This window comes from Halalkalibacter kiskunsagensis, from assembly GCF_037027555.1.
GTDB classification, from domain to species: Bacteria; Bacillota; Bacilli; order Bacillales; family Bacillaceae_D; genus Halalkalibacter; species Halalkalibacter kiskunsagensis.
On record NZ_JAXBLX010000017.1, the window covers coordinates 1 to 56,914 of the forward strand.

A 56,914-nucleotide genomic window follows, 5' to 3' on the forward strand; every position below is an offset into this window, starting at 1 on the left:
CCCTATTCAATATAGGAATCATCTTCTAGTTGCTTAATCTCTTTTTTTATTGTGTCCTTGACATAGGTGCCAGTTTATTTTGGACAGCCTCTTTCTTAATGAACAGCTTTTTGTTTATTAAAATAAACCAATTGAACTTAAGAAAACTAGGAAAATAGCAATTGGTGCTAAAAAGCGTAATAAGAATAACCAAAGATGACCTAATGTTGTATCTCCGAAATCAGACTCACGTAATGCATCTGCTTTCTTCCATCCCCAGCCCATAAATAGAGCGATAACAAGACCACCTAGTGGTAGGAAGATATTTGAGGCAATAAAGTCAAATGAATCAAGAATGTCACGTTCTCCAATAATTTGAATATGTGACAAAACTCCTTGCCCAAGTGATGAAGGAATTCCTAAAGCGAAAATGATTGAACCGACAATAATAGTTGCTTTTTTTCTAGACCATGAAAACTTTCGAATAAAATAAGCTACTGCAACTTCTAATAATGAAACAGCTGAAGAAAGAGCTGCAGCTGCAAGAAGGAAGAAGAAGAGCAACCCAAAGATTCCACCAAAGGCAATGCTATCAAATACGTCGGGCATGATCATGAAGACTAGGCCAGGACCAGAGCTTGGATCCATTCCTAATGCAAATACAGCAGGGAAAATCATAATACCTGCAATGATTGCAAAAAGTGTGTCTAGGCTGGCAACACTCAAGGCTGCACCAGGAAGGCGTTCCTTGTTTGAAAGGTAACTTCCGTAGGTGATAAGTGCCCCCATTCCTAAACTAAGGGAGAAAAAAGCTTGACCTAAAGCAGCTAAATAAATACTTGGATCAGCCAATGCACTCCAGTCAGGAGTAAATAAGAATGCTAATCCTTCTTGTGCTCCTCCAAGAGTTAAACTATAAACAGATAATGCAATAAGTAAGATACCTAATAATGGCATTAAGATTTTGTTTGAGCGCTCAATTCCCTTTTTAACTCCAACAAAGACAATTCCAACGGTTAGTGCCATAAATAATAATTGCCAGAAAAGCGGTTGAACAGGATTTGTAATAAATGAAACGAAGAAGCCATCATATCCATCTGCAGGTCTTGTCCACAGTCCACCTGTTAAGTAATTGACGAAATAGTAAGAAATCCACCCAGCTATTACGCCGTAAAAAGATAAAATTATAAAAGCAGCTCCAACCCCTAATAAACCGGCTATTTTCCATGGTTTACCCGGTGCTAGTTTTTCAAAAGAACCAACCGCATCACTTTGCGCTTTTCGCCCTATTGTAAATTCTGCCATAATAATCGGAATACCGATTAATAAAATAAATGCGAGATAAATAAGTAGGAAGGCAGCTCCACCATTTTCTCCTGTAACATATGAAAAGCGCCATACGTTTCCTAAACCTACAGCTGAGCCCATTGCAGCTAAAATAAATCCTAGCCTAGATGCCCACTGTTCACGTCCTGTTTCGTGCTTTAGTGACACAACGTGTTCCTCCTTTAAAAAAGTAAAATGTTTTGTGGATATACTATATCACACTAAATTAAAAATGAATAGTAAATTTTCTGACAATGCAGTTGGATTATTAAAGGGAGCAAAAAACAGGCTGACTCTTAAGCTTCGAGTCAACCTACATATTATGAAGTCGTCGAATCCGTTCTTGTGGATTCGGGTGCGTGGAAAAAAGGTTTGCTGCTTTCTTTTTTAGTGGGTCTGCAAAATAAAGAGGGGCAGCCGTACTGGATGCTTCACGTACAGGGGTGTCTATTCCTGTTATGGTTTGCAGGGCAGAAGCAAGAGCATAAGGATTCCTTGTAAGTTCAATCGCACTTGCATCAGCTAAAAATTCTCGGTTCCGAGAAATGGCTAAACGTATGAGTGTTGCAACAAATGGAGCAAGAACTAGAAGCAATAAAGCGACAATTAACATCGCTGGATGTTGCTTTTGATTGCGATTTCTCCGAGAAAAAAGCATCATTCTTGCGCCTAAGTCACTAAGTATCGCAACGGCTGAGACAAGAGCAACGGCAATTGTTGCTAAACGGATGTCGAAGTTGCGAATATGTGCAACTTCATGAGCCAATACCCCTTCTATTTCTTCGCGATTCAGTCGGCTCATTAAACCAGTTGTGACGGCAACAGCACCTTTTTGGGGAGATGTTCCCGTAGCGAATGCATTTGGGCTATGATCTTGAATGATGAAGATCTTTGGCATCGGGATACGGGCTGCCATAGCAAGGTTTTCAACAGTATGCCACAAAAAAGGGGCATCCTTTTTTGATGTTACTTCCTTTGCAAGATTCATTTTCATCACGACATTTGTACTCGATGTAAGCATTACAATAGTATAGACACCGCCAATGATAGCAGCAAGTATCATCCCACTATAATAATTTCCCGATGTAAGGTAGGTGAGAGCGGCCCCAACAGCTAAGACAAATAGGATAAAACCTGTAACGATGAACAGGGTGTTACGCTTGTTTCGTTCGATTTGTTTATAGAGAATCATTAAAATATCCTCATTTCGTTAAAACTGTACTTTCACATTTTCACGTTCTTCTGCTGGAATTTCTAACATATCTCGTCTTGTGAAATTATGGACAGAAGCGACAATATTGGTTGGGATTGACTGAATTTTTGTATTGTATTCCATGACCGTTTTGTTATAGAGCTGACGTGCGTAGGCAATTTTGTTTTCTGTTCCAGAAAGTTCCTCTTGGAGTATGTTAAAATTATTGCTTGCTTTTAAGTCTGGATAGGCTTCCCGCAGAGCGAATAATTGACGCAATGCTCCTGATAATTCATTATTTGCTTCAATTTGTTCTTGACGGCTGTTTCCAGGAGCTGTAATTTGGTTTCGGAGTTCAACGACTTTAGCAAGTGTTTCTTGTTCATGTTTGGCATAGCCTTTCACTGTCTCGACAAGGTTGGGAATTAAGTCGAAGCGTCGTTTCAGTTGGACATCAATTTGAGCCCATGATTCTTCAACCAAATTCCGATATTTTATAAGACTATTGTAACTAGCAATCCAAAATAAAATAAGGACAACGATTAATCCAATTGCGATCAGAAATCCCATATTTGATCTCCTTTCAAGTGTGGTCTGTTGTATATACGTAATTTGAATTGCAGAAGTTTCAATCTAGGATAGTATTTACAGAATATTTATGTTTTATTGGACCTAGAAGTTGAAAGAAAAGTGAATGCCAATAACTAGTGAATTATAGAGATCGATCATCGTATGATAATTTTGTTATACTGATGAAAAAAATGAATTGGAGTGGTGACATGCTTACCATTATTAAGCAACCTGAGGTGTATTCACCCGATTATAAGGGAAAGAAAGATATATTAATTGCCGGAGAAAAAATCATTGCAATCGAAGAATATATTGATTGTTCTTCATTATCGATAGATGTGCATGTTGTCGATGGGAAGAATAAGTTGGTTGTTCCCGGCTTTATTGATAGCCATGTTCATATTATTGGTGGGGGTGGGGAAGGCAGTTATAAAACACGTACGCCTGAACTAATGCTTAGTCAAGCAACCTTAGCTGGAGTAACGACAATTGTTGGCGTAATTGGTACAGATGGGACGAGTCGAACAATGCCAGATCTCATTGCAAAGGCAAAAGGGTTAAACGAGGAAGGTATTACGTGTTATGTACATACTGGATCTTATCAAGTTCCAATCAAATCGATGACTGGATCGATTCAAAGTGACTTTATGCTGATCGAACAAATTATTGGAGTTGGTGAGGTGGCTATTAGTGACCATCGTTCTTCTCAACCGACTGTGGACGAATTGAGTAGGATTGCAGCAGAAGCGAGAGTCGGAGGAATGCTGTCAGGAAAAGCTGGAATTGTCAACGTGCATGTTGGAGATAGTCAAGATAAATTAACGCTTCTTGAAAAAGTGATTGATTCAACAGACATTCCGATTACTCAATTTATCCCTACGCATATGAATCGAACTATTGATTTATTTAACGCTGGAATCAAGTATGCTAAAAAGGGTGGGTATCTAGACTTTACAACAAGTACGATTCCAAAGTTTTTGGATGAAGGAGAAATAAAATGTAGTAAAGCATTGAAAGTTCTATTGGAAAAAGGGATTTCCCTTCAACAAATTACATTCACATCCGACGCACAAGGGAGCTTACCGGCATTTGATGATCAAGGGAAATTTATCGGCTTACAAATTGGCGATATGAAGTCTCTATTCAGTGAGGTCCGGGATGCGGTTCTGCAGGAAGAAGTTTCATTAGAACAAGCTTTACATGTAATAACGAAAAGTCCAGCCAATGCACTGAAACTAAACGGAAAGGGAGAGCTGAAAATTGGGAATGATGCTGATCTCGTTTTATTATCTCAGGACCTCGAGATTGAGACTGTGGTTTCCAGAGGACAAGTAATGGTTGAAGGTGGAACGGCTGTGGTAAAGGGGACATTTGAATAAAGACATAGAGTCTTCGCTGAAAAATTAAAGTGTGAGTTTCGGTCATAAAGATAATAAATCGCAATAGCAGAGAGTGACGTCATTTAGATCCTTAGTGAGAGAAGAATAATTTCTCAAGTAGGGATAAAGGTATACGTCACTCTTTTGTATGTTTGGGGTAAACATCATAATGAATCATTCGTACTATTATTTGGCAACGCTTACATTATTGTCATGTCATACATGAAACCAACGTATAGTAGGATTAGGTACATTGAAGTGAGCGGTCGCTCATGATAATCGAAGGGGGAAAGTGCATGAATTTCGAGTTAACAAAGGAACAGAGGATCGTTCAGGATATGGTTCGAAATTTTGCTCGAAGTGAAATAGCCCCACATGCTGCAAGCTGGGATAAAACGTCAACATTTCCTAAAGACGTTTTTATAAAGATGGGAGAGTTAGGTTTATTAGGTTTGCCTTTTCCTGAAGAGTACGGGGGGGCTGGGGCTGATACAATTACGTATGCAATCGCTGTTGAAGAGATCGGAAAAGCATGTGGAGGGACTGGGCTTAGTTATGCTGCTGCAGTATCACTTGGCGCGAGTCCAATCTATTATTTCGGTACAGAAGAGCAAAAACAAACTTATTTAGTACCACTTGCCAAAGGAGAAACGCTTGGATCCTTTGGTTTAACCGAACCGAACGCCGGATCAGATGCAGGGGGAACAAAAACGACAGCAATAGAAGAAGGCAATGATTATGTGATTAATGGTGAAAAGTGTTGGATTACAAATGCTGGCTATGCCAAATGTGTCATTGTAACAGCTGTTACAGGAATAACTGACAAAGGGAAAAAGAAAATATCAGCTTTTATTGTACCAACTGAGACAGAAGGTTTTCATATACGTTGTAATTACGAAAAAATGGGTGTGCGTGCTTCAAACACATGTGAATTAGTTCTGGATCAAGTAAGGGTCCCAAAAAAGAATTTATTAGGTGATGCCAATAAAGGATTTCATCAATTTCTCTATACATTAGATGGAGGCAGAATTTCCATTGCTGCTTTAGCTGTAGGGATCGCACAAGCAGCATTTGATAGAGCACTCGTATATGCAAAAGAGAGAAAGCAATTTGGGAAAAGTCTTTCGTCGTTTCAAGCTATTCAATTTAAACTTGCAGATATGGCGATGGAGATTGAGTTAGCTCGTAATATGGTGTTCAAAGCAGCATGGCTAAAAGACGAGCGAAAGCCATTTTCAAAAGAGGCAGCATTTGCGAAACTGTTTGCGTCAGAAACTGCTTCGAAAGTTTGCAATGAAGCCCTACAGATTCACGGCGGCTACGGGTATATGCGCGAGTATGAAGTAGAGCGTATGCTGCGCGATGCAAAGCTTTTAGAAATTGGAGAAGGAACTTCGGAGATACAGCGACTTGTCATTGCTAGAAAGTTAGGGTGTGTGTAAAGGGAGGTGGCTTAAATGTTTCGTCGAGTATTAATTGCCAATCGTGGCGAGATTGCTTTACGTATCATTCGAACATGTCAACAACTTGGAGTTACTACAATTGCTGTTTATTCAGACGCAGATAAAGATGCGCTTCATGTAAAAAGGGCTGATGAGGCATATCATATAGGTCCATCTAACGTACAGGAAAGCTATGTCAATATGGAAAAGATTATCGAGGTAGCAAAACAACACTATGCAGATGCCATTCATCCAGGTTATGGATTGTTATCTGAAAATGCTCACTTTGCAAGAAGATGTAACGAAGACGGTATAACGTTTATTGGCCCAAGTCCAGAGCTAATTGAACTAATGGGTGAGAAAGTAAAAGCACGAATAGCCATGAAAAAAGCAGGTTTTCCTGTAATACCAGGTATGGACACAGTTACGGAAAATGTTGAAGCGGTAGCTCAAGCAGCAAAGAAGATCTCCTATCCCGTAATGTTGAAAGCCTCAGCGGGAGGAGGGGGGATTGGAATGCAACTCGTTACCAATGAGGAGCAGCTAAGAAAAGCATTTTCAGCTAATCAAAAACGAGCAAAGATGTTTTTTGGAAATGGAGACATGTTTGTCGAGAAAGTCATTGAGCGCGCAAGGCATATTGAAATTCAAATCCTTGCAGATCATTACGGCAATACGATCCATCTCTGGGAAAGAGATTGCTCAGTGCAGAGAAGACATCAAAAGGTGATAGAGGAGTCCCCATCCCCTTTTCTAGATGAAACAATAAGTCAACAGATTGGTGAACTTGCTGTCAAAGCCGCAAAAGAACTTAGATATACAAATGCCGGTACAATTGAGTGCTTAGTGGATGAAAATCAGCAAATTTATTTTTTAGAAATGAACACACGTTTACAAGTGGAACACCCTGTAACAGAAGAAGTAATAGGGATTGATTTAGTTAAAGAGCAACTACGCATTTCAGCTGGAGAAAAATTGCTTCTTACACAACCACAAATTAAACGAGACGGTCATGCCATTGAAGTTAGAATTTATGCAGAGGATCCAAAAACCTTTTTACCTTCACCAGGTACTATTAGCAAATTAGAGCAACCTGACGGAAAATTTGTTCGTCATGAATGCTCGATCGAAGAAGGCAGTGTGGTTACTCCTTTTTATGATCCGATGATAGCGAAGGTGATTGTAAAAGGAAAAACAAGATCTGAGGCTATTGAAAAAATGGTAAATGCTTTAGGACAGTATCATATAGAAGGAATAAAAACGAACATTCCGATGCTTCATGAAGTACTTACACATCCAAATTTTCAAAAAGGAAAAGTGACAACGTCATTTGTGTCAGATTATTTAAATAAAGGATGATCATTATGCAAAACATTAAAACAACAATGGCTGGTAATGTATGGAAAATGTTAGTTTCTGTTGGAGATACAGTAATAAAAGGTCAGGAAATTGCGATTTTAGAGTCAATGAAGATGGAAATTCCGATTGAATCAACTGTAAGTGGAACGGTTCGTAATGTAGTGAGAGCTGAGGGGGACTTTGTTGACGAAGGGGAAGTTCTAGTTGAGCTAGATGATTAGACTCTAAGCGTTAGGAAGTGAAGAGTTGAATAAAGAAATTGACGTACGCATTTGCGAAGTAGGTCCAAGAGATGGGTTACAAAATGAACAAACACCGATTGATACGGCAAAAAAAGTAGCTTGGATTAATCAGCTAGTCGATACAGGATTAACATATATTGAACTGACCTCGTTTGTACATCCAAAATGGATTCCGGCTCTGAGTGATGCGCGTGAAGTGGTACGAGGAGTTAAGAGAAAACAAAATGTCACATTTGGAGCACTTGTTCCAAATGAACGAGGTCTTGAGAGAGCGTTAGAAGCAGGGGTTGATGAAATTGCTATTTTTTTATCTGCAAGTGAAACACATAACCGTAAGAATCTAAACCAATCAATTGATCAAACTTATACAACTTTACTAAAGGTCATAAATGAAGCTAAAAATGCCGGAAAGTCAATTAGAGGTTATATTTCCATGGTCTTTGGTTGCCCATTTGAAGGTCAGATCCATATTAATCAAGTTTCTTCTATTTCATATCGCTTAATGGAGATGGGGGTGAATGAGATATCGCTCGGGGATACGATTGGGATTGCGACTCCGAATCAAGTAGAAGACGTATTGAGACATGTTTCGAAACAAGTTCCACTAACAAACATTGCCCTTCATCCACACGACACAAGTGGTACAGCATTAGTTAATACGTTTGCTGCCTATAAAGTAGGCGTACGGGCGTTTGATGGATCTGTAGGGGGACTAGGGGGCTGTCCTTATGCACCTGGAGCAGCTGGGAACGTGGCAACTGAAGATATGGTTTTCATGTTTGAAGGGATGGGCGTAAAAACAGGCGTTCAGTTAGAAAAAGTGATTCAATGTGCTCAGTGGATTCAAAGTATAGTAAAAAGGAATTTACCAAGTCACCGTTTACAAATGGCTTTAGCTCATCAAAATAAAGGAGGTGTCAAATGAAGTCGCTACTAATTGAACAAAAAGGAAAAGGCGTTATTTTGGCAACTCTAAACCGTCCAGATCAGGCAAATGCTCTGTCATTGCAATTATTAAGAGAGCTAAATGATTTTCTATCAAGTATTGAAAATGCAACGAATGTAAGGGTTGTTATATTTACTGGGGCAAGCGATCGAGTATTTTGTGCAGGGGCAGATTTGAAGGAACGTAATGAGATGGATGAAAAAGAGGTTAGGTTTGCCGTTCAGAAAATAAGGATGACAATAAATAGGGTAGCTGCATTGAAAATCCCGACTATTGCAGCAATGAACGGAAGTGCGTTAGGTGGTGGACTCGAGCTGGCTTTAGCATGTGATTTACGAATTGGCTGTTCAACTGCTGATTATGGACTCCCGGAAACCTCTCTTGCCATTATTCCTGGGGCGGGAGGGACACAACGTCTATCTCGACTAATTGGAACGGGAAAAGCGAAAGAAATGATTTATACCGCTTCAAGAATATCAGGAACTGAAGCAAAGGAAGTTAAATTAGTGGAACATGTTGAAACGCAAGATGGTGTATTAAAGAAAGCCTTTGAATTAGCTGATTTAATAGCAAATAATGGGCCAATTGCGATTCGTCAAGCAAAGTATGCAATTGATTTAGGATTGGAAGTGGATATGCAAACAGCTCTTACAATAGAAAGAAATGCATATGAAAAAATAATCTCGACTAGAGATCGACAAGAAGGATTACTTGCCTTTCATGAAAAAAGAAAACCGACTTACAAAGGGGAATAGGAGGGAGAATTATGTCCTCTCGTAAAAAGTGGCAAGACAAGGTTGATTTGATTAAACAAGGTGGAGCTAGTAAGTACCATAAACTGAATGAATCAAAAGGGAAGTTATTTGTTCGTGAGCGCCTTGAGTTGTTATTTGATAAAGGCACAGAGGTTGAAGATGGCTTTTTTGCTAATGCATCAGTAGAAGGATTGCCCGCAGACGGTGTCGTGACTGGGATTGGGAAAATCAATGGGCAAACGGTTTGTGTGATGGCAAACGATTCCACTGTAAAAGCAGGTTCGTGGGGGGCGAGAACGGTTGAAAAGATCATTCGCATTCAAGAAACGGCCCAAAAGCTCCATGTTCCAATCCTTTATTTAGTCGATTCTGCAGGAGCTCGTATTACAGATCAAGTAGAGATGTTTCCTGGCAGAAGAGGAGCGGGACGGATTTTTTATAATCAAGTAAAACTTTCTGGCCACGTACCGCAATTATGTTTATTATTTGGCCCTTCTGCAGCGGGTGGAGCTTACATTCCAGCTTTTTGTGATGCCGTTATTATGGTTGAAGGCAATGCTTCTATGTACCTCGGCTCACCTCGAATGGCAGAAATGGTCATAGGAGAGAAAGTGTCTCTTGAAGAAATGGGTGGAGCTCGTATGCATTGTTCCATCTCAGGATGTGGAGATATGTTAGCGAGTTCAGAACATGAAGCAATAACACTTGCAAGAAGTTATTTAAGTTATTTTCCAGCCAGTTATAAAGAAGTCCCTGCTTTTTGTGAAGCAAAAGAAGTAAAGGCTTTTGCTTCTACAATTGATGATCTGATCCCATCAAATCAAAATACCCCATTTAATATGTATGAGTTAATAGAGCGACTGATCGATGATGATACTTTTTTTGAAATAAAGAAATTATTTGCTCCAGAGCTCATTACGGGATTTGCTCGTATTGATGGCCGGACGATAGGAATAATCGCTAATCAACCAAAAGCAAAAGGAGGAGTTTTATTTCACGATTCTGCTGATAAGGCAGCTAAATTTATCAGTCTATGCGACGCATATCATATTCCACTTTTATTCTTAGCAGATATACCCGGCTTTATGATTGGCACAAAAGTTGAGCGAGCGGGCATCATTCGACATGGAGCAAAAATGATAGCTGCGATGTCAGAGGCAACTGTTCCCAAAATTTCAGTTATCGTGCGAAAAGCGTATGGAGCTGGTTTATATGCAATGGCTGGTCCAGCATTTGAACCGGATTGTTGTTTAGCTCTTCCACAAGCTCAAATAGCTGTTATGGGTCCAGAAGCTGCAGTAAATGCTGTTTATGCAAATAAAATAGCAGAACTTCCTCAAGAAGAGCGAGCATCATTTATTAAGCAAAAGCGTGAGGAGTACAAAGAAGATATTGATATTTATCGGTTAGCTTCTGAAATGGTTATAGATGGAATTGTTCATGGTGATGACCTTCGCGATGAATTAATCAAACGGTTCGAAGCATATTCATCAAAAGAGGTACGTTTTACCGAAAGAAAGCATCCCGTTTATCCTGTGTAAGAGGTAATTCAAAGGGGTGTTCTTTTTCTTTTTGAACAGCCTCGGAGCAATCAGAGGAGCTGCTGCAATTTAACCATTGAAAACATTTAGATGAACAGAGAGACAAAGGAAGATGTAAATAGAAAGGGGTGTCTAGATGTCATTAGAAAATATTTGGATTCCTTCTTCTAATTTTATTCAAAACACAAGGTTGTATAAATGGATGAAAAAGCTTGGATTTACTGAGTATGAACTTTTTTACAAGAAATCAATTGAAGATCAACAGTGGTTTTGGAAGGAAGCTGAGAAAGAATTAGCGATTCCTTGGAGAGAAAAGTATGAAAAAGTACTAGATGTATCCAAAGGAAACGAATGGCCCATTTGGTACAAAGGTGGCAAGCTAAATGTAATTGACCTTGCTCTAGACAGGTGGGTGAAAAATCCAAAAGATGCATCAAAACATGCGTTAATTTGGGAAGGGGAAGATGGTACTTGTCTCAGTTATTCCTTTTTGGAAATTGCTGGTGAAGTAAACAACTTTGCAGGGGGACTAAGAAGATTAGGAGTTGCCCGTGGTGACGTTATAGCCCTATATATGCCAATGATTCCTGAAACCGTTATTGCTATTTTGGCCATATCGAAAATAGGTGCCATATATACACCTATTTTTTCTGGCTATGGAACTGAAGCGATAACGACACGTATTGAAGCATCAAAAGCAAAATTAGTGATAACAGCAGATGGATACAAACGAAATGGAAAAGATATATTCATGAAAGACGAACTCGACAAAGCCCTCTTAGGCTGTCCAAGCGTCAATCAAGTAATTGTTGTGCAACGGTTAAATATAAAGGTGAATTGGGTTAAAACACGGGATCATTATTGGACAGAATGTATGGAAGGCAGTACTTTGGAAGCAACGGAAGTAATGGACAGCAATGAACCTCTACTGTTGATTTATACCTCAGGGACGACTGGACGACCTAAAGGTTGCGTGCATACGCATAGTGGCTTTCCAATTAAAGCGGCTTTGGATGCAGCTATTGGCATGAATGTGACACAAGGAGACATTCTTTTTTGGTATACTGACATGGGTTGGATGATGGGGCCTTTTTTAGTATATGGAGGATTACTTAATGGGGCTAGTATTGTTTTATACGAAGGAAGTCCTGAATTTCCGAACCCAGATCGTTTGTGGAAGCTCATAGACGGTCATTCTGTCACACATTTAGGGATCTCCCCTACATTAATTCGTTCTCTTATGAAGCATGATGCATCATGGGTCGATCATCATCAGTTAAATACATTACGAGTAATTGCTTCGACTGGAGAGCCTTGGAATGATGATTCTTGGCTTTGGCTATTTAAACAGATAGGAAAAGAAAGATTACCCATCTTTAATTACTCTGGGGGAACAGAAATAGCTGGAGGGATTTTAGGTAATATTTTGATTCGACCAATTACACCAAGTACGTTTAATGCTGCTCTCCCTGGTATGGCAGCACAAGTTTATGATGATAGTGGAAAAGCGGTGAGAGATACAGTAGGTGAGTTAGTATTAACGAAGCCATGGGTTGGTATGACCAGAGGCTTTTGGAATGAACCTGACCGGTATAAACAAGCATACTGGTCTAGGTGGTGTGATACGTGGGTTCATGGAGATTGGGCAGTTGTTGACCAACAAGGATTTTGGAAAATTACTGGAAGGTCAGATGATACATTATCAATCGCTGGGAAACGCATGGGACCTAGTGAAATGGAAACCGTTCTAGTGAGTCATCGCGCAGTACATGAAGCTGCTGTAATTGGCGTTCCTGATTCTATTAAGGGAGAAATGGCTATTTGTTTTGTCGTATTAGTAGAAACTGTACTTGAAAAAGAACAAATTCGGCAAGAGCTTGTTTCTTATGTTACAAAAAAGATGGGAAAAGCTTTAAAGCCAAAAAGAGTGCATATTATTAGTGACCTTCCAAAAACGAAAAATGGGAAAATAATGCGTAGAATCATAAAAGCTGCTTATTTGCAGAAACAGTTAGGTGATGTTTCAGCTATAGAAAATCAGAAGGTGTTACAAGATATTTTTAAACTACAATCAGAATAAACGATTTCTTCAGAAGGTATGTAAGGCTACTCAAAGTCTCCATACCTTTTTTTGCGTTTAATAAGCCAAGGGATTGTATTTGATAAAGAAACGTAGCTAAGGTTGGGTAATTTCCATAAATTACCCAACCGATATTGTACATAACAAAAGCGATATTAACCACACTATAAGTACACAAGGAGGTGAGACACAATGGCAAGTAACAACAACAGCAATTCAAACCAATTGCTTGTACCTGGTGTACAACAAGCACTTGACCAAATGAAGTATGAAATCGCTTCTGAATTCGGTGTTAACCTTGGAGCAGACTCTACATCCCGTGCAAACGGATCTGTAGGTGGAGAGATTACTAAGCGCCTTGTTCAAATGGCTGAACAACAAATGGGCGGAACACAACAATAATAATAATTATGGATTGAAGGGGTGAGTTCGCTCACCCCTTCTTTATATGCAAGGAGAAATCGTTATGGGTATGTGTCCAATATGTAATGGAATGGTTACTTTAGAGGTCACTTGTCATGTCTGTCAACAGAATTTAATAGATTATGGAAGAATAATGGATTATTACGAAAAATATGATGCTTACTTACCAATTGATCTAACAAAAATGAGCAATGGGATTACAAGTGATTTAAAAGATGAAAAATGTCCACATTTTTTAACGTGTGATCAATGCGGAAGCTCATCCGTATATTTAGTAGAAGAGCAGTAAACAGAGGTTATGTGCTTCTGAGGATCTGATGAAAAAGAAGCTGTCTCAGACTCTTATGGGACAGCTTCTTGAATGGGAACTATTTAGTAGCAGGAGGGTCTTCTTCCTCTAAATTCCCGCGTGATTCTTCGATAATGCCAGATTGCAGACCGTGTGTTGTACCACCGCCAAGACCTTCATTAATCATGCGATCAACATCAACGAATTTTTTATCGCGTCCTTCATAATTGGACTCTTTTGGTTTTGCCAATTTTACCACCCCTTTAGTCTTAGAGTGGCTATGTGGTTCGTAATTATTCACTTAGTGTTGCTCATAAACGTGATATAGCATGAGATCGTGTATATGTGGCTCTAATTTCTTCTTACTTTCAGCTGTTAATACCGATTGTCCCCATTTGATATGCCCATTCTTATAATATGTTCCTGTAATAAATTGTCCATCATGAAAGAACGAAAACGACCACTCTCGCAGCGAGAGATTGCTTTTCCACTGAAAATGAGCTAACATAATCATCCTCCTTGAATGATAGCGTTTTCCATTATCATATCATGATGTCGGGGCTGAAAGTTATGCTTCTTTTTCAGTGATATCGTTTGTATGCCAATGTCCGCCTCCGAACCAAAAGTGAATTTGGTCATTTTCTGCTTTTAAATAAGCAAAACAAACGAGTCCAGCTTGAAGGGCAAATTTAATTTTTTGCTTATCATCATAATGGATTTTTGTATAACAAACACCAAGTTCATTGATCAATGATGTAAATAAATTTATTTGAATTTGTGTTTGTGAATATTTAGGAGCGATAATAAAGGCTGAATTTGTTGTTCCATAATCAGATACAACAGCAACAGCAATAATTTTCCCTTCCCAAAGTGCTAATTGTATACTTGTTCCAGGTTGATGAAGATGGTGTTTTTTTAATTGAAACAGCCAAGAATAACAGGAATCCGCCATTGTTTTATCATAACGTTTTACAAAGTTTAAAATAGGTCTACGGTATTGCTCCCAGTGGCGACTTTTAAGTGAAATGATCTTCATTTAAGGACCTCCTTTGACTATTGAGGAAACCTCGACTTTACATGCAGATAATAGTGAAACTAGCGGGGGATTAGCGACGTATCGTATACTATGTGATAGATGCCTAAATGGTGAATCAGTAAAGGAGTGTTAGTCATTTGCAAACGATAATATTAATAGGGTTTATGGTTGCAATCGGCGCTGTAATAGGTGGGTTGACGAATTCATTAGCAATTAAAATGTTATTTAGACCATATAAGGAAATGAAAATAGGTTCTTGGCGTGTTCCTTTTACTCCTGGACTCATTCCAAAAAGACATGATGAACTAGCTAGTCAGCTAGGTAAAATGGTTGTTGATTATTTAGTGACAGCTGAAGGTCTAGGTAAGAAATTGAAAAGTACTCATTTTACTAAAGGTATGATATCTTGGCTGCAAATAGAAGTAAGAAATATGCTGACTAGTAATAAAAGTGCGGCTTTATTAATTGAGCAGCACTTTGGAATGAAAAATTCTAAGCAGCTACTTCTAACGAAAACAGAAGAGATTGTACGTAATGGGTATAAGCAATTTTTGAATGTAAATAAAGAGGCGACATTAGAGCAACTACTACCAGAATCGTTACAAAAAAATGTAGAAGCTCATTTACCCAATGTCACTACCTACATTCTTGAACGTGGACATGCATTTCTTCAAAGTCCTGAAGGGAAAGAGAAAGTAAGCATAATGGTGGATCGTTTTTTGCTTACAAAAGGAACATTAGGGAATATGGTATCAATGTTTCTAGGAAACGAACGGTTGGTCGACAAGGTTCAACCAGAGCTTGTGAAATTTTTAAAAGATCAAGGAACAAATGAGCTCTTGCATAATTTACTCCAACATGAATGGGAAAAGGTCAAACAAAAAAAGCTCACGGATGTAGAGAGCTACTTGAATGAAGAAGAGATTGTTTCATGTATTGTAAGAACTGCTGACACTAATATTCCATTTTACGAATGGTTAGAACAACCGATGAGTGAGTGGAGCAGTATCTATCAAAATAATATTGAAAATAACTTAATTCCAAAATTTGTGAATGTGCTAGTTGATCTGTTATCCAATCATTTAGACGTATTGCTAGAGAAATTTCACCTTGATGATATTGTTCGTGAACAAGTTCAGGCATTTTCAGTTGAACGTTTGGAAGAACTTGTTCTGTCGATTTCGAAGCGTGAATTTAAAATGATTACGTATCTTGGGGCAGTACTAGGTGGAATCATTGGTCTTATTCAAGGTTTTATTGTTACAATGATTGGGTAATAATCAAGTAAGGACTGTAAATTTGCTTTAAATTCGTGTGAACGGGTGAAATGACAAAGCGAACATGTTATAGTCGATAGGACTAATTTTTTAGGAGGATTTACATAATGTCAAATGTTTACGATAAGGCCCATGAATTAAAAAGCACGCTTGCAGAGAGTGAAGAATTTACAACTTTAAAATCGCTACATGCCCAAATCAATGCGGATGAAATTGCAAAGAGAATGCTTGATAATTTCCGCAAGCTTCAACTTGAGCTTCAGCAAAAGCAAATGCAAGGGGTTCAAATCACAGAAGAGGAAGCACAGCAAGCACAACAACAATTTGAACTTGTTCAACAGCATGAGTTAATTTCTAAATTAATGGAAGCTGAGCAACGACTAAGCGTTATTATTGGTGATGTGAATAAAATTATTACAGAGCCATTAGAGGAAATTTACGGAAATCCAGAACAATAATAGTAGAAAGGATTAGCACAAATTATGTGCTAATCCTTTTTTTATTTTGACACTTTTTTCTTAATGATCATCGTAATGTGGAGAACGAAGCCTGCTAAAAGGCCAATGCTGATTGAAGCAAGAGTAGTCATAAGTACAGCCTTAGAATCAGGTTGATGCAATTGAGAGAAAGATAATAACAAAAAAAAGACAATAGGTAGTAGATAATAAGACAAAACTTGTTTCATATAAATCCCCTTAACGAACAATATTTTTTACAAATAGCATTAAGGTAAGTATAAAAAACATTTGACAGCACGTCTAGGTTCTAAGAAACGAGCTGTTCTCATAATCTTATTTATAAAGAGCAAGCCTATTAGTGGGAAAGCTTATTAGGGACAACACGAAGAAGGGGGACTTACGACTATGACTTACAAATTGCTAGCCCTAAACATCGATGGAACTGTATTAAAGTCAAATGCGCGTATAAGTAAACAAACGAAGGATGCAATTGAATATGTGAAGGAAAAAGGGGTGTATGTGACTCTTGCCACATCAAGGCCATTTCCATCAGCAAAAAAAATAGCAAAAGCGTTAAAAGTTGACGGGTTTTTAATTTCTAGTGATGGGGCATTTATTGCCAACGATACAGATGAACCAATCTTTGTTAGACGTTTAAAAGAAGAAAAGGCATTACAAATTGTCGATATACTAGAGCGCTATGATTGTCACATCCGTGTGTTACATGAAGCATTTTCTATTGGAAATAAAGTAAGACAACGTAATCATTTAATTGCAAAAATGACGATTGGTGTTGGTGATCCTCTCTTTTATCCAATTTCTTTTGTTGATTCAGTATGTGAACGATTAATGGAAGAACCAATCGCTCCACCCAAAATCCAAGTTCAATTCTTTGATGCCCACGAGCAAAAGAAAGCTGTTAGACAATTAGATGACATAGTTACGGGCATTAATATGTTTGAATCAGCTCCTGGGCGTTTGGAAATTGTTGGCACTGGGGTTTCAAAAGCAAGAGGATTACAAACATTGGGACAATATTTAGGGGTAGCTTCAAATGAAATGGTTGCGATTGGTGCACAGGAAACCGATGTTGAGATGATTAACCAAGTTGGTTTGGGTGTTGCCATGGGCAATGCGACAGAGTCGGTAAAAAACGTTGCAGATTGGTTAACAAGATCTAATGAACAAAATGGTGTATCCTATATGATAAAAGAAGTATTTAGAAAACAACTAAGAGTCCAATTATAGCGGGAAGGAGCATAAGGTCAGGTAAAGCATCAGCCAGTTTGGTTGATGCTTTCTTTATCTAGGGTGGAAAGGTACATATAAAAAGGAATTATTTGTTTGAATATATATTTACTATTGGCTGGACAGAAGCAAAAAGGTGAGTAATTTAACTCGAAAACTATTATCTGATTAGGCTGTGAATCTATTTTCCTGTTGACTTGTCACAAGAAAAGAATAATATATTATAAGGTATAGCAATTTTTTGTAAAATATTGTTTTCTTTTTGAGAGGAGTTAGCAAAAATGGATAGAATCAAAGCTGAGCTTGTTCGGCTAAAATTTATAATGTTAGCAGTCTTTTTTTTATGTACAAAGACTTATATAATTTACAAAATGGGGTTTCGCATTCAGTCTGAAAATTTCTTACAAGAGTTTTTACTCATTATTAATCCTTTAAGTTCAACTGTTTTATTAATTGGACTTAGCCTGTTTTTGGGCGGAAAGTCAAGAAATATAATGGTAATAATAACAAGTTTACTCGCAACATGTATCTTGTACTTTAACCTTATATACTTCCGCTTTTTTAGTGACTTTCTTACTTGGCCAGTATTATTCCAAACAAGTAATGCTCAAGACTTACAAAGAAGTATCACGGAATTAATTAAATTTTCAGATGTCCTATTGTTACTTGATATTGTCATTTTAACTTTCTTAGTTTTGAAAAATAACATACCGATTTATGCTAGAGGAAAGCGTGAGCCTGTTTTCCTTTTAGCTGTAACGGCATTGCTATTTTTTATTAATATTAGCATTGCTCAACTAGAACGACCGCAACTTTTAACTCGTGCGTTTGATCGTGAGATGCTAGTGAAAAATATTGGGATTATGAATTACCATGTATATGACGCATTTATTCAATCACAATCGAAAGCTCAACGAGTGTTTGCAGAAAGCTCCGATATTGATGAAGTACTTAGATATCGGAATGAAAATTACAAAGAACCAGATCCAGACATGAACGGGATAGCTAATGGGAAAAATGTTATTGTATTGTCATTAGAATCATTGCAAAGTTTTGTTATAAATGAATCGCTTAATGGTGAAGAAATTACTCCATTTTTAAACAGCTTGATTAAGGAGAGCTATTACTTTGATAATTTCTATCATCAAACTGCACAAGGGAAAACATCTGATTCTGAATTTTTAGTGGCCAACTCGTTATTCGGTAGAGATAGTGGTGCTGTGTTCTTTACTCATGCTGGAAATAAATTTAATAGCTTACCAGAAATCTTTAACGAGTCAGGGTATTATACGTCAGTCATGCATGCTAACAATAAAAGCTTCTGGAATCGTGACATGATGTACTTATCTCTTGGCTATAACAAATTCTTTGATATTAACTCTTACGATGTGAATGAAGAGAATTCAATAGGCTGGGGTCTAAAGGACAAGGATTTCTTCGAACAATCGATTGATCTGTTAAAATCACAACCAGAACCATATTATACGAAGTTTATTACGTTAACGAATCACTTTCCGTTTGAATTAGGAGAAGAGGATAAGCTGATTGAAGAATTTGATTCAAATAGTGGGACGTTAAATCGTTATTTTCCAACAGTTCGTTATATGGATCATGCAGTAGAAGTCTTTTTTGATCGATTAAAAGAAGAGGGAATGTATGAAGACTCAATCTTTATTTTATATGGAGATCATTACGGAATATCAGAATATCACCATAGAGCAATGAGCAAATTCTTAGGGAAAGAAGAATTAACACCCTTTGACCACGTTCAGCTACAAAGAGTACCGATGATCGTTCATATTCCGGGTCAAACGAATGAGGTCAATCATAGTGTATCAGGGCAAATTGATATAAAGCCGACGATTATGCACTTACTTGGAATGGACACAAAAGAAGACATTCAATTCGGTTCTGATTTATTTTCGCCAGACCGTCAATCATTTGCTGTACTTCGGGACCGAAGCTTTGTTACAGATGCCTTTGTCTATACAAAAGGGAGTTGCTATTTAAAAACAGATGGAACAGAAACCGATTTAGAGAACTGTGAGCCTTTTTTCGAGAAGGCAAATCTTGATTTGGACCTTTCAGATAAGATCTTATATGGTGATTTGTTGCGTTTTTATTAAACGTAATTGAGACCTTCATTGCATGATGAGGGTCTTTTTACATTTTTGATAAAAAATAGCATGTTGAAGCAAAGATTTTGTCCAAAGAATGAGCATAGAAAATGTTAGTGAAAGAAATGGCAAAAGCTGTTTTTGTTTAGCTCATGGTTATGTGATAAAATGAACATAACTAGTGAAGGAGGTGGTTGAGTATGGTTGAAATCATTTCGGATATGACGATGATATGGGTCAGTGTCTTTATAACAATGCTTTTTCTAGCTGCGTTTACGAAAGCGAATGTATTCTTAATTGAATGGGAGCTTCGTACAAATTGGAAGAGACAGCTTGTTAGTATGAAAGACAATGATCAGAAAACTCCATTTCTCGTCCACCATTGTACGAAATTATATAGACCAAAAATACCATCTCTTATCGATCATACGAATCAGGATGATGAAGATTCTATTCTTGTTGCTTTTTCATAACCGATGAAAAACAACAAGGAGGAAATTTTGTGAAAAAAATTGGAATTGCATTAGCATTATTAAGTTTAATCTTAGTTCTTACATCATGTGGAGCAGTTGAACAAGCTCCGATAACTGCAGAAACTGAAGGGATATGGAATCACTTCTTTATCTATCCAATGTCTTGGCTTATTATTTATGTAGCGGAACTTTTTAACGGTAGTTATGGACTTTCAATTGTCCTTGTTACAATTTTAGTTCGATTGGTTCTATTGCCGTTAGTACTAAAACAACAAAAGAGTTCAAGAGCAATGCAAGCACTTCGTCCAGAGATGGAGGAGTTACAAAAAAAGTATAAAAAAGACTCGAAACAAGATCCGAAAAAACAACAAGACATGCAAAAAGAGCTGTTTGCCCTTTATCAAAAAAATGGGGTAAATCCAATGGCGGGATGTTTACCACTGTTTGTGCAACTACCTGTCATGATGGCTTTTTATTTTGCGATTATGCGAACTGAACAGATTGCTTTTCATACTTTTTTATGGTTTGACTTAGGAAGCCCAGACCCATTGTATTTACTTCCGCTGATTGCTGGGATGACGACCTTCATCCAAGTGAAAATGACCTCAGCACAGTTAAATGATCAAATGAAGATCGTCATGTATATTATGCCGGTTATGATTATTGTCGCCGGAATTACTTTGCCATCAGCTCTATCTCTTTACTGGGTAGTTGGAAATTTGTTTATGATCAGCCAAACGTACTTTACTGTTACGCGTTTTGAACAACAAGCGGCACAGGTAAGTAAAACATAGCGTTTAATTGTAAAAGGACGTGACCCCTTATTGGTATGAGGGATCACATCCTTTTTTTGTTTTGATGGAATATAACGAATGCAAAGGAGTTTCGTTTTTCTTTAGAACAGTTTGAAGGAATGAACAGATTGTAAGCATTCACCCATTTTCATTTTTTGAATAGGCTAATGGTGAGATGAAGGAGGGGAATAAATGATGAATCAACTTTACAATATGAAATGTCAATGTCAACAATACTTAAATCAGCCTGTAACTTTACAAGTGAATGGGCAACCAAGTTATAGTGGAGTAGTCGAGCATGTGGATGATGAAAATGTCTATATTATGGTACCGGTAGATGAAACAGGGCAATATATGGATTTAGAACAACTGATGAACGGCTGGCAGAGCCAGTCAATGTATGATTATGGGCAAGGGGCAGATCATGCGTATGCTCATCAAGAGCAGCAACCAATGACTAGACACGGAGAATATGACCGTTATTATGCACCTGGATATTACCCATATTATCCAACTTACCCACCTTACGCATATTATCCTTACCCATATTATCCATACCCTTATGGACCGTACCCTCGTCCTATATGGTGGAACCGATTAATTTTACCACTTGCAGCATTAACAGCAATTGCTGCGCTTAGATAGAAATCAAGATCCAAAAAAAAAATCACTTAGACAATATTCGCATGATTTTAGAGAGTCTCAAAAGGCTTTACCCTTTTGAAACTCTTTAATTTTGTTTAAATGTCGTTTTTTAAGTTAGTACGTATTATTTTGAAAAATTTCCCCGGGAAATAGAGACTGGTATATTTCTTTGACGAATACACACTTTTAAGGTTTGATTGTGAGAAAAGTTGTAAATATATTAGATAGTAGCGGTTGCACTATCGGAAACTCGTTTCATCGATTAAAATAAGATACAATATTACATAGCGTAGTAATTTAGAGACGTACCTAATAAGGAGGAACGAGACATGAGTGAATATCTCGTCTATCTAGTAGAAGATGAAGAAAATTTATCGGAAGTATTAAAAGCATATTTAGAAAAAGAAGGATGGAAGGTTCGTGCCTTTCATGATGGTGATGTTGCTCGCGATGCCATTGCAGAAAAGCCACACCTTTGGATCCTTGATATTATGTTGCCAGGAACAGATGGTTATCAATTATTAAAAGCGATTAAGGAAGAAACTGACACACCAGTCATTTTTATTTCAGCACGAGATCAAGACCTTGATCGTGTATTAGGTCTTGAAATGGGAAGCGATGACTATTTAGCAAAACCATTTCTTCCTCAGGAGTTAATTATACGGGCGAAGAAATTATTAAATCGTGTTTATGGTATATCGACACAAGAACAAAAGAAAGTTGAGTTAAATCAATATACGATTGATCCAATTGGTCGAACAGTTGTAGACGAAGAGGCAGAAGGTGAGAAGCTTGTTGATTTAACAACGAAGGAAATGGATCTTATTTTGCTTCTTACAGGAGAGGTAGGAAAAGCATTTTCAAGGGAAAAGATTATCGAATATGTATGGGGAGAGAATTATTTTGGTTCCGAGAGAGCTGTTGACGATGTTGTTAGACGAGTCCGAAAAAAAATGCCGCGAGTTCATTTAGAAACGTTGTATGGCTATGGTTATAGGATCCTTTCTTCATGATTAAAGTGAATTTAACGCATCGGATTTGGCTTGCGTTTATTTCAATTATCGTTCTAGTGGGCTTATCAATCATTATTATTTATCCTATTTCGATTAAAGGTACGTTGACAGAAGAAACGTATCGTCTTATTGAACATGAACAAATAAGAAGTGCTTATCCATTACTCGACCTGCTAAACCCGAGAAACGAACATGATTTTACAGACCGCGAAGCAGGGAGAGTAGGTCACTTCTTTATCTATGATACATTAGGTCGTCCAGCAGAAGGGGCCCCTCCTCCAAAGGAAGTTTTGCAGGAAATGGCACAGAATGCTTACCGACAGGAAGTGAACCGTGGTCGTTATGAAATCCAATACGGAGGAGCGACTGTGTTTTATGTAATTGCTAAAGCGCAAATTGACGATTACCCGGCATTTCATATTTCATATATGTGGGATACGTATCGTGATCAAATGGTTAACCGCTTATGGGAACGTTTAGTGTATATTCTGCTTTTAACGAGTGGGCTGAGTCTATTGCCTGCAATTTGGTTAAAGCACTATTTGCGTCAACCTCTAATCGTTCTGGGAAATCATTTAGAACAAATCGCTAACCGTGATTGGAAGGAACCGTTAAAGTGGAAGGGCGATGAGGATTTTCAACGGTTGTCTGATCAGTTTGAAAGAATGAGGCAAAATTTAAATCTTTATGATCGTGCTCAAAAAACATTTATTCAACATGCTTCCCATGAACTGAAAACACCTATTATGGTTATAAAAAGTTACGCACATTCAGTTAAAGATGGGATATTGCCAAAAAAGAATATGGAACAAACGATGGACGTCATTATTGAAGAAGCAAACCGAATGGAACGACGAGTCATTGACATGTTGTATTATACGAAACTAGATTCACTAAAAGAAGAAAGTCCAAAGCATGAACAAATTGTCTTTGGGTCAATTGCTTTTCAAATTGAAGAGCGATTTCGAGTTCAGCGGGAAGATGTGAAAATCTTAGTAAGTGGTGCTGAAACTGAAATTTTTGGTGATCGTGAACAGCTTGAGGTCTTATTAGAGAATTTAGTAGAAAATGCACTTCGTTATGCCAAAGATACGATTTGGATGTCTGCTACTTCAACAGAGGACCAGATTATCATCAACGTTGAAAATAATGGAGAAGCGATTCCGGCCCATGATTTGCCACAATTATTTAATCCATTTTATAAAGGAAACAAAGGGAAATTCGGCCTTGGTCTTGCTATTGTTAAAAGAATTACCGAATTGCATGGCGGATATCCAAAGGTGGAAAACAGTAACGTTGGGGTTAAATTCTCAATCTATTTTCCAAAATACCGAAAAGACCAAAAACGAAAGAATAAGAAGATGGGATAAACCATCTTCTTTTTTTTTCGTATAGGGCTAGGAGTTAGTAAATTGTAATAATTAATAGTAACTTCTAGAAGGAATAGAACCCACTTGTGTTTTTCTTAGGCCAAGCACATTGCTTTTTAAGTAATTTTATAAAGTAGATAGACAGCTTATATAAGCATATGTATAATTTGAGTCAAAGCTAAGAGAATAAATTCTGATGAGAGTTAGAGGTGAGAAATAGTGAAGGTAACTATTAAAGATATTGCTAATATTTGTAGAGTGTCAGCTGGAACAGTGGATCGAGCACTTAATAACCGAACAGGGATTAGCGAGAAAACAAGAAAAAAGGTTCTAAAAGTAGCTGAGGAGATGAACTATCAACCCGATTATACGGCAAGAAGTCTTGTAATAGGAAAAACAATGACGATTGGGGTCGTCTTGTTTGATTTATATAACCGTTCCTTTGCTCAATTATTAAATGCGATTGAATTAAAAGCGAGAGAATTAGGCTATTTTGTTTATATTACTCTATCAGATAAAAAGCCGGAAAATGAAATCAACTGTATTGATTATTTAGTAAACCGAAAAGTTGATGGCATTATCCTATTTACAGTGAATCAGGGCGAGCAATTTGAATCTTATTTAAGCAAGTTTGATACTCCTATTATTACAATTTTTAATTATATTTCGGAAAAATGGGAGTATGTAGGGATTCGGGAGCGTCAAGCTATGAAAGAGGCGGTAGACTATATTGCTGGTGAAGGGTATCAAAAGTTTATTTATATTAGTCCACCTCTAGCGTATTTAGGTAAAACAAATATTTACACGCAAGAAGAAAGGCTGAGTGGTTTTTATGAAGGGCTAAAAAGAAATGATATTACCTCTAACCCACTTATTGTAAAGAACAGTGAGTATATTAAAGAGTTAGAAAACATAACGTTTAGCAAAGATGTAAAAGTAGCTATTGTCTGTTCGACGGATCTCTATGCACTAGAAGTAATGAATTATCTAAAGAAAAAAGGGTTAAATATTCCTGAACAGGTAGGAGTAATGGGTTTTGATGATATTGATATGTTAAAATACGTCACACCACGATTAACGACAGTTAAATACCCAATTGATGAAATTGGGAAAAGGTCTGTAGAAAGCATGGTTAATAAAATTAATTTTGGGGATTTTATATCGACTCCTTTGCTAGACTATGAAATTATTAAAGGTGAGTCTATCTAGATGTTGTCTGAAAATTTGAAAATGTGGTTGACGATTGTCGAGAAGGGTGTTACTGTTTAATTATATTAATCAACACTTTTTGTCTCATTTTGTTGAATGAGGGGGGAGAGTTAGCTTTTAGTTTAATATCGTGTACATACACGTGGAAGGAAAACCTTGGTGCTTTTTTCTAATGCAAGTCTCTATTAGAAATTATGTAAACGCTTCCTGTTTTGACCGAGAAAGTCATGGATTTTTTTTGTTGATTCGTGTACGTACACGAGATTTGGGGTAGAAAGAACAAAGCCAATAATATGAATGAATAAAACAGGAAATATTATGCCATTTGAAAAGTTGATGTCGAACCAAGATGACTTAAACGATCTTACCCTTAAACGTGTACGTACACGTTAAGGGTAAATCCGAAAACCCAAAAAATTTAGGGGGGTTCTTATGTTACAGAATGGAAAGAGTACCAATCAAGAAGTAGTCCAAGTTACAAATAAGAAGTCTGGCGGTTTATTAAATTTTTTAAACTCTCAAAAAGTAGTGCCGTATATCTTGATTTCACCATTTATTCTTTCGTTTTTAGTATTGTCGTTATACCCGGCAATTCAAGCAATTATTATGAGTTTCCAAAGAGTGTTGCCTGGTGAAGTTACGTTCATTGGATTAAGGAATTATACGAGAATTTTTAATCCAACGTTTTACACAGCTTTACAGAATACGACGGTCTATGTGATTTTAACTGTTATTATTTTAGTCTCAATTCCGATGTTGTTAGCTGTTTTGTTAAATTCGAATGTTCTTAAATTTAGGATATTATTTAGGACGTCATTATTTTTACCTGCATTAACGTCAGTAATCGTTGCGGGTATGGTTTTTCGTTTAATGTTTTCTGAAAGTGATACAGCGGTAGCGAACCAAATCCTAGGTTGGATAGGATTTGATTCGGTTGAGTGGAGATACAATGCCTGGTCAGGGATGTTCCTAATGGTTGTTCTCGCATCTTGGCGCTGGATGGGGATTAACATATTGTATTTCCTTGCTGCGTTACAAAATGTACCGAAAGAATTATATGAAGCTTCAGATATTGATGGTGCGAGTACTGTTCAGAAATTCTTTTATGTTACGTTGCCATTTTTAAAACCAGTAACCATTTTCGTTGCGACTATTTCGATTATCGGTGGATTTAGAATGTTTGAAGAAAGCTTCGTATTCTGGACAGCTGGTTCACCAGGGAATATTGGTTTAACGATAGTTGGTTACCTATATCAAGAAGGTATTCAACAGAATGATATGGGATTTGGGGCAGCTATTGGTGTTGTATTAATGTTAATAATCTTTGTAATCAGCTTGACTCAACTGTATTTAACTGGAGCATTTAAAAGGGGGGATCAGTAATGAAACAAACGAATAATCCTTTATTAATATGGCTACTCACAATTGGGATTGCTATTGTAGCATTTGTTGCCTTATTTCCGCTTTTAACTTTAATACTTGCTTCATTCAGGCCGGCAACTGACTTAATGAGGAATGGGATAAGCTTAATCTTTGATCCTAGCACTTTAACTTTAGATAACTTTATCTACATTTTCACTGAAGCAGGTCTATATTGGACATGGTTCGGGAATAGTCTGTGGATATCAATCGTTATTGTTGTCTTATCCCTGCTTTTCTCTTCTATGGTAGGATATGCATTGGCAGTATACGATTTCAAAGGTAGAAACTTTTTCTTTTTACTAGTTTTAATCATTTTGATGATTCCATTTGAGATATTAATGTTACCTCTTTTTCAATTAATGATTAAACTAAATTTAGTAAATACGTATACAGCAGTTATATTACCTGCGATTGTTGCACCGGTTGCCGTCTTTTTCTTTAGACAATATGCATTAGGGCTTCCAAAAGAACTAATGGATGCTGCAAGAATTGATGGATGTACTGAATATGGTATATTTTTCAAGATAATGTTTCCGCTTATGGGACCTTCATTAGCAGCAATGGCTATTTTACAAGGGTTAGGTAGTTGGAATAACTTCCTTTGGCCATTAGTCGTGTTACGTTCTAATGATATGTTTACATTGCCAATAGGCTTAGCGACATTATTAACACCATATGGTAACAACTATGATATTTTACTTTCTGGTTCTGTAATGACAATTGTTCCGATTGTTATCTTGTTTATTTTCTTCCAACGATATTTCGTAGCGGGACTAACAGTTGGTGGAGTAAAAGGATAATTGATATACGAGATTTTAAGGAAAAGGATTATTGTGAAAATAAAGAGGTGGATAGAATGAACGGTACCCAAATTGTATCATCGCTTGATCGAATCCTTCACTGGATCGTGCAACTAGCTGTAATAAATATATTGTGGTTTTACTATACGCTATTAGGTTTATTTATAGGAGGAGTGTTTCCAGCAACCTTAGCAGCATTAGGGTTATCTAGAAAATTGATAATGGGAAACACTGATATAAAAATGTGGAAAACCTTTAAGCAAATTTACAGAGAAGAGTTCATACGTTCTAATTTGATAGGATGGTTGCTAACTATCATCGGTGGGATACTTTACATGAATTATCTAGCAATTGCTAATTCAAGTGAAGAGCTACTATTTGTTGTTCCGTTCGCTTTCTACTTTATTTTATTTTTCTACATCATCGTTGTTATATGGGTTTTCCCACTATTGGCACATTATCAAACATCGTGGTTTTCATATATTCGCAGTGCAATCATTATTGGGTTGACGAAAATTCACTATACATTAGCAAGTGGTTTAGTTGTTTTTACAGTTGTATATTTTTCACTAGATTTTCCAGGATTAATCCCGTTTTTTTCAATTAGCCTAGCTACAATAGGTTGTATGTGGCTTTCTATGCAAACTTTTGGACAATTAGATGAGCAAACCTCTTAAATTAGCAATTGAAAGCGTTAACCAAACATTATCTAAAAGTATCGAGAACTTTGAGGAGGTGATGTATTTAATAATTTTTCCTAAGGTTTTCAGATTTATGATGTCTATTAAAAAATAGGGGGATTGTGATGAAAAGGAAAAGTTTGTTATTTACGTTTATTGGGATTATGGCGCTCGTGTTAGTTGCTTGCGGTGGTGGTTCATCTTCTTCAGGTGATGCAGATGAAACCTCTGTCGTTGGTGATGACATTGAAGGTGCTACAGAACTAACGTTTTGGACATTTGCAGGTCAACATGTGGATTTATTTGAGGATGCAGCGGTCAGTTGGAATGAAGAATTCCCTGATAGACCACTAAAACTCGTTGCCGAAACATATCCATTTGACCAAATGCACAACAATTTATTACTTGCGTTGCAATCAGGTTCAGGAGCACCTGATTTAGCTGATATTGAAATTTCTCGTTTCCCTAATTATCTACAAGGGGTACCACAAATGTTACCAATGAATGATCATGTGGAACCGGTTCTTGATAAATTCGTTGAAGCTCGTTTTGATATCTATGCGAAAGATGGCGAATATTACGGAATGCCTACTCATGTTGGTGCATCTGTGATGTACTACAACACAGAAATTATGGATGAAGCAGGGGTAGACGTTGAATCAATTAAAACATGGGATGACTATGTAGAAGCTGGTAAACAAGTCGTAGAAAATACAGGTAAAGTGATGACAACCGTTCATACAGATGATTACTTACCTATGTTTCAAATGGTCAGCCAACGTGGTTCAGATTGGTTTGATGAAAATGGTAATTTAACTTTGGACGCTCCAGATAATATTGAAGTGCTACAATATCTACATGATTTAATTTATGTTCATGAAGTTGCGGAGCTTTCACCAGGTGGGCAACCGCATGCAGAAGAGTTTTATGCGTATATGAATGAAGGAAATGTAGCTTCTTTGGCCATGCCGATCTGGTATATGGGACGTTTCCTTGAAAATATGCCTGAACTAAAGGGCAAAATGTTGATTCAGCCACTTCCTGCATGGGAAGAAGGTGGCTTCCGTTCAGCTGGTATGGGGGGGACAGGAACCGTTGTTACTAACCAAACAGAGCATGAAGATCTTGCTAAAGATTTCTTAGCGTATGCTAAGCTTTCTGAAGAGGCAAATGAAAAGCTTTGGACTGTCCTTGGGTTTGATCCTCCACGTTGGGACGTATGGGAAAATGACGTATTCAATGAGGACAATAAATACTATCAATTCTTCGGTGATAATATTTTTGATGTATTATTAGAAGTTCGTGAGGAGATTAATTCTATTAATGTTACGCCATACACGCCTAATGTAGCTAATGAGTTTACTACCAATATTTTCAATGATGCACTGAGACAACAAACACAAACGCCAGAAGAAGCCTTGAAAAATGCACAAAAGACGATCGAATCTAATATGCAAGATTAGTATATAAGTGAAGATGCCAGTTTTTGCTTGATGTGGATCTAAAATTCATCACTCCTCGTTTAACCGATGTTAAACGAGGAATGGTGATGAAATTGGCAGAAGAGCAATAAAAGTACTCTTAATATAATGTTTAGGAGAATTTTGTATAGACCCGTTAATGTTACGTAAATCCTTTCTGATTAGTGGAGGAAGTAACTTTTTGTTAATTTTATCGTGTACGTACACGTAAGTTAGTTATAAGAAAAACCAAAAAATATGAGGTGAATTAAACATGAAACAACAGGCAATTTTAAATGTTGATGTCGAACAAGGAAAAATTAATAAAAATATTTATGGACACTTTGCTGAGCACTTAGGCAGATGTATTTATGAAGGAATATGGGTGGGGGAAGATTCACCGATTCCAAATACAAACGGGATTCGTAATGATGTAGTAGAAGCATTAAAAAACATTAACATCCCTGTGCTCCGTTGGCCAGGTGGATGCTTTGCTGATGAGTATCATTGGAAAGATGGAGTTGGTCCAAGAGAAGAGCGGAAAAGAATGGTGAATACACACTGGGGTGGTGTTGTAGAGAACAATCATTTTGGAACGCATGAATTTATGATGCTGTGTGAAATGCTTGAATGTGAGCCATATATTTGTGGGAATGTTGGAAGCGGTACTGTCCAAGAGATGTCGGAATGGGTAGAGTACATGACATTCAAAGGTGAGTCGCCAATGGCAAATTGGCGAAGAGAGAATGGGCAAGAAGAGCCGTGGAAATTAACCTATTTTGGTGTTGGAAATGAGAATTGGGGATGCGGAGGGAATATGCGTCCTGAATACTACTCAGATCTCTATCGTCGCTATCAGACTTATGTTCGTAATTATGACGGAAACAAGATTTATAAGATTGCAGGTGGCGCTAATGTTGATGATTATAATTGGACAGAAGTGTTAATGCGAGAATCTGCGCGCTATATGGATGGATTAAGCCTTCATTATTATACTGTACCTGGTGAGTTTTGGACAGGGAAAGGGGCAGCCACAGGATTCCCTGAAGATGAGTGGTTTGTAACGATGAAAAAAGCATTACATATGGATACGTTAATTCGTAAACATGGGACGATCATGGATAAATATGACCCTGAGAAGCGTATTGGAATGATTATCGATGAGTGGGGAACATGGTTTGATGTAGAGCCTGGTACGAATCCTGGCTTCTTGTATCAACAAAATACAATTCGAGATGCACTTGTTGCCGGTCTTCATTTTCATATTTTCCATGATCATTGTGACCGTGTTCAAATGACGAACATTGCGCAAACGGTGAATGTTCTTCAATCCATGATTTTAACTGAGGGAGAAAAAATGATTTTCACTCCTACTTATCATGTATTTGAAATGTATAAGGTACATCATGATGCAAAAAGAGTAGCGCTTGATACGAAGGCAACTGATTACAAATTTAATGGTGAAACGTTGCCGCAAGTCAGCCTTACCGCTTCTAAAAATGAAGAAGGTACAGTGCATGTAAGCATTTGTAATATTGACCATGAAAATGACGCAGAAGTGAACATCGATATCCGTGGTCTAGCAATATCAAATGCAAATGTTAGCGGTAGAATTTTAACGGCTGATAAGATGGATGCTCATAATTCATTTGAACATGGTGAAAATGTGAAACCTGTTGAATTTAACGCATTCTCTGTGGAAGAGGAAGGGTTAAACGTCAAGCTACCTCCAATGTCTGTTGTTGTATTAGCAATGAACTAAGGGTGAGAGCCAAGATGAAGGTTTAGAGGTGACTGTCAGGGATGTAAGTGTTACTAGCTACCTAAATATGTGCACGTACGAAAGGGAGGAAGGTATATTATGACAATTAAAGCGTCTATGACCATTGATAAAGAGTTTAAAATTGGTGAAATTGATAATCGAATTTATGGATCTTTTATTGAGCATCTAGGAAGAGCTGTGTACGGGGGGATTTATGAGCCTGGTCATCCAGAGGCTGATGAGCAAGGGTTTCGTAAAGATGTTATGGAACTTGTGAAAGAATTAAAGGTACCTATTGTTCGCTATCCAGGTGGAAACTTTGTTTCTGGGTATAACTGGGAAGATGGGGTAGGTCCTGTAGCAGAACGGCCACGTCGTTTAGATTTAGCTTGGAGAACAACAGAGACTAATGAAATTGGAACGAATGAATTTATGGATTGGGCGAAAAAGGTTAATGCTGAAGTAAATATGGCCGTAAACCTTGGAACAAGAGGAATCGATGCCGCTCGCAATTTAGTCGAATATTGCAACCATACATCCGGATCATACTGGAGTGACCTTCGTATTAAGCATGGTTATAAGGAGCCACATAAAATTAAAACATGGTGCCTAGGAAATGAAATGGACGGTCCTTGGCAGATCGGTCACCGTACGGCTGATGAGTATGGTCGTATTGCGGTTGAGACAGCAAAAGCAATGAAGTGGGTTGATCCTTCCATTGAATTGGTCGCTTGCGGAAGCTCGAATCGTCATATGCCAACATTTGCTGAGTGGGAAGCGACTGTTCTTGAACATACGTATGATCACGTTGAATTTATCTCATTGCACACATATTATGGGAACCGTGATGAAGATTTAGCAAACTATCTGGCACAATCACTTGATATGGATCAGTTTATTTATTCTGTGATTTCAATTGCAGATTATATAAAAGCGAAAAAGCGCAGCAAGAAAACGATTAACCTATCATTTGATGAGTGGAATGTTTGGTTCCATTCAAATGAAGCAGATAAAAAAATTGAGCCATGGACGATTGCACCGCCACAACTTGAAGACATTTATACGTTTGAAGATGCGCTTCTAGTTGGAAGCATGCTCATCTCCTTACTCAAACGTGCTGACCGTGTAAAAATTGCGTGTTTGGCTCAGTTAGTTAATGTCATCGCTCCGATCATGACGGAAAATGGCGGCGAAGCTTGGAAACAATCGATCTTCTACCCATACATGCACGCATCTGTATTTGGTAGAGGGGTTGCATTAAACGCAATCGTATCTTCTCCTAAATATGATAGTAAGGATTTTACGGATGTTCCTTATCTAGATACAGTATCTGTTTATGATGAAGAAAGTGAAGCTGTGACAATCTTTGCGGTGAACCGCCACCAAACAGATGTAATGTCCCTTGATGCTGATGTTAGAAGTTTTGAAGGATATAGAGTGGTTGAACATATCGTTCTTGAGAATGATGATGTCAAGGCAACAAATCAGCACAATCACACAAACGTTGTTCCACATAATAATGGTGATGCGAAAGTGGATGGTGGTAAATTAGAAGCCAACCTACCTAAGCTTTCATGGAATGTGATTCGCTTGGCTAAATAAAGGTAAGACTTAAATAAATGATTTGTTACTATCTGTCCAGCTATCTGACTGAGGCAGGTAGTTTTTTATTGAATCTAATAGTAAAACCTGTTGGGGTGAGGACATCTAAGCAGCAAATAATTATTGCAATAAAATGAAGGTAAGACTGTAAGACTCTCTGTCACGAGAGATCCTATAAGGAAGCTTAAAATACGTTTGTTGGAGTGCTCAAGATGTGAAATTAGAGGCAAACTTTCTAGAGGCGTTGGAGGATTATTCACTCACTATACTTAATAGTAATCAGGAATTGATACTTATGTAAAAGGCGTGATTTAAAATTATGCTATACTATGAATAAATAGATTTCTATTAGGTGAGGTGAAGAGATAAATGAGTAAGGGAATCCGGTTTCAACAAGTCGGAGATCGAGTTGAAACCTATTACTTAATTAAATCGGCAACAAAAGGAGTGGCGAGTAACGGCAAGCCTTTTCTAACGTTAATGTTGGCTGACCATACTGGAGAGATTGAAGCGAAGCTATGGGGATGTTCACCTGATGATGAGGCTACATTTACTAGTCAAATCATTGTTCATCTTCATGGGGAAGTCTCTGATTATCGTGGTAGGTTACAAATGAAAATCAGTAGCATTCGTCCAACTACCGCGATGGATCAAGTAAAGGTAGCTGATTTTGTAAGGTCAGCTCCATTAGCTCCGGCTGATATGTTAGAGGAAATTACACAGTATATTTTTGAAATGAAAAACCCCAATATACAACGTATTACACGACATCTATTAAAGAAATATCAGGAGCCTTTTTTGGAGTCGCCTGCAGCAACAAGAAATCATCATGAATTTGTTTCCGGGCTCGCGTATCATGTCGTTTGTATGTTAAAAGTTGCTAAAAGTTTAGCTGTGTTATATCCAACTTTGGATACGGATTTGTTATATTCCGGTATTATCTTGCATGATCTCGGCAAAGTAAGAGAGTTGTCAGGCCCAATTGATACATCCTATACATTGGAAGGGAAGTTGATTGGACATATTTCCATTATGGTAAGTGAAGTAGCAGATACAGCTAAGGAACTTGGAATAACAGGAGAAGAAGTTTTAATGCTTCAGCATTTAATTTTGAGTCATCATGGAAAAGGAGAATGGGGAAGCCCTAAAGTGCCTGTCATTCGTGAAGCAGAGGTATTACATATGATTGATAATATTGACGCGAAAATGAATATGATGGACCGGGCATTAGAACGAGTTCAACCGGGTGAATTTTCTGAACGTGTCATGGCCATGGATCACCGTAGCTTTTATAAACCCAGTTTTCATGAACCACCATTAGATGTATAACGGTGTATGAGATGACTATGCGTCAAAAGTAAACGCTTGGATGTTCACACATATCCAAGCGTTTAATTTATAGCTGTTCCTGATGCATAAAGGGAATGGATATGTATGACCTTATTAATTAGTTTTTTTGTTCTAAGCTATCATGCTTGTACATACCCTATAGTAAAGATACAAGCATGGAGGGGTAATCATGAAAAGTAAACCAAATAATAAACGAATAGCACTAATTCTACTAGCGATCCTTGTAGTTGCGTTCTTATTGACTCAAACAGCTGTTGGAGGAATACTGTTATCAAGTCCTTGGTGGGTGTATTTTGTTCTTGCAGGAATTGTCTTAAGTGGTTATTTGTCAGTCAAATATTCAGTCGAAGATAAACATATGGAACAGGAGTGGATTGAAAATGAAGGAAACATTTATATGGAAAGAATCGAACAGGAGAAAGAAAGACGGAAAACAACTAGGGGATAAGTAGGATATATAAACGAACCAGAGTCCATGAAGGGTCTCTGGTTTATTTCGTTCGTTTATAATAAAAGTTAGCAAGCGTATGCAGTACCTACAATTATAAGGAGAATGAACAGTACTACTAGTAAAGTAAAGCTAGAGCTATAAGAAGTTCCTGACATGAGTAATCATCCTTTCTGCTAGTCAATTAGGTGATACCTAATCATAGCCTATGCCAAAGAGGATGAATGGTTCTAGGCTCTAGCGGAAATAGGAATAGGGTCGCTGAGATGAGTGTCAGCGACCCTATTTTTTCTAAGTGAACTATTCATTTCCCTCATTAAATAAATCAGTAAAACGTGAATCTTTAATTTCAACGTCGGCATTTTCAAGTAGCTCTGCCATAATTTCATCATTAGACTTAGATTGTTGTTGAATTAAAATTTGTTCAATTTCATCAGCATAATCTTCAAATGTATTTCTTTGATCAGTTACCTTAATGATATGAAAGCCGAAATCAGATTCAACAGGCTCACTAATTTCACCAATTTCTAATGCGAAGGCTGCTTCTTCAAATGGTGGAACCATTTTCCCTTCTCCAAAGAAATCAAGGTCCCCACCACGAGCGCCTGAACCAGGGTCCGTAGAGTATTCTTTCGCTAACTCAGCAAAATCTTCACCAGCTTCAATTTTTTCAAGAACCTCAGCTGCGGTTTCTTCATCTTCAACTAAAATGTGACTAGCTCTAATTTGCTCTCCAAATTGTTCTTCGTTTTCTTCATAATAAGCTCGGATATCTTCATCTGTGATCTCGATTCCTTCCGTAGCTAATTTCTGTAAGACGAGTGGTGGTACAAGGTACTCATCTACAAATTCATCAATTGACTCCACATTTAAATTAAATTGATTCTGTAATGCTTCTAAGACACCTTCGTCATCTTCAATGCCGTATGTTACACGAAATTCAGTGCGTAGCATTTCTAACTCTTCATCTATTTCCTCATCTGTAACCCCTGCAGTTTCAATCGCTTGATTAAGAAGGTGGTCACGAATCATTGCTTGAAGTGTTGATCCCCCATAATTAGTCTTAAGTTCTTCAACAAATTCTGATTCTGTAATTTCAGTTCCATCTACAATGGCAACTGGTGTATTATCTGATGCAGTTTCTTCATTGTTACATGCTACAAGAGCCGTTATACATGCTAGGCTAATAGCGGCAACCAATTGTTTTTTCATAGTCATCCCACTCCTCAAGATCATCCTCAGGTTAATGCCTGTCTCATTTACAGACCTAACTATACCATACAATTGATTTATAGAGAAAGGTTTTTCAAAAGCAAAATGAATGATTTTTAAATTTGGGGCATACGCCTAGTACGGAAAAAAAGTCTTTGCATAGGATATTGTAACAAAGCAAAGAGGAGGTGTTATTATGTCTCACGCATACCATGGAGGATTTGCGTTGATTGTTGTGTTGTTCATCTTATTAGTAATTGTAGGTGCGGCTTGGTTATAATACCAACAACAACATCTCTTTTCGGACGGATGATGAAGAATTAACATGAGGAGGGATACCGATGTCTCACACTTATCATGGAGGATTTGCGTTACTCGTCGTATTGTTCATCTTATTAGTAATAATTGGCGCATCTTGGATGTACTAATACGATGTCAAAAGAATAAAAAGAAGAGTGAGGACATAAACGTCTCTCACTCTTCTTATGTGAATAGAATTTTTACATATGTAGACGTAAGCAAAATAGTCATCAGAATATTAATTGTTCGAAACGATTTTGACTGTTTTTCAGTTGGGATCTCGCGCTTTAAGCACAAGGCATCAGTCATAGAATTAATAACGAATAAGAAAAATAGCGCAAATAATATAACAACGAAGAGCATATAGTTGCCTCCTGACGAGCAATGATAATTAAACTTTATCAAAAAATGGCTCAAAAAGATAGGAAATTGCTTAATTTTATTTAAAAGATAAGAATTTATTAAATTTGCGTAATGAAAAGAGGTATGAAAAAGCAAGTTAAGAGTGTAATTGCCCGTTCGCATAGCATGTCGGAGAACGTAGAAGAGTGAAAATCGCATTCTAAAAACAAACCAGTCATTGTTAACATACGGGTTAGGACATACAATGGGAGGAGAAAGAAAGGTGAGGATTTATGAAAAAAAATAATCACGTATGGAAAATAGCTTTCTTTGCATTAAGTGGACTAGTTGTTCTTGTGATCATTATTCTTTTCATGCTAATTCAGAGATATTTTCCAGAGGTAGATGAAAATCATTTTGTACAAAAACAACCAACAACAGAAGAGGCTGCTTTTGTTATCCAAACAAATAAAGCTAGGTTAAATACACTTATTGCTTCAAGAATTGAACAAACCCCTAGTGATATTTCCTATATGGTAGAGTTGCTTGAAGAAAATGTCCAATTTAGGTCTGCATTTAAAATACTCGGTCAGGAAGTTCCTGTTACGATTAATTTTAATCCAGTTGTTGTGCCAAATGGAGATTTATTATTAGAGGTTGAGACATTTTCAGTAGGTATTCTTAGTTTACCTGTTGATCAGGTCTTACAATTTATTAGTAATTGGATTGAAGTGGCAGATTGGATCGTTACTTATCCGAGTGAACGTGTAGTGGAAGTTAAAGTGACTGATATCAAAGTAGATGAAAATGAATCCATGAGATTTCGCTTTCTTACTTTTGATCTTGAGCAGGATAACATAGAGCTCGAAATGATAATAGACTAACATTGCCATCATTTAAACCCAGCTTGTAATTTAGCTGGGTTTAGTTATGAGCATAGGTCAAAAGAATATCATCTAAAAAACAAGCTGCTTACGTTTAAACAGCTTGTTTAATTAAAATATGAAGCCCTTCTGCGTGGTTTTCAACATAGCTTTGCTTTGGTGCTTTAATCAAATACGAAGCATATAGAATATCATAAAAGGCTAAACCGAAATGAATGGAGCTTAAAATAGAAATATAGGCAATGTACATTGGTAACATGATGGAAGCTAATGCACCAATTAATGTAATCGTAAAAATTGGTGTTAATAAAGCTGTTAAATATAAATTACGTGATAAAGGCCTAGATACTTTTACTGAAAGCATTGGGAAAAAAGAAATCCAGCGTGTTTTTATCATGGCTTTCTTTCCACATATCCATAATGGAATAAGGTGAAGTATTTTGTGAACAAGAAAAACAGCGATAATACTCATTATAAAAAATGGCAAGCTAATAGTTGGTGACTCAGTTGTTGGAATAATGGAACTCACAGCTAAATAATAAAATAAAAATGAAAACAGCATTGTGAATCCTGAATACATCATTAGGCGCAACGAACCGTAATCACGGCTTATACGTATAGTTTTCCAGCAGTTCATAGAAGTGCTGCACCTCCTTAATCAATGAATAATTTACTCTCATTTTTTAAAGAAAGCAATAGAATCGACAAAAATAAAATGATTTCGACAATACTAATTTTTTACATACTTGAAATTTACTATGTAGATATAATGAATGAGTAGGTGGTATCACGCTTTTTCAATTGAAAAGAGCCTAGTATTTTACTAGGCTCCCTCACTAGAATAATTTGCTTTCTTTTCACATTTAATTAAACGTCCATCTTTTTCTTGGAAATCGTCATTAAATTTAGAAAGTGATTTTTCAAAAATATCAATGAAATCTGGACCGTAAATATGTCGAAGAATACTTGTAATTTCCGATAATTCAGGGAATTTGCCATACAAATCTACAATCGGTAATGCTCCTTCAAACACACCATACGTATCTGGGTGATATGCTTCAAGTGTTTGTAAAAATAAATCATGTCCTTCATCCGTAAGGCATATATACGTATTTCGCTTATCATTTTCTTTTTTTGAAAAATGAAGAAGACCTCTTTCCTCTAATTTTTTTGAAAAATTAAAGGCTGTAGATACGTGCATAACGCCGAATTTTGCAATATCAGAGATCGAAGCACCGTCTAAATGATAAGAAATCCAAAGAATATGATGTTCATTAATATTAAGGTCAAATGGTTTAATCCATGCTTGCCAATCTTTCTCTACTGACTTCCAAAGTGCTTTGCTTAATTGAGCTACCTTATGACTAAACATTACTGATTGTTTTAAGGAGCTAGGTAATTGTTGTTCCATCTTTCTCCCCCTAATTAAGAAACATTTGTTGACTAATAGGTATTAGTCGAAAAAACTGTACACATATCATAAATATTATTTTTGAATATTTTTTCTTTTTTTATATTATGCCAAGGATCCTGAGAAATAGAAAGGAAAAAAAAGTTTATTAGAAACTTTTAGAAAATTTATGACCTATTTGTATTCGTTGTGATTTTTGTTGCTTGTTCCACATTTTTTTGTAATGCTTCAATATCGGCTTTTAATTGAGATACGGTTGGTTCAATATCTTGTTGCCACTTATTTATAGAATCTTTAACTTCTGATCCAACAGATAAAAAAGCCTCTTTTCCTTCTTTTGCTGTTGTTTTTAGTTGAATAGTGGCATTTTTACTATCATTAGCTAGTTGATCCAACTCATTCCGAAGTTTCAAAGTATTCTCTTTACATGTAGCTCTAACGTTTTTGCCTGAAGTAGGTGTCGTAAAGAGTGTAATCATACCTAATATAGCTGATCCTGCAAGAAAACCAGAGAAAAACGATTTAGCATTCATATAATTATTCACCTCTTTTAACGAGTTCTTTGAGCACTCCTATCTGCATAGTAATAAAGGATAAGGAGGGGGAAAGATGGAGGCTCTAATTTTATTATTATTATCAGTTTGTTTATTATCGTTGTATGGGCTAATTTATGTTTCTGTTCGTCTAGCAGGTAACATACAGAATGAAGAAAAAAAACAATTTAGAAACTCGTTCTTGACTATGTTAATCCTTTTATTATGCAGTGGAGCATTTGCTACATTGCTCTTAATTAGTTCATAAGAGTGGTTAGGTTCTTTCCATCCTAACCACTCTTATTGTTAGTTATGCTTACGATAAGAGTCCATAAGGTCTCTGAGTGCAAGACAAGCCTCGATAGGTACTGCATTATAGGTCGAGGCACGACACCCTCCAACAGAACGGTGACCATTTAAACCAATAAACCCAAGTTCCTTTGCTTTCGCTAGAAACTTTTTATTATCTTCTTCTGTGGGAAGATTAAATGTAATGTTCATTAGTGAACGAGCATCTTTCTCTGCATGGCCTTTGTAAAATCCGTTGCTTTCATCAATTGCGTCATAGATTAATTTTGCTTTTTCTTCGTTCAATGCTTGAATCGCCTCAACTCCACCTTGCTCTTTGACCCATGTTAATACTTGCTGAAGCATGTAAATTGAGAAGGTTGGTGGTGTATGATAAAGGGAATTCGCATCTGCGTGTGTTTTATATCGAAGAACAGTAGGAACTTGATCAACATTTGTGTCAAGAAGATCTTCACGTACAATTGCAACTGTTACACCAGAAGGACCTAGATTCTTTTGGGCTCCAGCATAAATAAGACCAAACTGTTCAATGTTTATAGGTCGAGATAGAATATCACTAGACATATCCGCGATCAAAGGTGCGTGTGTAATGTCTGGGAAACTAGACCATTGTGTACCGTAGATCGTATTATTTGAAGTGAGGTGGACATAAGCATCATTCTCGTTAAATTGTAAATGAGACGCATCCGGAATCGTTTTGTATTGCCCTTCTTTTGTTGTAGCTGCTATAGCTGTTTCTCCAAGTAACTTGGCTTCTTTTAATGCTTTTTCAGACCAAGATCCTGTAAGTATATAATTTCCTATCTTACCTTCTTTTAAAAATTGAAGAGGAATCATCGAAAATTGTAGACTAGCGCCACCTTGAAGAAAAAGAACCTTATACTGATCAGGTATGTTGTATAATTCTTTTAATAAATCGATAGCACCTTGATGGACAGCCTCATATTCTTTGCTACGATGACTAAGCTCCATAACTGACATTCCAGTGCCGTTGAAATTTGTTAACTCTGCTTGTGCTCTCTCTAGTACTTGCTTAGGTAAGGCAGAAGGTCCAGCATTAAAATTGTATACTGTTGTCATTTACTCTCCACTCCTTTATCTCTTCACCACGTTAATAAAACATAGATTGTCATTATCGTACCATAATTCCAATGTAAATGGATTGTTTTTTTAGTGTTTTCTGAAATTTATATAAGAGTTTGTACAAAAAGGGACGATTTTTCCCTTTTTGTACAAACTCGAAGCAATGAGCGGAACCGCTACAAGGTTTTAAGCCAGTTATGAGTGGGTTTCTCATAATGGCGCGTAGCGGGAGAAGCCATTGCAGTAAATCAAAAAAAGGGACGATTTTTCCCTTTTTGTACAAACTCGAAGCAATGAGCGGAACCGCTACAAGTTTATTCTTTAATAAATGCACGTACTTCTCTTGCGATTTGTTGTAAATCCTCACTTTTGTATTCTGAACTATGATCTTTCCAAACCGCTCCAAATCCGTCGCCTTTCCCGTATCTAGGAATGAGATGAACATGATAATGAAACACAGTTTGACCAGCAATTTCTCCATTATTATTTACAATGTTTAAACCTTCAGCTTGATAAGCTTGCTTAAGGCCCTTTGCAATTTTAGGCACTACTGAAAAAATATGCTTAGAACAATCTTCAGGTAGATCAAACAGATCTTGATGATGTGATTTAGGTATAACAAGTGTATGACCTTTTGTTACTTGACTAATATCTATAAACGCAAGCACGTTTTCATCCTCATAAACTTTCGATGCTGGAATTTCTTCTTTGACGATTTTGCAGAATATACAATTTTGATCATGGTTCATCATAATCATCCCTTCCAAAATTTGATTAAAACCACTATACATGAGTGTTTATCGTCGTTGCAAGTTGCATGAGAATCGTTGTTCCTATTATCAATTATTATTCATGCATTTCTCTTATTTATTGTAAGTGCTCGGTCACCTTTCTATGTCGAAGAAAGAAAGCCTTTGTCATTAGACTAGAGAACCTTTCCTCATTTTTGGTAAGATAAAGGTGCGAAGGAGTTGTTGTGAATATGTCAGAGGTTTTGAAAATAGAAGGAATTACTGGGGGATATCATCCAAAGAAACCAGTCTTACATGATGTCAATTTTCATGTGAATAAATCAGAGATTGTAGGTTTAATTGGGTTAAATGGAGCAGGAAAAAGTACGACGATTAAACACATTCTAGGATTATTGCAGCCGCAAAAAGGTCAAGTGACAATTGGTGGGAGAACCTTCCAAGAAGACGTAAATGAATATCGCCGATCGTATGCCTATATACCTGAAACACCAATTTTATATGATGAATTAACCTTGTGGGAGCATTTAGAATTAACAGCCCTTGCATACGGTCTTGAGGAAAACTTGTTTGAAGAGCGTGCAGAAAAGTTGCTCTTGGAATTTAGAATGCAGAAAATGAAGAAGTGGTATCCAAGTCACTTTTCAAAAGGGATGCGGCAAAAAGTGATGATTATGAGTGCTTTTTTAATAGAACCACCAGTGTATATTGTTGATGAGCCAATTGTAGGGTTAGATCCAATTGGAATTCAGTCATTTTTAACGTTTTTAAGTGATATGAAAAAAAGAGGGGCCGCTGTTTTAATGTCCACTCATATTTTGGCGACGGCCGAGCGTTATTGTGATCGTTTTGTCATATTGCATCAAGGAAAAGTCGTTTTGGAAGGGACGTTGTCTGAGATGCGCACAGCTCTTAGACTACCTAATGCTACATTAGATGAAATTTATATCGAAATGACAAAGGAAGAGCTCGTATGAAGGATGGAATGATGTTGTGGAGAGAGCGTGTTAGTTCATATTGGAATATGGCGATTCGATATTTACGCTTAATAGGCAATAGCGGCTTTCTTTTTACCGTATATGTTCTTATTATTATTGGAAGCTATTACTATAGTGTCTTTTTAGATTGGCTTCCAGATACGTTTCCAGCTGTTTGGGTGTTTGTTGCCATTTTTGCTCATTTGTTGACAAGGAGTGGTATCCGTACGTTTGTAAAGCCTGCTGATGTTGTATTTCTTTTGCCTTATGAATCAAAATTGGGATCTTATTTTCAAGCATCAAAATGGTACAGCCTTGCTTTGCAAAGTGGTGTGTTGTTGGTAGGACTCGTTGTTTTGTCTCCTTTTTTTGCAAAGTACTTAGCCAATGATGTTGGTAGTTTGTTTCTTGTTCTTGTCCTTTTAATAATTGTGAAAGGATGGAATGTTTTTTCGAGTTTTGAGGAACAACGTTTTCAAAGTGAATCTGATAGGAATTCACATTTTTTATTGCGAGGGATAATCAATATTGTTTTCACATTTTTGCTTTTCTCTGGAGCTAATTGGCTGTTGTTACTTGCTTTATTTGTGATCATGGCAAGCCTGTACATGTTTTATTATAAAAGGCTAGCTCAACAGTTATCAATTAAGTGGGATCATCTGATTGAAGTAGAACAAGGGATGTTGTTGTTCTTCTACCGAATTGCTAATGCCTTTACGGATGTACCACAATTGCGAAATAAAGTGAGAGCAAGAACGTATTTGCATTGGTTTATTAACGGAATTATCGATTCTAAAAAGTCAGTATATCACTATTTATTTGCTCGTTCTTTTATTCGGGCGAACGATTACGGCGGAATTTATATAAGGCTTGTGTTGGTTTGTGCTATTGTTCTGATCGCTCTCCCTAGTGGTTGGCTTCAACTAGTTGTTCTTCTACTCTTTATGCATATGGTGACTAACCAGCTATCGACACTTTGGTATCATTATGATACGAATATGTGGGTCGATCTCTATCCAGTAGTGGAAGGGCAGAAGAAAGAGGCGTTAACGCAGCTTGTCTTCAGGTTGCTCTTGATTATGACTGCTGTCCAACTTGGAGTCCTGCTTGCTACTTCATCACTCGCTATCTTTGCAATAGCTATTACAATAGGAGGAATCTATAGCTACATTGGAAGTCAGAAATTAATTCACAAAAGGAAAAAGTAGTCATCTTCTTGTAAGTTTTTGCATCAATAAGGACAAAGGGGTGGTTGCTATGTATGAAAAGGAAATTGCTGAAGAGCTTTTAAGGTGGAAGAGAAAGTTGCTAAAGAGACCATCGATGGTAGGTCGCTATACGAAAGGTTTACAGTCAAAGATGAACAACCTTATCCCAGAAAAAGTTCATTCAGTCGTAACAGCAAGTATTAAGAATATGGTGCACGCAACTTTGGTTGGTTCTGAATATACGACCAAAAAAAAACCAGAGGTCGCTCAAAGTCTAAAACAGAGAGAGGAAAAAGTTCTCCAAATTCTGAAATCATATAAACGGACAGCCGCCCTTGAAGGAGCAGGAACAGGAGCAGGTGGCATATTGCTTGGAATGGCTGATTTTCCATTGCTGCTTAGTATCAAAATGAAATTTTTGTTTGATGTAGCATCAGCATACGGGTACGATGTACGAGACTATCGAGAACGTCTTTTTGTTTTATATTTGTTTCAGCTAGCTTTTGCAAGAGAGGAAAAACGTGCTGGTTTAATAAATCAATTAGAGAAATGGGAAACACAAAAAGAATCTCTTCCAGAAAAAGAAGCGTATCTAGCCAACTTTGATTGGAAGGCGTTTCAACTTGATTATCGTGATTATATAGACTTAGCGAAAATGCTACAAATGATTCCTGGCGTCGGTGCGGTTGTCGGGGCCGCAGCGAATTATCGTTTTCTAGATGTGTTAGGAGAAACGGCTATGAATGGGTACCGGATCAGGTGGTTATCGTCTCTTCCTGAGTAAAAAAATAAGAGGTTGACTCTCATTTGAGTCAACCTCTTATTTTTATTGCAAAAGAAAAAAACATCCCGTTTGTACTGACTCTTAAATCGTAAATGGCAGTGATTGAGCGATTCGAGCTAGGTAGGCAGAAATAACAGCGAATTTACCAGTGAACAGTAAAATACCGAGTATGACCATTATACCACCGCTTACTTTTTGAATAGTCGGTAGCCATTTATTTAATCGACGTATTCGATCAAGTGAGCGTGACCACAAAAGAGCGACTAGCAAAAAGGGAATGCCTAATCCAATGGAATATACTAATAGCATAAACATTCCTGACCACATTGTCTCAGATTTGCTGGCGAGAAGAAGAATTGATGATAGGACAAGCCCAATACAAGGTGACCAACCAGTTCCAAATAAGAAGCCAAGAAGTACGGAGTTGGCGAAACTTGATGACTTTCTAGGTTTGACAGAAAGTTTCTTTTCGCTCATCAGCATTCGAATCGATATAATCCCCATCATTTGTAAACCGAATACAGCGATAATAATTCCCCCTATTTGTTCGAAGAGCTGTCTATTTCCTAAAAAAGCTTGACCAATAAAGGTTGATGAAGCCCCTAGCAATAGAAAAATAGAGGTGAAGCCAATAATAAAGCCGACACTTCTTGATAATATTAGTTTTCGATCAGCTTCTATTTCGTTGTTGGAAATATTCGTTCCAGTTAATTGGGCCAAATAAGCAGGTACTAAAGGGAAAATACAAGGTGATAAAAAAGAAATAACGCCAGCTAAAAAGGCAAGCCAGATGGAAACCTCTGTCATTTTGAACACATCCTTATTAGTAAATCATGAACTCTAGACAAATGTAGAACTGTTGTCTCGAAAAGGAGACTACACATTTACACTAGTCTATTCTAGTCCAATCTAAATATATGTATCAATTATTTGTACTTGTCTCATTATAACTGTTTCGAGCTAGAGGAAAAGAGTCAAGCCGAAAATTTCACGGAAAGATCACAAGCTAAGTCGAATATCAGTCTTGAGGAGGAGAGAAAACCATTCTATAGATTGGCTTCAAATGCTTATTTTTTCTCTACAATAAAAGTAGTTCAAAATAAGGAGGAAAACAAATGAAACAGCCTGGAAAGATAGTTGGTGGACTTCTTCTCATTCTTATTGGAGCAAGTGTTCTTCTTGGAATGATAGGAATTAATCTTGGTGGAATTATTGGTCTGGCTATTGGTGGGGGATTAGTTTATTGGGGGTATGCAAAATGGCAGGAGAAAGGACAATGTTCCTTCGGGAGCATTTTACTTATAGCATTTGGAGCGATCATTTTGTTAGGTGGCTTAGGTGGTATCGTAAGTCTTCTGCTAGGAGCTTTCTTAGTATATGGGGGCTACAAGCTTATTCAACCGAAAGACAAAGGTTTAGAAGTAGATTTAAGTAAGGAAAGTGCAACAAAGCATACAGCCTATGACACAATTGATGAAGAATTTGAGAAGTTATTAAAAGAAGGAGGTAAGTAATTATGATCACTAGAATGACAAAATTAATTAAGGCGTATGTATATGAGGGATTAGAGCGAATAGAGGATCCAGCTATTATGGTGAAACAATATATTCGAGATGTGAAGGAAGAAATTGAAAAGTGTGAAATGAAAATCCAAAAGCATACACAATTAACGCAATCGTTAGAGTTGAATTTGAAGCAAGCGAAGGAACTTGTGTCTAAGCGTGAAGAGCAGGCACAAATTGCTGTGAAAGCTGAAAATGATGAATTAGCTCGAAAAATCTTACGAAGTAAGAAAGAAGTATGGGAACAAATGAATCAATATGAAAAGCTAATGGTTGAAAATAAAGAGCAGCTAAAGCAAAAAAGAGAGCAGCTTGAACAGTTAAAATTAAAATATCATCAACTTAAGGAACGGAACACAGAGTTAGTCTTGCGAGTGCGAGCAGCTTGGGCGAAACAACATTTAAACACGGAGAAGAAAAAGGAAGAAAATACTATTTTCGAATGGATGGAAGAACATGTAACAGAACCTACATGGGAAAATGAAAATGAAATTGAAATGGAGCTAAACAAATTAAAAGAAAATCTTGAATAGCTTATTAATAAGCTATTCAAGATTAATAAGGAAGAGCAGAAATAAAATAATCGGTTTCTGCTCTTTATTTAAAAGAAAATAAAAAGGAGAAAGAAAGTAGAATAGCTTAATTTAAACGGATAACTTAAGTTCTTTTTTTCTAGGCTTTTTGTTAAATATTTAATATAGTTTAAAAGTGAGATAAGGAGGGGGAAAAGTGAAGGTCCTATTTGGAGTGCTATTAATCGTTGTTGGACTAGTGTTATTAGTAGGAACAGTCTTCTCTCCGTTAATAAGCTCTAAAAAAAGCAATGACAAAGAAGTAACGGCAGACCTTACTTCGGTCAAGGAGATTGATTTTTCAGGCACGACGGTTAATTGGAATATTCAAATTACTGACAATGACAGGCTAACTGTAGAGCTTCTAAATGAAGCTAGAGAGATGGGTTTATTGTCAAAAATGCAAAATGGAACTTTGAAAATTGAAGTGAATGAACCTAAATTCAGATGGTTTTCTTTTAACTTTCGTGGATCAACGAAAGCAACTGTATATCTACCCAAAAACTATAAAGGCCATCTTAAGGTGAATAGTGTTTCAGGAGATCTTTCATTTAGTGATGATTTTACATTAGAAGATGTAAAGATTAAGACTGTATCAGGTGATGTAGTTGGGTCTACTCTATCTGCTTCACATGTTGAGGTGGCCACTACATCCGGAGATATCGACATGTATCATCTTACTGTGAATTCACTCAAAGCAAACTCTGTATCAGGAGATATTCAAATTGGAGAAATGAATGGTGAAGTAGAGGGAAAAACGGTATCAGGAGATCTTTATATTCAATATGAAAACGAAAATCAAAAGGCTTACTTAAAAACGGTTTCTGGCGATGTTGAGTTGTTGATTCCATTAGCAAATGCAGTAGTTAGCCTTAATTCAATATCAGGAAATTTACGAGTTGAAGCAAAGATGCATGATCAAATGATTCAACCGAGATCAATCTCTGGTAAAATAGGTGAAGGATTACATCAAATGACGATAAAAACGACATCAGGGGATATTCGAATCCGTTGATCGTGACGAAAGGAGCGAGGGCATGAGGAAGCAAACATTATTTGGGATTATTTTTGTTGTCGTCGGTCTTAACATACTTTTTAATACAATGCATCTCTCAACAGGATCCTTTGTTGCTCCGCTCATCTTTTTTGCGATTGGCTTGTTTCTCTATAAACGTAAACATAATTTTATTAGCCTTGTGTTCTTTATTGTCAGTGCTAGTATTATTTTTGATCAGCTTTTAGGCATGAATTTTATGGGGATTCTTATTGCGGTAGTTGCTCTTTATTTTGGTATTCGCTTAGTGAAGGAGCCTAAAAAAAGAGGCAGGAAGGAAGCAAAAGAAGCAAAAAAGGAAAAGAATCAGGAATCACAAGACGAAGAAAAGCAACAGGGAAATAATAGTGAACAAAAACAAGAAAAAAATGATCAACAGGAAAAGCAATTAAAAGAGGAACGTATCATCTTCACTCCAACTATGCGAAGAACCTTAATTGGGGATATTCGTTATTTAGGAGAGCCTTTCGAGCTAGATGATTTAACGATTTGGAATGGAATTGGCGATGTTCGGATTGATTTATCAAAAGCAATTATTCCTGAAGGTGAAACGGTTATTATTGTCCAAGCAATTATTGGTCAGATTGATTTTTATGTACCAGAGGATTTAGCGATTGCAATTCAAGCTTCTTCCACGATAGGAGAGGTTTCGCTTTTCCATGAGAGTCATGGAGGAATTAATCAGCAGCTAAGCATTGCGACAAAAGAATATAAAAAGGCTCCAAGGCGTGTGAAGCTCATTCTTTCTACTTTTATAGGCGAAGTGAAGGTGAGGGCAGTATGAGAAAGCGGTTAGCTAGTATACAATGGCAATTTATTCGACATAGTTTGATTGTGACATTGTTACTTTCCTTTTTATTGCTTTTTATTATAACTTATGAAGAAACTCGGGGATTGCTTCTTGTTTTTGATCGGAAGTTATTAGGAGTTCCAATTATTATTTTGATGATTGCTGTCATCATGGTAACCGGCTTAATTAGTGGATATATTCAAGCAGACCCAATTAGAAGAAGAGTTGATCAATTAGTCCACGGTGCTCTGAGGTTTGAGCGGGGAACATTTACTCATAGAGTGACGATTGAGGGGGAAGATGAATTAGCAGAATTAGCTAGGCGCATGAATGGAATGGCCCAGAACATTGAAGAGCAAGTAGCGTCGTTGCAACGTTTGTCAGCTGAACGAGCTGCGATGCAAGAAACGGTAAAAAAAGCAGCGGTTACAGAGGAACGACAACGGTTAGCAAGGGATTTACATGATGCTGTTAGTCAACAGTTGTTTGCTATTTCTATGATGACAGCAGCCATTAAACAAACGATGGCACAAGAATCGGGTACAACAGTGGAGCAAGTGAAAATGGTAGAAAGTATGGCAAATACCGCACAAGCTGAGATGCGGGCACTATTGTTGCACCTTAGACCAGCCCATTTAGAAGGAAAGAGTTTAGAAGACGGTATTAAACAATTGTTTGAGGAGATGCAGAAAAAGTACGGGATGGATGTAAATGTATCGATCCAAGAGGATGTGTCTGTTCCAAAGGGAATTGAAGATCAAATCTTCCGTATGATTCAAGAAGCGATCTCTAATGTACTCAGACATGCAAAAGCTACACAACTCGAACTTCAGCTAAAACAAACGAATCAGGAGTTAAAGGTTAAACTAATTGATAACGGAATTGGATTTGATGCGAAAGGAGTTCAACAAAACTCTTATGGTTTGCATACAATGAAAGAGCGGATGAACGAGATAGGGGGGACGTTGCAAATCATATCTGTTCCGAATAAAGGAACGCAAATAGAGGCGAATATTCCAATTACTTGGAAGGGGGAATAGAAATGATACGGGTATTGTTGGTCGATGATCATGAAATGGTGAGGATGGGTTTGTCTGCCTTTTTATCAACACAGTCTGATATGGAAGTTGTTGGACAAGCAAATAATGGCAAGGAAGGAGTGAAAATTGCTCTTTTAGAAAAACCAGATGTTATTTTAATGGATTTAGTAATGGAAACAATGGATGGCATTGCAGCAACAGCTGAAATAACGAAACACTTACCTTTTTGTAAAGTGATTGTACTTACGAGTTTCATTGATGATGAAAAAGTATACCCGGTTATTGAAGCAGGTGCTTTTAGTTATCTATTGAAAACGTCCTCGGCGATTGAGATTGCGGAGGCGATTAGAGGGGCATCACAAGGAAAGTCAGTCGTTGAAGCGAAAGTAACAAATAAAATGATGGATCGTATGAGAGGGAACAAGCAAAGGCCGTTACACGAATCATTAACACCACGCGAAAAAGAAGTACTTGAGTTGGTTGGCGAAGGAAGAAGCAATCAAGAAATAGCTGATACACTATTTATTGGAATCAAAACAGTCAAAACTCATGTGAGTCATATTTTACAAAAATTAGAGTTAGATGATCGAACACAAATAGCCGTATATGCTCACCGTACAGGGATAGTAAAATAGAAAACATGCAGAGCTACTTTACCTGCATGTTTTTCAAGTTGGTGTAACTTCTATTAGAAATGAAAAGTAGTTACAAATGACGGACGTGGGAAAATCTCTGTTGGTAGAGCAGATGATGTTCCACGCTTTTTGTGTGCATTGCTATAAGACTTTGATGTTTGCCATGTCTTAAAGGATTCCTCATGATCCCAAATGGTCATAATCGCGTAAGTATCATCTTTCAGTGGCCGGAGAATACGGATTGCTTGGAAGCCTGGTTCTCCTTCAACTAGCCCTGCGCGATTTAAGAAGCGTTCTTCAAAGGCTGGACGTCCATCTTCAATAACGGGGATATTATTTATAACGATATACCCTTCTGTTTGGATTGTCCCAGTCTCGCTAATGATTTCATACTGTTTAGCATCAGTATGATTAACATCTTCTTCTACGTATTTAAAGTGACCTGATTCTCCTTGAATTCTTAATCCATTTACATCTGAAGTCTCTTTAGCTGAAATAGGTATAATGCTTGCTTTTTTCACTAGGGTTCCCTCCTTAAATGTACATACTTTTTGAAACAAATTAACAGTTGGTTCGTAGGTAAGTGTACCGATTCGTGATTTAGCATGCAACTGTTATGAACTTTATAGATACGGGTATAGTAGGTAATAGAAGGGAGGTGAAAGATTTGAAAAGAAAGGTTTTTATAGGCGTTTCTACTATATTAGCGACGATACTTTTAGCTATGATTATATATTTAGTTATTCTTTTAGTTGGGAATTATGCGATTGATGATCAGAAGCTTGTGATGAAAACGACTACTTCTGTCGTTGATCAAAATGGAGAAATGGTCTCGCAATTATTTATTGAAAATAGAGAGCCAGTTTCGATTCGAGAAATACCAGAATATGTTCAACAAGCATTTATATCTGTAGAAGATGCACGTTTTCATGAGCACCTGGGGTTTGATTTTCGTTCAATTGGACGAGCGCTCTATCGAGATATTTTAGCTGGAGCAAAAGTAGAGGGTGGAAGCACAATCACCCAACAACTGGCAAAAAATGTATTTTTAACAAACGAGAAAACAATACTAAGAAAAACCAATGAAGTACTTATTGCGATGAATTTAGAACGTAAATATAGCAAAAATGAAATTCTAGAAATGTATTTAAATCGTATTTATTTTGGCCATGGTGCATATGGAATTCAAGCGGCTTCTAACTTATATTTTAATAAAGACGTGCAAGATTTATCGATTGAGGAAGGGGCGTTACTTGCTGGCTTACCGAAAGCTCCAAATTCTTATTCACCAATTACTTATCCCGAGCGGAGCAAACAAAGGCGAGACCTTGTATTAACTCTTATGGAGCGACAAGGTCAGTTACATGCAGAAGAAGCTAAGCATTTACGTGGAAAGACAGTTGTAATTAATCCAAATCAAGTTACAGAAAATGCTGCTTATTTAACGTATATTGATATGGTTCTTGATGAAGCACGGATTCGGTACCATTTAACAAATGAAGAAGTCTTAACAGGCGGCTATCAAATTGTTGTTCCAATCAATAAGCAGATTCAAGAAATATCTTATGAAAAATTGCAAGAAAATCATTATTTTCCTAGTGGGAATGCTGATGCAGAAGCTGCATTCGTTCTTCTTGATGTTAATACAGGAGGCGTCTTAGCCGTACAAGGTGGACGAGAGTATGTGAGAAGGGGAATCAATCGGGTCAACGTGGGGCGTCAACCGGGGTCAACAATCAAACCACTAGCAGTTTACGCACCTGCACTTGAACTAGAACACTATCATCCGTACTCCCCACTTGTCGATGAATTACTTGATTATAATGGATATACTCCAAGAAATTTTAATCATCAATATTCAGGGAAAACGACTATGTATGATGCACTTACTCATTCCGCTAATGCGCCTGCTGTATGGCTATTAAATGAAATTGGAGTTGAAACGTCCGTTCATACATTAGGTCAATTTGGGATTGAAACAACAGATAGTGGATTAGCTATTGCGTTAGGTGGGCTTACGGAAGGGGCAACCCCTCTGGAGTTAGCGTCTGCGTATCAAGTATTTGCTAAAGATGGACAGCGATCAGACCCTTATTTTATTGAAGCGATTTACAAGTCAAATGGAGATAGGCTCGTAGGGGATGAACGTATGGAACAAACCGTTGTTTCAGGTCAAACCGCCTGGTATATGACAAGGATGCTTCAATCTGTTGTTGAAAATGGGACAGGTAGACAAGGGGAGGTTACCACCTCACTTGCAGGAAAAACAGGTACGACTTCGTATCCAGAAATAGAAGGAGCAACAATGGATGCATGGTTTGTAGGTTATACTCCTACAGTTGTTGGTTCTGTTTGGATGGGCTATGATGTTACATCGTCAGAACACTATCTTAAAGGAGGAAGTGCTTATCCGACAGTTCTGTTTAAAGATATCCTCAATGAATTACCAAATACAATGAGGGAAGTGGCATTTTTGAAACCTGAGGAAGTGGAAGAAATAGAGCCGCCTATTGAGCTGCCAATTTTAACTGATGTAACAGCAACCTTCTCTATAGGTGGAAGAGGATTTTCAAGTATTCTCTTGGAGTGGACTGGGAAAGATGATGATAGGGTCTACTATCATATTTATGAAAAGAGCAAAGAGGATAGGAAGAAAATCGCAACCGTCGTTGGACAAAATCACTATTATATTAGTAGTGCGAATCCGTTTTCTACGAAACAGTTTGAAGTCGTTCCTTATGATTCGATCACAGAACAAGAAGGAGAGCGTTCTAACCTTGCTAAGGTTACATTTAAATTTGGGTTTCATTAACGAATTAGTATTATAAGTTAAGGGATATGCAAATCAATAAACAGATACGTATTTTCCAGAACAGGAAAAGAAAAAGTCTGAATGAGTTCTGTCGTTTCAATATCTCTGTATAGATCAGAAAGAAAACCTTTTTGGTTCATGTCCATGTTGACAATGTTTTGCAGAAAAAATGGTCGCCAACCCCAATTCTTATTTCTGAAATGGTTAATTATTATCCAGGAAGCATTTGTTTTATATGAGTGCCGGACAATTGATTGCCAATACGATTGCACACATAAATACGAAAGCAATGTGCTGGTAGTAGGGGCAGGATCCTAGCAATATATTGGTCGTAATTATTCGTATAGGGGATCATTTTTAATATAGAACCGCGTAACTTGTAACGTCCAAGAATTTCGTAACCTACAACGGAATGCTGATCAGCACCGATGATTGGTTGAAAGTATGGGAGTATTTGTTCCAAACAAAGGGATGTAGGGATAGTGTAACTCATAGCTCTCCTCCTATGACGAATCCTGTTTACTATTCTAACATTAGAAAGTTTATCTCACATGATTTCCGTTGATTAAAGAAATATAACATTCATCAATTTTATGACAGTTTAATCGATTGGGTATACACGTAATTATTCGATCATTATAGTAAAAGTTGTATAAAATGCTTTTTGGACCTTATTCAAGTAAAATAGATACTATGAGATGTAAAAGAAGGAGTGGCAGAATGGATCAGAAGAGGTTTAACGATACGTTTTTAAAAGCATGTAGAGGAGAAGAACATGATCACGTGCCTGTATGGTATATGAGACAAGCTGGGAGATCTCAGCCTGAATATCGAAAGATTAAGGAGAAATATTCTCTTTTTGAAATTACTCATCAGCCGGAGCTATGTGCATATGTGACCAAATTGCCTGTAGACCAATATAACAATGATGCTGCAATTTTATATAAAGATATTATGACCCCCCTACCTGCAATAGGAGTAGATGTAGAAATTAAGTCAGGGATTGGTCCAGTGATCGAAAACCCAATCAAATCTAAAGTTGATGTTGAAAAGTTAGGGGAAATTACACCAGAGGAAGATGTCCCTTATGTTCTAGATACGATTAAATTGTTACGTGAACAATTAACAGTTCCACTTATTAGTTTCGGTGGAGCACCCTTTACGCTGGCTAGCTATATGATTGAAGGAGGTCCTTCCAAAAATTATAACAAGACAAAAGCATTTATGTATGCACAGCCAGAAGCATGGCATTTACTTATGGAAAAGCTTGGAGAAATGACTATTACATATGTTAAATCACAAATTGCTGCCGGAGCCGAGGCCATTCAGATCTTTGATTCATGGGTAGGAACGTTAAATGTAGCGGATTATCGGTTGTTCGTAAAACCGATTATGAATAAAATCTTTGCTGAATTAAAACAAGAAAATGTCCCTTTAATTATGTTTGGTGTTGGAGCTAGTCATTTAGCAAATGAATGGAATGATTTGCCATTAGATGTAGTAGGACTTGATTGGCGCTTATCAGTACAAGAAGCGAGGGATTTAGGAATTAAAAAGACCGTGCAAGGCAATCTTGACCCAGCTATTTTATTAGCGCCATGGGACGTCATTGAAGAACGTGCTAAAGCGATTTTAGATCAAGGTATGAAAAACCCTAACTTTATTTTTAATTTAGGTCACGGTGTCTTCCCTGAGGTACAACCTGAAACATTAAAGAGATTAACTGCTTTTGTGCATGATTATTCTATGAACAAGTAAGGTGAGGTGAGAAGATGAGGAAGAAAAAAATTGGATTACTAGTTATGGCTTACGGAACTCCAAGAACAAAAGATGAAATAGAACCGTATTATACACATATTCGCCGCGGGAGAAGACCATCTGAGGAAGCGTTAGAAGAATTAACGGAGCGGTATGAAGCGATTGGAGGAATTAGCCCACTCGCAAAAATTACAGAGGACCAAGCTATTGGACTTGAACAACAATTAAACAAAAACTTTGAAGATATTGAGTTCAAAGCATACCTTGGTTTGAAGCACATTGATCCTTTCATTGAAGATGCTGTGAAACAAATGAAAGAAGATGGAATAGAAGAGGCGGTTAGTTTAGTACTTGCACCACATTTTTCTACTTTTAGTGTAAAATCCTACAATGGACGAGCTCATGAGGAGTCTAAAAATGTACAAGGACCAACCATTTACAGTGTTGATAGTTGGTATGATGAACCTCTTTTTATTGACTATTGGGTCAATCAGGTGAAGAAAACAATGCAAGAAATTAAAAACAAAGATAAAGCCTGTGTCATATTTTCTGCACATAGTTTGCCGGAGAAAATCACAGAAATGGGTGACCCCTATCCACAACAATTACAAGAAACGGCGGATCTGATTGCAGAAAAAGCAGGGATTGATCATTATACTATTGGTTGGCAAAGTGAAGGGAACACACCTGATCCTTGGCTTGGACCAGATGTGCAAGACTTGACTCGAGATCTATATGAGAAACAAGGCTACACTTCAATGGTTTATTGTCCAGTAGGGTTTGTGGCTGATCATTTAGAAGTTCTGTATGACAATGACATTGAATGTAAGATTGTCACAGATGAGTTAGGTATTGATTATTATCGCCCAGAAATGCCAAACGCGAAGAATGAATTTATTGAATGTCTAGCGACAATTGTTGAAAAAAAGCTTGCAGAGAAAAGGTGACTGCTGTGGACAAGAAACGACGAATTGCGATAATCGGTGGTGGAATCACTGGTTTAGCAGCCGCACAAAAACTTGAAAAAGCAAGAAAAAATGGTGAACATATAACCTATGATTTATTTGAAAAAAGCGGAGTACTTGGTGGGAAAATCAAAACAGAGCGAGTAAATGGATTTGTAATTGAACTTGGTCCAGACTCTTATTTAGCTAGAAAAGAAAGTATGACTAGGCTTGCTAAAGAGGTTGGGTTGGAAGATGAATTACTTTCGAATGATACCGGACAAGCGTATGTGTTAAAAGGTGAGACGCTTCATCCAATTCCTGGTGGAGCAATAATGGGTATTCCGACGGAAATTAAGCCCTTCTTAACTACTAGCCTTTTATCACCAATAGGAAAGTTAAGAGCAGCAGGTGATTTTTTCCATCCACGGATAACAGTTAAAGATGAAGATATATCTCTTGGGAATTTCTTTAGACGGAGATTAGGAAATGAAGTTGTAGATAGTCTCATTGAACCTCTTTTATCAGGGATTTATGCTGGTAATCTTGATAAGCTTAGCTTAAAAGCTACTTTCCCGCAATTTCAACAAGTCGAACAAAAGCATGGAAGCCTCATTCGTGGAATGAAGGGTTCAAGAGCTAAACAAACCCAGCCTCAATCTGAACCAGTCAAGGAAAAAGGAATGTTTTTAACTTTCCGAAAAGGGTTAGGATCATTTGTTGAGGCAATTGAAGCACAATTAGATGCAAATGTAATTCATAAAAATAGTGACTTAACGAAAATGTTTAAACGGGATGGACAATTTCATTTGGAGTTTGCTAATGGCGAGACAAAGCTTTATGATCACGTGATTATGACGACACCACCAAAAGTTACAGCTGACATTTTACAGGACTATCCATACTTTGCGTATTTACATGATATGGAGGCAACAACGGTAGCCACTGTAGCAATGGCTTATAAAAAAGATAAAGTAACGATTCCATATGATGGAACTGGTTTTGTTGTATCAAAGAAAAGCAATCATGCGATTACCGCCTGTACGTGGACACATAAAAAATGGCAACACTCAACACCTGAAGGATATGCCTTACTTCGGGCTTATGTTGGACGAGCTGGTGATTCTGCGATTGTTTCACGAAATGATGAAGAAATACTAAGTGCTGTACTTTATGACCTTAAGCAGGTTATTTCAATTGAAGGAAAACCTGAATTTTTCTTTATTAAACGTTGGCAAGAAGCCATGCCCCAATATAATGTGGGTCAC

Annotated in this window: 64 protein-coding genes (1 of these 64 cut by a window edge); 45 read left to right on the forward strand and 19 right to left on the reverse strand. The window is 37.2% G+C overall.

Annotated elements, in window-relative coordinates; translation table 11 throughout:
* Positions 1-117: 117 nt before the first annotated feature.
* From SLH51_RS11425 to SLH51_RS11435, 3 genes are all read right to left on the reverse strand, one after another.
* Positions 118-1,473: a sodium-dependent transporter gene (locus SLH51_RS11425; RefSeq protein ID WP_335961392.1), complete on the reverse strand. Its 1,356-nt coding sequence runs from the start codon at positions 1,471-1,473 to the stop codon at positions 118-120.
* A gap of 145 nt (positions 1,474-1,618) precedes the next feature.
* Positions 1,619-2,494: a zinc metalloprotease HtpX gene (gene htpX, locus SLH51_RS11430; protein WP_335961491.1), complete on the reverse strand. Its 876-nt coding sequence runs from the start codon at positions 2,492-2,494 to the stop codon at positions 1,619-1,621.
* Between the two features lie 21 nt (positions 2,495-2,515).
* Positions 2,516-3,067 carry a LemA family protein gene (locus tag SLH51_RS11435; RefSeq protein ID WP_335961393.1) on the reverse strand — a complete coding sequence of 184 codons (552 nt, stop codon included), beginning with the start codon at positions 3,065-3,067 and terminating at the stop codon, positions 2,516-2,518.
* A gap of 209 nt (positions 3,068-3,276) precedes the next feature.
* Here SLH51_RS11435 and iadA point away from each other — a divergent pair, with 209 nt between their 5' ends.
* From iadA to SLH51_RS11485, 10 genes are all read left to right on the forward strand, one after another.
* Positions 3,277-4,446: a beta-aspartyl-peptidase gene (iadA, locus tag SLH51_RS11440; protein ID WP_335961394.1), complete on the forward strand. Its 1,170-nt coding sequence runs from the start codon at positions 3,277-3,279 to the stop codon at positions 4,444-4,446.
* 296 nt (positions 4,447-4,742) lie between these two features.
* Positions 4,743-5,888, forward strand: a complete 1,146-nt coding sequence (locus tag SLH51_RS11445) for an acyl-CoA dehydrogenase family protein (RefSeq protein WP_335961395.1) — start codon at positions 4,743-4,745, stop codon at positions 5,886-5,888.
* 15 nt (positions 5,889-5,903) lie between these two features.
* On the forward strand, positions 5,904-7,247 hold the full coding sequence (locus tag SLH51_RS11450; protein ID WP_335961396.1) for an acetyl-CoA carboxylase biotin carboxylase subunit: 1,344 nt from the start codon (positions 5,904-5,906) through the stop codon (positions 7,245-7,247).
* Between the two features lie 5 nt (positions 7,248-7,252).
* Complete coding sequence (locus tag SLH51_RS11455; RefSeq protein ID WP_335961397.1) at positions 7,253-7,468, forward strand: acetyl-CoA carboxylase biotin carboxyl carrier protein subunit; 216 nt, start codon at positions 7,253-7,255, stop codon at positions 7,466-7,468.
* A gap of 25 nt (positions 7,469-7,493) precedes the next feature.
* Positions 7,494-8,414: a hydroxymethylglutaryl-CoA lyase gene (locus SLH51_RS11460; protein ID WP_335961398.1), complete on the forward strand. Its 921-nt coding sequence runs from the start codon at positions 7,494-7,496 to the stop codon at positions 8,412-8,414.
* Positions 8,411-9,190: an enoyl-CoA hydratase gene (locus SLH51_RS11465; protein WP_335961399.1), complete on the forward strand. Its 780-nt coding sequence runs from the start codon at positions 8,411-8,413 to the stop codon at positions 9,188-9,190. The genes SLH51_RS11460 and SLH51_RS11465 overlap by 4 nt, the downstream gene beginning before the upstream one ends.
* Before the next feature lie 11 nt (positions 9,191-9,201).
* A complete protein-coding gene (locus tag SLH51_RS11470; RefSeq protein WP_335961400.1) occupies positions 9,202-10,731 on the forward strand; it encodes an acyl-CoA carboxylase subunit beta in 1,530 nt (509 codons plus the stop codon).
* Between the two features lie 136 nt (positions 10,732-10,867).
* Positions 10,868-12,811 carry an AMP-binding protein gene (locus tag SLH51_RS11475; protein WP_335961401.1) on the forward strand — a complete coding sequence of 648 codons (1,944 nt, stop codon included), beginning with the start codon at positions 10,868-10,870 and terminating at the stop codon, positions 12,809-12,811.
* Positions 12,812-13,003: 192 nt separating this feature from the next.
* Entirely contained in the window at positions 13,004-13,213 is a 210-nt protein-coding gene (locus SLH51_RS11480; RefSeq protein WP_034631054.1) for an alpha/beta-type small acid-soluble spore protein, read from the forward strand.
* Between the two features lie 64 nt (positions 13,214-13,277).
* Complete coding sequence (locus SLH51_RS11485; RefSeq protein ID WP_335961402.1) at positions 13,278-13,523, forward strand: hypothetical protein; 246 nt, start codon at positions 13,278-13,280, stop codon at positions 13,521-13,523.
* A 79-nt stretch (positions 13,524-13,602) separates the two neighbouring features.
* Here SLH51_RS11485 and SLH51_RS11490 read toward each other — a convergent pair whose 3' ends face one another.
* Genes SLH51_RS11490 through SLH51_RS11500 form a run of 3 tightly spaced genes read right to left on the reverse strand, consistent with a single transcriptional unit; the run spans position 13,603 to position 14,559 of the window.
* The gene (locus tag SLH51_RS11490) at positions 13,603-13,773 is read right to left on the reverse strand and encodes a hypothetical protein (protein WP_390184065.1); all 171 of its coding nucleotides are present in this window, start codon (positions 13,771-13,773) and stop codon (positions 13,603-13,605) included.
* Between the two features lie 51 nt (positions 13,774-13,824).
* Positions 13,825-14,031, reverse strand: a complete 207-nt coding sequence (locus SLH51_RS11495; RefSeq protein ID WP_335961404.1) for a DUF5342 family protein — start codon at positions 14,029-14,031, stop codon at positions 13,825-13,827.
* Between the two features lie 60 nt (positions 14,032-14,091).
* Positions 14,092-14,559, reverse strand: a complete 468-nt coding sequence (locus tag SLH51_RS11500; RefSeq protein WP_335961405.1) for a hypothetical protein — start codon at positions 14,557-14,559, stop codon at positions 14,092-14,094.
* Positions 14,560-14,696: 137 nt separating this feature from the next.
* On the opposite strand from SLH51_RS11500, the gene SLH51_RS11505 reads away from it, so the two are divergent.
* Positions 14,697-15,836 (forward strand): DUF445 domain-containing protein, encoded by a 1,140-nt coding sequence (locus SLH51_RS11505; RefSeq protein ID WP_335961406.1) that lies wholly within the window; start codon positions 14,697-14,699, stop codon positions 15,834-15,836.
* 107 nt (positions 15,837-15,943) lie between these two features.
* Positions 15,944-16,294: a YlbF/YmcA family competence regulator gene (locus tag SLH51_RS11510; protein ID WP_335961407.1), complete on the forward strand. Its 351-nt coding sequence runs from the start codon at positions 15,944-15,946 to the stop codon at positions 16,292-16,294.
* A 41-nt stretch (positions 16,295-16,335) separates the two neighbouring features.
* Here the strand turns inward: SLH51_RS11510 and SLH51_RS11515 are convergent, their stop codons facing one another.
* Positions 16,336-16,521: a hypothetical protein gene (locus tag SLH51_RS11515; protein WP_335961408.1), complete on the reverse strand. Its 186-nt coding sequence runs from the start codon at positions 16,519-16,521 to the stop codon at positions 16,336-16,338.
* Between the two features lie 178 nt (positions 16,522-16,699).
* Here SLH51_RS11515 and SLH51_RS11520 point away from each other — a divergent pair, with 178 nt between their 5' ends.
* From SLH51_RS11520 to SLH51_RS11595, 16 genes are all read left to right on the forward strand, one after another.
* Positions 16,700-17,542: a Cof-type HAD-IIB family hydrolase gene (locus SLH51_RS11520; protein WP_335961409.1), complete on the forward strand. Its 843-nt coding sequence runs from the start codon at positions 16,700-16,702 to the stop codon at positions 17,540-17,542.
* A gap of 281 nt (positions 17,543-17,823) precedes the next feature.
* Positions 17,824-19,668: an LTA synthase family protein gene (locus SLH51_RS11525; protein ID WP_335961410.1), complete on the forward strand. Its 1,845-nt coding sequence runs from the start codon at positions 17,824-17,826 to the stop codon at positions 19,666-19,668.
* Positions 19,669-19,859: 191 nt separating this feature from the next.
* Complete coding sequence (locus SLH51_RS11530; RefSeq protein ID WP_335961411.1) at positions 19,860-20,132, forward strand: hypothetical protein; 273 nt, start codon at positions 19,860-19,862, stop codon at positions 20,130-20,132.
* Between the two features lie 29 nt (positions 20,133-20,161).
* Positions 20,162-20,926 (forward strand): membrane protein insertase YidC, encoded by a 765-nt coding sequence (gene yidC, locus SLH51_RS11535; protein WP_335961412.1) that lies wholly within the window; start codon positions 20,162-20,164, stop codon positions 20,924-20,926.
* Positions 20,927-21,118: 192 nt separating this feature from the next.
* Positions 21,119-21,571 (forward strand): hypothetical protein, encoded by a 453-nt coding sequence (locus tag SLH51_RS11540; RefSeq protein WP_335961413.1) that lies wholly within the window; start codon positions 21,119-21,121, stop codon positions 21,569-21,571.
* 329 nt (positions 21,572-21,900) lie between these two features.
* Complete coding sequence (locus tag SLH51_RS11545) at positions 21,901-22,584, forward strand: response regulator transcription factor (protein WP_335961414.1); 684 nt, start codon at positions 21,901-21,903, stop codon at positions 22,582-22,584.
* Positions 22,581-23,954, forward strand: coding sequence for a sensor histidine kinase (locus SLH51_RS11550; RefSeq protein WP_335961415.1), 1,374 nt, complete (start codon positions 22,581-22,583; stop codon positions 23,952-23,954). The genes SLH51_RS11545 and SLH51_RS11550 overlap by 4 nt, the downstream gene beginning before the upstream one ends.
* 219 nt (positions 23,955-24,173) lie before the next feature.
* Entirely contained in the window at positions 24,174-25,163 is a 990-nt protein-coding gene (locus SLH51_RS11555) for a LacI family DNA-binding transcriptional regulator (RefSeq protein WP_335961416.1), read from the forward strand.
* A 432-nt stretch (positions 25,164-25,595) separates the two neighbouring features.
* Complete coding sequence (locus SLH51_RS11560; RefSeq protein WP_335961417.1) at positions 25,596-26,546, forward strand: carbohydrate ABC transporter permease; 951 nt, start codon at positions 25,596-25,598, stop codon at positions 26,544-26,546.
* Positions 26,546-27,385 carry a carbohydrate ABC transporter permease gene (locus tag SLH51_RS11565; RefSeq protein WP_335961418.1) on the forward strand — a complete coding sequence of 280 codons (840 nt, stop codon included), beginning with the start codon at positions 26,546-26,548 and terminating at the stop codon, positions 27,383-27,385. Before SLH51_RS11560 ends, SLH51_RS11565 begins: the two co-directional genes overlap by 1 nt.
* 56 nt (positions 27,386-27,441) lie before the next feature.
* The gene (locus tag SLH51_RS11570; RefSeq protein ID WP_335961419.1) at positions 27,442-28,062 is read left to right on the forward strand and encodes a YesL family protein; all 621 of its coding nucleotides are present in this window, start codon (positions 27,442-27,444) and stop codon (positions 28,060-28,062) included.
* 128 nt (positions 28,063-28,190) lie between these two features.
* Positions 28,191-29,528 carry an ABC transporter substrate-binding protein gene (locus tag SLH51_RS11575; protein WP_335961420.1) on the forward strand — a complete coding sequence of 446 codons (1,338 nt, stop codon included), beginning with the start codon at positions 28,191-28,193 and terminating at the stop codon, positions 29,526-29,528.
* Between the two features lie 271 nt (positions 29,529-29,799).
* The gene (locus SLH51_RS11580; protein WP_335961421.1) at positions 29,800-31,287 is read left to right on the forward strand and encodes an alpha-N-arabinofuranosidase; all 1,488 of its coding nucleotides are present in this window, start codon (positions 29,800-29,802) and stop codon (positions 31,285-31,287) included.
* A gap of 99 nt (positions 31,288-31,386) precedes the next feature.
* Positions 31,387-32,889 carry an arabinosylfuranosidase ArfA gene (arfA, locus tag SLH51_RS11585; RefSeq protein WP_335961422.1) on the forward strand — a complete coding sequence of 501 codons (1,503 nt, stop codon included), beginning with the start codon at positions 31,387-31,389 and terminating at the stop codon, positions 32,887-32,889.
* A 369-nt stretch (positions 32,890-33,258) separates the two neighbouring features.
* The gene (gene yhaM / locus SLH51_RS11590; protein ID WP_335961423.1) at positions 33,259-34,218 is read left to right on the forward strand and encodes a 3'-5' exoribonuclease YhaM; all 960 of its coding nucleotides are present in this window, start codon (positions 33,259-33,261) and stop codon (positions 34,216-34,218) included.
* A 190-nt stretch (positions 34,219-34,408) separates the two neighbouring features.
* A complete protein-coding gene (locus SLH51_RS11595; RefSeq protein WP_335961424.1) occupies positions 34,409-34,687 on the forward strand; it encodes a sporulation YhaL family protein in 279 nt (92 codons plus the stop codon).
* A 68-nt stretch (positions 34,688-34,755) separates the two neighbouring features.
* On the opposite strand, the gene SLH51_RS11600 is transcribed toward SLH51_RS11595, so the two are convergent.
* Together SLH51_RS11600 and SLH51_RS11605 are read right to left on the reverse strand one after the other, a co-directional pair.
* Positions 34,756-34,845, reverse strand: a complete 90-nt coding sequence (locus SLH51_RS11600) for a YjcZ family sporulation protein (protein ID WP_335961425.1) — start codon at positions 34,843-34,845, stop codon at positions 34,756-34,758.
* 142 nt (positions 34,846-34,987) lie between these two features.
* Entirely contained in the window at positions 34,988-35,899 is a 912-nt protein-coding gene (locus tag SLH51_RS11605) for a peptidylprolyl isomerase (protein ID WP_335961426.1), read from the reverse strand.
* Between the two features lie 196 nt (positions 35,900-36,095).
* Here SLH51_RS11605 and SLH51_RS11610 point away from each other — a divergent pair, with 196 nt between their 5' ends.
* Together SLH51_RS11610 and SLH51_RS11615 are read left to right on the forward strand one after the other, a co-directional pair.
* On the forward strand, positions 36,096-36,179 hold the full coding sequence (locus SLH51_RS11610) for a YjcZ family sporulation protein (RefSeq protein ID WP_088102685.1): 84 nt from the start codon (positions 36,096-36,098) through the stop codon (positions 36,177-36,179).
* Positions 36,180-36,240: 61 nt separating this feature from the next.
* Positions 36,241-36,327: a YjcZ family sporulation protein gene (locus SLH51_RS11615; RefSeq protein WP_335961492.1), complete on the forward strand. Its 87-nt coding sequence runs from the start codon at positions 36,241-36,243 to the stop codon at positions 36,325-36,327.
* Positions 36,328-36,382: 55 nt separating this feature from the next.
* On the opposite strand, the gene SLH51_RS11620 is transcribed toward SLH51_RS11615, so the two are convergent.
* Positions 36,383-36,562 (reverse strand): hypothetical protein, encoded by a 180-nt coding sequence (locus SLH51_RS11620; RefSeq protein ID WP_335961427.1) that lies wholly within the window; start codon positions 36,560-36,562, stop codon positions 36,383-36,385.
* 272 nt (positions 36,563-36,834) lie between these two features.
* Here SLH51_RS11620 and SLH51_RS11625 point away from each other — a divergent pair, with 272 nt between their 5' ends.
* A complete protein-coding gene (locus SLH51_RS11625) occupies positions 36,835-37,425 on the forward strand; it encodes a YpmS family protein (protein ID WP_335961428.1) in 591 nt (196 codons plus the stop codon).
* 94 nt (positions 37,426-37,519) lie between these two features.
* Here SLH51_RS11625 and SLH51_RS11630 read toward each other — a convergent pair whose 3' ends face one another.
* From SLH51_RS11630 to SLH51_RS11640, 3 genes are all read right to left on the reverse strand, one after another.
* On the reverse strand, positions 37,520-38,062 hold the full coding sequence (locus SLH51_RS11630) for a DUF3267 domain-containing protein (protein ID WP_335961429.1): 543 nt from the start codon (positions 38,060-38,062) through the stop codon (positions 37,520-37,522).
* 186 nt (positions 38,063-38,248) lie between these two features.
* Positions 38,249-38,836, reverse strand: coding sequence for an HTH-type transcriptional regulator Hpr (locus SLH51_RS11635; RefSeq protein WP_335961430.1), 588 nt, complete (start codon positions 38,834-38,836; stop codon positions 38,249-38,251).
* Between the two features lie 167 nt (positions 38,837-39,003).
* Positions 39,004-39,369: a YtxH domain-containing protein gene (locus tag SLH51_RS11640; protein ID WP_335961431.1), complete on the reverse strand. Its 366-nt coding sequence runs from the start codon at positions 39,367-39,369 to the stop codon at positions 39,004-39,006.
* A gap of 76 nt (positions 39,370-39,445) precedes the next feature.
* Here SLH51_RS11640 and SLH51_RS11645 point away from each other — a divergent pair, with 76 nt between their 5' ends.
* Positions 39,446-39,637 (forward strand): hypothetical protein, encoded by a 192-nt coding sequence (locus SLH51_RS11645; protein WP_335961432.1) that lies wholly within the window; start codon positions 39,446-39,448, stop codon positions 39,635-39,637.
* 38 nt (positions 39,638-39,675) lie between these two features.
* Here the strand turns inward: SLH51_RS11645 and serC are convergent, their stop codons facing one another.
* Both serC and SLH51_RS11655 read right to left on the reverse strand, forming a co-directional pair.
* Entirely contained in the window at positions 39,676-40,758 is a 1,083-nt protein-coding gene (serC, locus tag SLH51_RS11650) for a 3-phosphoserine/phosphohydroxythreonine transaminase (protein ID WP_335961433.1), read from the reverse strand.
* 317 nt (positions 40,759-41,075) lie between these two features.
* Entirely contained in the window at positions 41,076-41,510 is a 435-nt protein-coding gene (locus SLH51_RS11655; protein ID WP_335961493.1) for an HIT family protein, read from the reverse strand.
* 233 nt (positions 41,511-41,743) lie between these two features.
* Between SLH51_RS11655 and SLH51_RS11660 the strand changes: the two genes are divergently transcribed.
* The 3 genes from SLH51_RS11660 to SLH51_RS11670 are packed head-to-tail and all read left to right on the forward strand — an operon-like array spanning position 41,744 to position 44,479.
* Positions 41,744-42,487, forward strand: a complete 744-nt coding sequence (locus SLH51_RS11660) for an ABC transporter ATP-binding protein (RefSeq protein WP_335961434.1) — start codon at positions 41,744-41,746, stop codon at positions 42,485-42,487.
* A complete protein-coding gene (locus SLH51_RS11665; RefSeq protein WP_335961435.1) occupies positions 42,484-43,695 on the forward strand; it encodes an ABC transporter permease in 1,212 nt (403 codons plus the stop codon). Before SLH51_RS11660 ends, SLH51_RS11665 begins: the two co-directional genes overlap by 4 nt.
* A 49-nt stretch (positions 43,696-43,744) precedes the next feature.
* A complete protein-coding gene (locus tag SLH51_RS11670; protein ID WP_335961436.1) occupies positions 43,745-44,479 on the forward strand; it encodes an EcsC family protein in 735 nt (244 codons plus the stop codon).
* Between the two features lie 81 nt (positions 44,480-44,560).
* On the opposite strand, the gene SLH51_RS11675 is transcribed toward SLH51_RS11670, so the two are convergent.
* Positions 44,561-45,286 (reverse strand): cytochrome c biogenesis CcdA family protein, encoded by a 726-nt coding sequence (locus SLH51_RS11675; RefSeq protein WP_335961437.1) that lies wholly within the window; start codon positions 45,284-45,286, stop codon positions 44,561-44,563.
* Between the two features lie 308 nt (positions 45,287-45,594).
* On the opposite strand from SLH51_RS11675, the gene SLH51_RS11680 reads away from it, so the two are divergent.
* From SLH51_RS11680 to SLH51_RS11705, 6 genes are all read left to right on the forward strand, one after another.
* A complete protein-coding gene (locus SLH51_RS11680; RefSeq protein WP_335961438.1) occupies positions 45,595-45,993 on the forward strand; it encodes a LiaF transmembrane domain-containing protein in 399 nt (132 codons plus the stop codon).
* 2 nt (positions 45,994-45,995) lie between these two features.
* Positions 45,996-46,574 (forward strand): PspA/IM30 family protein, encoded by a 579-nt coding sequence (locus tag SLH51_RS11685; RefSeq protein ID WP_335961439.1) that lies wholly within the window; start codon positions 45,996-45,998, stop codon positions 46,572-46,574.
* A 196-nt stretch (positions 46,575-46,770) separates the two neighbouring features.
* The gene (locus SLH51_RS11690) at positions 46,771-47,628 is read left to right on the forward strand and encodes a DUF4097 family beta strand repeat-containing protein (RefSeq protein ID WP_335961440.1); all 858 of its coding nucleotides are present in this window, start codon (positions 46,771-46,773) and stop codon (positions 47,626-47,628) included.
* A gap of 22 nt (positions 47,629-47,650) precedes the next feature.
* On the forward strand, positions 47,651-48,451 hold the full coding sequence (gene liaF, locus SLH51_RS11695; protein ID WP_335961441.1) for a cell wall-active antibiotics response protein LiaF: 801 nt from the start codon (positions 47,651-47,653) through the stop codon (positions 48,449-48,451).
* Positions 48,448-49,497 carry a sensor histidine kinase gene (locus tag SLH51_RS11700; RefSeq protein ID WP_335961442.1) on the forward strand — a complete coding sequence of 350 codons (1,050 nt, stop codon included), beginning with the start codon at positions 48,448-48,450 and terminating at the stop codon, positions 49,495-49,497. Before liaF ends, SLH51_RS11700 begins: the two co-directional genes overlap by 4 nt.
* A gap of 2 nt (positions 49,498-49,499) precedes the next feature.
* The gene (locus tag SLH51_RS11705) at positions 49,500-50,132 is read left to right on the forward strand and encodes a response regulator transcription factor (RefSeq protein ID WP_335961443.1); all 633 of its coding nucleotides are present in this window, start codon (positions 49,500-49,502) and stop codon (positions 50,130-50,132) included.
* Positions 50,133-50,185: 53 nt separating this feature from the next.
* Here SLH51_RS11705 and SLH51_RS11710 read toward each other — a convergent pair whose 3' ends face one another.
* A complete protein-coding gene (locus SLH51_RS11710; RefSeq protein ID WP_335961444.1) occupies positions 50,186-50,653 on the reverse strand; it encodes an antibiotic biosynthesis monooxygenase family protein in 468 nt (155 codons plus the stop codon).
* Positions 50,654-50,748: 95 nt separating this feature from the next.
* Between SLH51_RS11710 and SLH51_RS11715 the strand changes: the two genes are divergently transcribed.
* Positions 50,749-52,944 carry a transglycosylase domain-containing protein gene (locus tag SLH51_RS11715; protein WP_446685377.1) on the forward strand — a complete coding sequence of 732 codons (2,196 nt, stop codon included), beginning with the start codon at positions 50,749-50,751 and terminating at the stop codon, positions 52,942-52,944.
* 17 nt (positions 52,945-52,961) lie between these two features.
* Here SLH51_RS11715 and SLH51_RS24460 read toward each other — a convergent pair whose 3' ends face one another.
* On the reverse strand, positions 52,962-53,216 hold the full coding sequence (locus SLH51_RS24460; protein ID WP_390184062.1) for an EAL-associated domain-containing protein: 255 nt from the start codon (positions 53,214-53,216) through the stop codon (positions 52,962-52,964).
* The gene (locus tag SLH51_RS11720; RefSeq protein ID WP_335961446.1) at positions 53,156-53,437 is read right to left on the reverse strand and encodes a hypothetical protein; all 282 of its coding nucleotides are present in this window, start codon (positions 53,435-53,437) and stop codon (positions 53,156-53,158) included. Before SLH51_RS11720 ends, SLH51_RS24460 begins: the two co-directional genes overlap by 61 nt.
* 227 nt (positions 53,438-53,664) lie before the next feature.
* On the opposite strand from SLH51_RS11720, the gene hemE reads away from it, so the two are divergent.
* The 3 genes in view from hemE to hemY are tightly spaced (at most 14 nt apart) and all read left to right on the forward strand, a layout consistent with a single transcriptional unit that may run on beyond the window.
* Positions 53,665-54,702: a uroporphyrinogen decarboxylase gene (gene hemE / locus SLH51_RS11725; protein ID WP_335961447.1), complete on the forward strand. Its 1,038-nt coding sequence runs from the start codon at positions 53,665-53,667 to the stop codon at positions 54,700-54,702.
* 14 nt (positions 54,703-54,716) lie between these two features.
* On the forward strand, positions 54,717-55,649 hold the full coding sequence (gene hemH / locus SLH51_RS11730; RefSeq protein WP_335961448.1) for a ferrochelatase: 933 nt from the start codon (positions 54,717-54,719) through the stop codon (positions 55,647-55,649).
* A 5-nt stretch (positions 55,650-55,654) separates the two neighbouring features.
* On the forward strand, positions 55,655-56,914 hold the 5' portion of the coding sequence (hemY, locus tag SLH51_RS11735) for a protoporphyrinogen oxidase (protein ID WP_335961449.1). 144 nt of this gene lie beyond the right edge of the window; 1,260 of the gene's 1,404 nt are visible here — the first part of the coding sequence; it begins with the start codon at positions 55,655-55,657; the stop codon falls past the right edge of the window.

Coding starts and splice junctions, on each gene's coding strand:
- SLH51_RS11435 (WP_335961393.1), bottom strand. CDS start 3,067: ATGGGATTTCTGATCGCAATTGGATTAATCGTTGTCCTTATTTTATTT.
- iadA (WP_335961394.1), top strand. CDS start 3,277: ATGCTTACCATTATTAAGCAACCTGAGGTGTATTCACCCGATTATAAG.
- SLH51_RS11445 (WP_335961395.1), top strand. CDS start 4,743: ATGAATTTCGAGTTAACAAAGGAACAGAGGATCGTTCAGGATATGGTT.
- SLH51_RS11450 (WP_335961396.1), top strand. CDS start 5,904: ATGTTTCGTCGAGTATTAATTGCCAATCGTGGCGAGATTGCTTTACGT.
- SLH51_RS11455 (WP_335961397.1), top strand. CDS start 7,253: ATGCAAAACATTAAAACAACAATGGCTGGTAATGTATGGAAAATGTTA.
- SLH51_RS11465 (WP_335961399.1), top strand. CDS start 8,411: ATGAAGTCGCTACTAATTGAACAAAAAGGAAAAGGCGTTATTTTGGCA.
- SLH51_RS11470 (WP_335961400.1), top strand. CDS start 9,202: ATGTCCTCTCGTAAAAAGTGGCAAGACAAGGTTGATTTGATTAAACAA.
- SLH51_RS11475 (WP_335961401.1), top strand. CDS start 10,868: ATGTCATTAGAAAATATTTGGATTCCTTCTTCTAATTTTATTCAAAAC.
- SLH51_RS11480 (WP_034631054.1), top strand. CDS start 13,004: ATGGCAAGTAACAACAACAGCAATTCAAACCAATTGCTTGTACCTGGT.
- SLH51_RS11485 (WP_335961402.1), top strand. CDS start 13,278: ATGGGTATGTGTCCAATATGTAATGGAATGGTTACTTTAGAGGTCACT.
- SLH51_RS11495 (WP_335961404.1), bottom strand. CDS start 14,031: ATGTTAGCTCATTTTCAGTGGAAAAGCAATCTCTCGCTGCGAGAGTGG.
- SLH51_RS11500 (WP_335961405.1), bottom strand. CDS start 14,559: ATGAAGATCATTTCACTTAAAAGTCGCCACTGGGAGCAATACCGTAGA.
- SLH51_RS11510 (WP_335961407.1), top strand. CDS start 15,944: ATGTCAAATGTTTACGATAAGGCCCATGAATTAAAAAGCACGCTTGCA.
- SLH51_RS11515 (WP_335961408.1), bottom strand. CDS start 16,521: ATGAAACAAGTTTTGTCTTATTATCTACTACCTATTGTCTTTTTTTTG.
- SLH51_RS11520 (WP_335961409.1), top strand. CDS start 16,700: ATGACTTACAAATTGCTAGCCCTAAACATCGATGGAACTGTATTAAAG.
- SLH51_RS11525 (WP_335961410.1), top strand. CDS start 17,824: ATGGATAGAATCAAAGCTGAGCTTGTTCGGCTAAAATTTATAATGTTA.
- SLH51_RS11530 (WP_335961411.1), top strand. CDS start 19,860: ATGGTTGAAATCATTTCGGATATGACGATGATATGGGTCAGTGTCTTT.
- SLH51_RS11540 (WP_335961413.1), top strand. CDS start 21,119: ATGATGAATCAACTTTACAATATGAAATGTCAATGTCAACAATACTTA.
- SLH51_RS11545 (WP_335961414.1), top strand. CDS start 21,901: ATGAGTGAATATCTCGTCTATCTAGTAGAAGATGAAGAAAATTTATCG.
- SLH51_RS11550 (WP_335961415.1), top strand. CDS start 22,581: ATGATTAAAGTGAATTTAACGCATCGGATTTGGCTTGCGTTTATTTCA.
- SLH51_RS11560 (WP_335961417.1), top strand. CDS start 25,596: ATGTTACAGAATGGAAAGAGTACCAATCAAGAAGTAGTCCAAGTTACA.
- SLH51_RS11565 (WP_335961418.1), top strand. CDS start 26,546: ATGAAACAAACGAATAATCCTTTATTAATATGGCTACTCACAATTGGG.
- SLH51_RS11570 (WP_335961419.1), top strand. CDS start 27,442: ATGAACGGTACCCAAATTGTATCATCGCTTGATCGAATCCTTCACTGG.
- SLH51_RS11575 (WP_335961420.1), top strand. CDS start 28,191: ATGAAAAGGAAAAGTTTGTTATTTACGTTTATTGGGATTATGGCGCTC.
- SLH51_RS11580 (WP_335961421.1), top strand. CDS start 29,800: ATGAAACAACAGGCAATTTTAAATGTTGATGTCGAACAAGGAAAAATT.
- arfA (WP_335961422.1), top strand. CDS start 31,387: ATGACAATTAAAGCGTCTATGACCATTGATAAAGAGTTTAAAATTGGT.
- yhaM (WP_335961423.1), top strand. CDS start 33,259: ATGAGTAAGGGAATCCGGTTTCAACAAGTCGGAGATCGAGTTGAAACC.
- SLH51_RS11595 (WP_335961424.1), top strand. CDS start 34,409: ATGAAAAGTAAACCAAATAATAAACGAATAGCACTAATTCTACTAGCG.
- SLH51_RS11600 (WP_335961425.1), bottom strand. CDS start 34,845: ATGTCAGGAACTTCTTATAGCTCTAGCTTTACTTTACTAGTAGTACTG.
- SLH51_RS11605 (WP_335961426.1), bottom strand. CDS start 35,899: ATGAAAAAACAATTGGTTGCCGCTATTAGCCTAGCATGTATAACGGCT.
- SLH51_RS11610 (WP_088102685.1), top strand. CDS start 36,096: ATGTCTCACGCATACCATGGAGGATTTGCGTTGATTGTTGTGTTGTTC.
- SLH51_RS11615 (WP_335961492.1), top strand. CDS start 36,241: ATGTCTCACACTTATCATGGAGGATTTGCGTTACTCGTCGTATTGTTC.
- SLH51_RS11620 (WP_335961427.1), bottom strand. CDS start 36,562: ATGCTCTTCGTTGTTATATTATTTGCGCTATTTTTCTTATTCGTTATT.
- SLH51_RS11625 (WP_335961428.1), top strand. CDS start 36,835: ATGAAAAAAAATAATCACGTATGGAAAATAGCTTTCTTTGCATTAAGT.
- SLH51_RS11630 (WP_335961429.1), bottom strand. CDS start 38,062: ATGAACTGCTGGAAAACTATACGTATAAGCCGTGATTACGGTTCGTTG.
- SLH51_RS11635 (WP_335961430.1), bottom strand. CDS start 38,836: ATGGAACAACAATTACCTAGCTCCTTAAAACAATCAGTAATGTTTAGT.
- SLH51_RS11640 (WP_335961431.1), bottom strand. CDS start 39,369: ATGAATGCTAAATCGTTTTTCTCTGGTTTTCTTGCAGGATCAGCTATA.
- SLH51_RS11645 (WP_335961432.1), top strand. CDS start 39,446: ATGGAGGCTCTAATTTTATTATTATTATCAGTTTGTTTATTATCGTTG.
- serC (WP_335961433.1), bottom strand. CDS start 40,758: ATGACAACAGTATACAATTTTAATGCTGGACCTTCTGCCTTACCTAAG.
- SLH51_RS11655 (WP_335961493.1), bottom strand. CDS start 41,510: ATGAACCATGATCAAAATTGTATATTCTGCAAAATCGTCAAAGAAGAA.
- SLH51_RS11660 (WP_335961434.1), top strand. CDS start 41,744: ATGTCAGAGGTTTTGAAAATAGAAGGAATTACTGGGGGATATCATCCA.
- SLH51_RS11665 (WP_335961435.1), top strand. CDS start 42,484: ATGAAGGATGGAATGATGTTGTGGAGAGAGCGTGTTAGTTCATATTGG.
- SLH51_RS11670 (WP_335961436.1), top strand. CDS start 43,745: ATGTATGAAAAGGAAATTGCTGAAGAGCTTTTAAGGTGGAAGAGAAAG.
- SLH51_RS11675 (WP_335961437.1), bottom strand. CDS start 45,286: ATGACAGAGGTTTCCATCTGGCTTGCCTTTTTAGCTGGCGTTATTTCT.
- SLH51_RS11680 (WP_335961438.1), top strand. CDS start 45,595: ATGAAACAGCCTGGAAAGATAGTTGGTGGACTTCTTCTCATTCTTATT.
- SLH51_RS11685 (WP_335961439.1), top strand. CDS start 45,996: ATGATCACTAGAATGACAAAATTAATTAAGGCGTATGTATATGAGGGA.
- liaF (WP_335961441.1), top strand. CDS start 47,651: ATGAGGAAGCAAACATTATTTGGGATTATTTTTGTTGTCGTCGGTCTT.
- SLH51_RS11700 (WP_335961442.1), top strand. CDS start 48,448: ATGAGAAAGCGGTTAGCTAGTATACAATGGCAATTTATTCGACATAGT.
- SLH51_RS11705 (WP_335961443.1), top strand. CDS start 49,500: ATGATACGGGTATTGTTGGTCGATGATCATGAAATGGTGAGGATGGGT.
- SLH51_RS11715 (WP_446685377.1), top strand. CDS start 50,749: ATGAACTTTATAGATACGGGTATAGTAGGTAATAGAAGGGAGGTGAAA.
- SLH51_RS11720 (WP_335961446.1), bottom strand. CDS start 53,437: ATGAGTTACACTATCCCTACATCCCTTTGTTTGGAACAAATACTCCCA.
- hemE (WP_335961447.1), top strand. CDS start 53,665: ATGGATCAGAAGAGGTTTAACGATACGTTTTTAAAAGCATGTAGAGGA.
- hemH (WP_335961448.1), top strand. CDS start 54,717: ATGAGGAAGAAAAAAATTGGATTACTAGTTATGGCTTACGGAACTCCA.